Origin of the sequence: Dysgonomonas mossii DSM 22836 (genome assembly GCF_000213575.1) — a bacterium.
Taxonomy (GTDB): domain Bacteria; phylum Bacteroidota; class Bacteroidia; order Bacteroidales; family Dysgonomonadaceae; genus Dysgonomonas; species Dysgonomonas mossii.
In genome coordinates this window covers 57672-115342 of sequence record NZ_GL892004.1, presented here as the reverse complement: position 1 = coordinate 115342, position 57671 = coordinate 57672, and the positions used below count along the sequence as shown (strand labels likewise).

Annotated in this window: 42 protein-coding genes (2 of these 42 cut by a window edge); 14 read left to right on the top strand and 28 right to left on the bottom strand. The window is 39.6% G+C overall.

Translation table 11 applies throughout. The features are described from left to right. From HMPREF9456_RS00495 to HMPREF9456_RS00460, 8 genes are all read left to right on the top strand, one after another. Nucleotides 1-773, top strand: the 3' portion of a protein-coding gene (locus tag HMPREF9456_RS00495) for a calcium-translocating P-type ATPase, PMCA-type (RefSeq protein WP_006841472.1). Its footprint begins 2143 nt before the window's first position; only the last 773 of its 2916 coding nucleotides appear in the window; its start codon lies off the left edge, out of view; it ends in the stop codon at nt 771-773. A 204-nt stretch (nt 774-977) separates the two neighbouring features. Further along, nucleotides 978-2453, top strand: a complete 1476-nt coding sequence (gene guaB / locus HMPREF9456_RS00490; RefSeq protein ID WP_006841471.1) for an IMP dehydrogenase — start codon at nt 978-980, stop codon at nt 2451-2453. 220 nt (nt 2454-2673) lie between these two features. Then, on the top strand, nt 2674-4695 hold the full coding sequence (locus HMPREF9456_RS00485; protein ID WP_006841470.1) for a peptidylprolyl isomerase: 2022 nt from the start codon (nt 2674-2676) through the stop codon (nt 4693-4695). Further along, nucleotides 4692-5558 carry a peptidylprolyl isomerase gene (locus HMPREF9456_RS00480; RefSeq protein WP_006841469.1) on the top strand — a complete coding sequence of 289 codons (867 nt, stop codon included), beginning with the start codon at nt 4692-4694 and terminating at the stop codon, nt 5556-5558. The genes HMPREF9456_RS00485 and HMPREF9456_RS00480 overlap by 4 nt, the downstream gene beginning before the upstream one ends. Nucleotides 5559-5638: 80 nt before the next feature. Continuing rightward, nucleotides 5639-7024: a peptidylprolyl isomerase gene (locus tag HMPREF9456_RS00475; protein WP_018074719.1), complete on the top strand. Its 1386-nt coding sequence runs from the start codon at nt 5639-5641 to the stop codon at nt 7022-7024. Between the two features lie 105 nt (nt 7025-7129). Next, nucleotides 7130-8902, top strand: a complete 1773-nt coding sequence (locus HMPREF9456_RS00470) for an OstA-like protein (RefSeq protein WP_018074720.1) — start codon at nt 7130-7132, stop codon at nt 8900-8902. A 13-nt stretch (nt 8903-8915) separates the two neighbouring features. Continuing rightward, nucleotides 8916-10748: a DNA mismatch repair endonuclease MutL gene (gene mutL, locus HMPREF9456_RS00465; protein WP_006841466.1), complete on the top strand. Its 1833-nt coding sequence runs from the start codon at nt 8916-8918 to the stop codon at nt 10746-10748. A gap of 18 nt (nt 10749-10766) precedes the next feature. Further along, a complete protein-coding gene (locus HMPREF9456_RS00460) occupies nt 10767-11438 on the top strand; it encodes a YiiX family permuted papain-like enzyme (RefSeq protein ID WP_006841465.1) in 672 nt (223 codons plus the stop codon). Nucleotides 11439-11501: 63 nt separating this feature from the next. Here the strand turns inward: HMPREF9456_RS00460 and HMPREF9456_RS00455 are convergent, their stop codons facing one another. The 15 genes from HMPREF9456_RS00455 to hisS form a co-directional block, all read right to left on the bottom strand. After that, on the bottom strand, nt 11502-11954 hold the full coding sequence (locus HMPREF9456_RS00455) for a GatB/YqeY domain-containing protein (RefSeq protein WP_006841464.1): 453 nt from the start codon (nt 11952-11954) through the stop codon (nt 11502-11504). Nucleotides 11955-11975: 21 nt separating this feature from the next. Then, nucleotides 11976-13265 carry a cell division protein FtsZ gene (gene ftsZ, locus HMPREF9456_RS00450; RefSeq protein WP_006841463.1) on the bottom strand — a complete coding sequence of 430 codons (1290 nt, stop codon included), beginning with the start codon at nt 13263-13265 and terminating at the stop codon, nt 11976-11978. A 45-nt stretch (nt 13266-13310) separates the two neighbouring features. Further along, nucleotides 13311-14639 carry a cell division protein FtsA gene (ftsA, locus tag HMPREF9456_RS00445; RefSeq protein WP_006841462.1) on the bottom strand — a complete coding sequence of 443 codons (1329 nt, stop codon included), beginning with the start codon at nt 14637-14639 and terminating at the stop codon, nt 13311-13313. Between the two features lie 58 nt (nt 14640-14697). Further along, on the bottom strand, nt 14698-15435 hold the full coding sequence (locus HMPREF9456_RS00440) for a cell division protein FtsQ/DivIB (RefSeq protein WP_006841461.1): 738 nt from the start codon (nt 15433-15435) through the stop codon (nt 14698-14700). Then, on the bottom strand, nt 15432-16799 hold the full coding sequence (murC, locus tag HMPREF9456_RS00435; RefSeq protein WP_006841460.1) for a UDP-N-acetylmuramate--L-alanine ligase: 1368 nt from the start codon (nt 16797-16799) through the stop codon (nt 15432-15434). Before murC ends, HMPREF9456_RS00440 begins: the two co-directional genes overlap by 4 nt. Nucleotides 16800-16802: 3 nt before the next feature. Then, nucleotides 16803-17912, bottom strand: a complete 1110-nt coding sequence (murG, locus tag HMPREF9456_RS00430) for an undecaprenyldiphospho-muramoylpentapeptide beta-N-acetylglucosaminyltransferase (RefSeq protein ID WP_006841459.1) — start codon at nt 17910-17912, stop codon at nt 16803-16805. Further along, the gene (locus HMPREF9456_RS00425) at nt 17909-19150 is read right to left on the bottom strand and encodes an FtsW/RodA/SpoVE family cell cycle protein (RefSeq protein WP_006841458.1); all 1242 of its coding nucleotides are present in this window, start codon (nt 19148-19150) and stop codon (nt 17909-17911) included. The genes murG and HMPREF9456_RS00425 overlap by 4 nt, the downstream gene beginning before the upstream one ends. Before the next feature lie 6 nt (nt 19151-19156). Next, complete coding sequence (murD, locus tag HMPREF9456_RS00420) at nt 19157-20494, bottom strand: UDP-N-acetylmuramoyl-L-alanine--D-glutamate ligase (protein WP_018074721.1); 1338 nt, start codon at nt 20492-20494, stop codon at nt 19157-19159. 5 nt (nt 20495-20499) lie between these two features. After that, entirely contained in the window at nt 20500-21762 is a 1263-nt protein-coding gene (gene mraY, locus HMPREF9456_RS00415) for a phospho-N-acetylmuramoyl-pentapeptide-transferase (protein ID WP_006841456.1), read from the bottom strand. Nucleotides 21763-21784: 22 nt separating this feature from the next. Then, nucleotides 21785-23236 carry a UDP-N-acetylmuramoyl-L-alanyl-D-glutamate--2,6-diaminopimelate ligase gene (locus HMPREF9456_RS00410; protein WP_006841455.1) on the bottom strand — a complete coding sequence of 484 codons (1452 nt, stop codon included), beginning with the start codon at nt 23234-23236 and terminating at the stop codon, nt 21785-21787. A 16-nt stretch (nt 23237-23252) separates the two neighbouring features. Then, nucleotides 23253-25454 carry a penicillin-binding protein gene (locus tag HMPREF9456_RS00405; RefSeq protein ID WP_006841454.1) on the bottom strand — a complete coding sequence of 734 codons (2202 nt, stop codon included), beginning with the start codon at nt 25452-25454 and terminating at the stop codon, nt 23253-23255. Between the two features lie 20 nt (nt 25455-25474). After that, nucleotides 25475-25804: an FtsL-like putative cell division protein gene (locus HMPREF9456_RS00400; protein WP_006841453.1), complete on the bottom strand. Its 330-nt coding sequence runs from the start codon at nt 25802-25804 to the stop codon at nt 25475-25477. Nucleotide 25805: 1 nt separating this feature from the next. Beyond that, a complete protein-coding gene (gene rsmH, locus HMPREF9456_RS00395; protein WP_006841452.1) occupies nt 25806-26717 on the bottom strand; it encodes a 16S rRNA (cytosine(1402)-N(4))-methyltransferase RsmH in 912 nt (303 codons plus the stop codon). Nucleotides 26718-26719: 2 nt separating this feature from the next. Further along, on the bottom strand, nt 26720-27181 hold the full coding sequence (locus HMPREF9456_RS00390) for a division/cell wall cluster transcriptional repressor MraZ (RefSeq protein WP_006841451.1): 462 nt from the start codon (nt 27179-27181) through the stop codon (nt 26720-26722). Nucleotides 27182-27423: 242 nt separating this feature from the next. Then, entirely contained in the window at nt 27424-28782 is a 1359-nt protein-coding gene (gene hisS, locus HMPREF9456_RS00385) for a histidine--tRNA ligase (protein ID WP_006841450.1), read from the bottom strand. Between the two features lie 379 nt (nt 28783-29161). Here hisS and HMPREF9456_RS00380 point away from each other — a divergent pair, with 379 nt between their 5' ends. The 3 genes from HMPREF9456_RS00380 to HMPREF9456_RS00370 are packed head-to-tail and all read left to right on the top strand — an operon-like array spanning nt 29162 to nt 31586. Beyond that, a complete protein-coding gene (locus HMPREF9456_RS00380; protein WP_018074722.1) occupies nt 29162-30100 on the top strand; it encodes an ABC transporter substrate-binding protein in 939 nt (312 codons plus the stop codon). A 5-nt stretch (nt 30101-30105) separates the two neighbouring features. Continuing rightward, a complete protein-coding gene (locus HMPREF9456_RS00375) occupies nt 30106-30825 on the top strand; it encodes an ABC transporter ATP-binding protein (protein ID WP_006841448.1) in 720 nt (239 codons plus the stop codon). Continuing rightward, complete coding sequence (locus HMPREF9456_RS00370) at nt 30825-31586, top strand: ABC transporter permease (protein WP_006841447.1); 762 nt, start codon at nt 30825-30827, stop codon at nt 31584-31586. The genes HMPREF9456_RS00375 and HMPREF9456_RS00370 overlap by 1 nt, the downstream gene beginning before the upstream one ends. A 3-nt stretch (nt 31587-31589) precedes the next feature. On the opposite strand, the gene HMPREF9456_RS00365 is transcribed toward HMPREF9456_RS00370, so the two are convergent. The 6 genes from HMPREF9456_RS00365 to HMPREF9456_RS00340 all read right to left on the bottom strand — a co-directional run bounded on the left by HMPREF9456_RS00365 (nt 31590) and on the right by HMPREF9456_RS00340 (nt 40261). Further along, nucleotides 31590-33047: a TrkH family potassium uptake protein gene (locus HMPREF9456_RS00365; protein WP_006841446.1), complete on the bottom strand. Its 1458-nt coding sequence runs from the start codon at nt 33045-33047 to the stop codon at nt 31590-31592. Between the two features lie 15 nt (nt 33048-33062). After that, entirely contained in the window at nt 33063-34400 is a 1338-nt protein-coding gene (trkA, locus tag HMPREF9456_RS00360; protein ID WP_006841445.1) for a Trk system potassium transporter TrkA, read from the bottom strand. Nucleotides 34401-34406: 6 nt separating this feature from the next. Continuing rightward, nucleotides 34407-36353, bottom strand: coding sequence for a 1-deoxy-D-xylulose-5-phosphate synthase (gene dxs / locus HMPREF9456_RS00355; RefSeq protein WP_006841444.1), 1947 nt, complete (start codon nt 36351-36353; stop codon nt 34407-34409). Nucleotides 36354-36637: 284 nt separating this feature from the next. Then, complete coding sequence (locus HMPREF9456_RS00350; RefSeq protein WP_006841443.1) at nt 36638-37903, bottom strand: RNA polymerase sigma factor; 1266 nt, start codon at nt 37901-37903, stop codon at nt 36638-36640. After that, nucleotides 37887-38234 (bottom strand): YciI family protein, encoded by a 348-nt coding sequence (locus HMPREF9456_RS00345; RefSeq protein WP_006841442.1) that lies wholly within the window; start codon nt 38232-38234, stop codon nt 37887-37889. The genes HMPREF9456_RS00350 and HMPREF9456_RS00345 overlap by 17 nt, the downstream gene beginning before the upstream one ends. 200 nt (nt 38235-38434) lie before the next feature. Further along, entirely contained in the window at nt 38435-40261 is a 1827-nt protein-coding gene (locus tag HMPREF9456_RS00340) for a DEAD/DEAH box helicase (protein ID WP_006841441.1), read from the bottom strand. 386 nt (nt 40262-40647) lie between these two features. On the opposite strand from HMPREF9456_RS00340, the gene HMPREF9456_RS00335 reads away from it, so the two are divergent. Then, entirely contained in the window at nt 40648-41631 is a 984-nt protein-coding gene (locus HMPREF9456_RS00335; RefSeq protein ID WP_006841440.1) for a BamJ family beta-barrel-assembly machinery protein, read from the top strand. Nucleotides 41632-41802: 171 nt separating this feature from the next. Then, complete coding sequence (locus HMPREF9456_RS00330; RefSeq protein ID WP_006841439.1) at nt 41803-42483, top strand: hypothetical protein; 681 nt, start codon at nt 41803-41805, stop codon at nt 42481-42483. Nucleotides 42484-42561: 78 nt separating this feature from the next. On the opposite strand, the gene yidC is transcribed toward HMPREF9456_RS00330, so the two are convergent. Together yidC and HMPREF9456_RS00320 are read right to left on the bottom strand one after the other, a co-directional pair. Beyond that, nucleotides 42562-44514 (bottom strand): membrane protein insertase YidC, encoded by a 1953-nt coding sequence (yidC, locus tag HMPREF9456_RS00325; protein ID WP_006841438.1) that lies wholly within the window; start codon nt 44512-44514, stop codon nt 42562-42564. A 26-nt stretch (nt 44515-44540) separates the two neighbouring features. After that, entirely contained in the window at nt 44541-46154 is a 1614-nt protein-coding gene (locus HMPREF9456_RS00320; protein ID WP_006841437.1) for a CTP synthase, read from the bottom strand. A gap of 284 nt (nt 46155-46438) precedes the next feature. On the opposite strand from HMPREF9456_RS00320, the gene HMPREF9456_RS00315 reads away from it, so the two are divergent. Then, nucleotides 46439-47644 (top strand): protoporphyrinogen/coproporphyrinogen oxidase, encoded by a 1206-nt coding sequence (locus HMPREF9456_RS00315; RefSeq protein WP_006841436.1) that lies wholly within the window; start codon nt 46439-46441, stop codon nt 47642-47644. Nucleotides 47645-47709: 65 nt separating this feature from the next. Here HMPREF9456_RS00315 and HMPREF9456_RS00310 read toward each other — a convergent pair whose 3' ends face one another. The 5 genes from HMPREF9456_RS00310 to HMPREF9456_RS00290 all read right to left on the bottom strand — a co-directional run. Continuing rightward, the gene (locus HMPREF9456_RS00310) at nt 47710-49962 is read right to left on the bottom strand and encodes a GH92 family glycosyl hydrolase (protein ID WP_006841435.1); all 2253 of its coding nucleotides are present in this window, start codon (nt 49960-49962) and stop codon (nt 47710-47712) included. A 128-nt stretch (nt 49963-50090) separates the two neighbouring features. Then, on the bottom strand, nt 50091-52946 hold the full coding sequence (locus tag HMPREF9456_RS00305) for a glycoside hydrolase family 2 protein (protein ID WP_006841434.1): 2856 nt from the start codon (nt 52944-52946) through the stop codon (nt 50091-50093). A gap of 264 nt (nt 52947-53210) precedes the next feature. Next, nucleotides 53211-54341, bottom strand: coding sequence for a PepSY-associated TM helix domain-containing protein (locus HMPREF9456_RS00300; RefSeq protein WP_006841433.1), 1131 nt, complete (start codon nt 54339-54341; stop codon nt 53211-53213). A gap of 188 nt (nt 54342-54529) precedes the next feature. Then, nucleotides 54530-56944: a TonB-dependent receptor gene (locus HMPREF9456_RS00295; protein ID WP_006841432.1), complete on the bottom strand. Its 2415-nt coding sequence runs from the start codon at nt 56942-56944 to the stop codon at nt 54530-54532. A 143-nt stretch (nt 56945-57087) separates the two neighbouring features. Continuing rightward, nucleotides 57088-57671 carry the 3' portion of a ComF family protein gene (locus tag HMPREF9456_RS00290; protein WP_006841431.1) on the bottom strand. 106 nt of this gene lie beyond the right edge of the window, so only the last 584 of its 690 coding nucleotides appear in the window; its start codon lies off the right edge, out of view; its stop codon occupies nt 57088-57090.

The following is a 57671-nucleotide window of genomic DNA, read 5'->3' as shown; positions in this document are numbered from 1 at the left end:
CTGATGTAGGTTTGTCGATGGGCTCGGGAACATCAGTTGCCAAAGAGGCGAGTGATATAACCCTACTCGACGATTCCTTCAGTAGTATTGCTACTGCTGTGATGTGGGGGCGTTCGCTCTATAAGAACATACAGCGCTTTATGTTGTTTCAGTTGACTATCAACGTGGCTGCACTTTTGATCGTATTTTTGGGTTCTGTGTTTGGGCAGCAGCTGCCGTTAACCGTAACGCAGATGCTTTGGGTAAACCTGATTATGGATACTTTTGCGGCCGGAGCATTAGCTTCATTACCTCCTGACCCGAATGTGATGAAAACTAAGCCGAGGAAAAACAGTGATTTTATTGTGACGCCTTCCATTGCTAAACATATTCTTTTTACAGGCGTAATGTTTGTTATATTACTCCTCGGAATGATGTATTATTTTTCAGGTCCTGTTCACTTGAATTCATTCTTTAGCTATGTTGCCGAAGGAGATAGGGAGCGTTACTTCTTGTCGTATTTCTTTACAGTCTTCGTTCTACTGCAATTCTGGAATATGTTTAATGCCAAAGCCTATGCAACAGGTAAATCCGCTTTTGCAGGATTAAATAAAAGCGCAGGCTTTGAGTTGGTAGCCTTGATTATTCTTGTAGGACAGATATTGATTGTTACTTTTGGTGGCGATGTATTTCGTACTATGCCGCTAACCATTCAAGACTGGGGCATTATTATAGGCGGCACATCTGTTGTTCTCTGGATTGGCGAATTGGTGAGACTGATAAGAAAAAAATGATTTGATAAATAAAAATATATTTTCCTGACAATCTTTTCAGGTTATATTAAATAGGCTTATCTAATGTGGAAGTTAGATAAGCCTATTTCAATATTGAAAGAACCTCTTAAGTTAAAAAAGCATTGTTTTTTGAAAGTTTGTTGCTTATAATTCATCAAAAATATGTATATTTGCGCGCAATAAATTTCAAAAGCTCTTTAATATATGTCGTTTATTGCAGATAAAGTTGTAATGGATGGATTGACATTCGATGATGTATTGTTGATCCCCGCTTATTCAGAAGTTCTCCCCCGCGAAGTCGATTTGTCGACAAATTTCTCACGCAATATCAAATTAAACATTCCGTTCGTTTCGGCTGCAATGGATACTGTTACCGAGGCTAAGCTTGCTATCGCCATAGCTCGTGAAGGTGGTATAGGTGTTATACACAAAAACATGTCTATAGAAGCCCAGGCACAGCAAGTTCGATTTGTTAAACGTGCAGAAAACGGAATGATCTCAAATCCTGTAAGTATTCTTCGTGACAAAACAGTTGGTCATGCCTTGGCAATGATGGCTGAATACAAAATCGGGGGGATTCCTGTTGTGGACACAAACAACCGTTTGGTTGGTATTGTGACCAATCGTGACCTGCGCTTCAGACGTGATATGAATGAGTTGATCGATGATGTGATGACAAAAGAAAATATCATTACAACACGCCAGACTACAGACCTTGAAGCAGCAGCAGATATTCTTCAGCAACATAAGATAGAAAAACTACCTGTAGTTGATTCCGATAATAAACTAATCGGACTAATCACATATAAAGATATTACAAAGGCAAAAGATAAACCGTTTGCCTGCAAAGACGAACACGGACGTTTGCGTGTTGCTGCCGGTGTGGGAGTAACCTATGATACGCTGGAGCGTGTTGATGCTCTTGTTCAGGCCGGAGTAGATGCAATTGTTATTGATACTGCTCATGGACACTCAAGAGGAGTGGTTGAGATGCTGAAAAAAGTAAAAACTACTTATTCCAACATCGATATTGTTGTGGGTAATATAGCAACCGGCGATGCTGCAAAATATCTGGTTGATGCCGGAGCAGATGCAGTAAAAGTGGGAATCGGTCCGGGTTCAATCTGTACTACACGTGTAGTCGCAGGTATCGGGGTTCCTCAGTTATCGGCTATCTATGATGTTGCGAAAGCACTGAGAGGGACAGATGTTCCGTTGATTGCAGATGGCGGTTTGCGCTATTCGGGAGATATTGTGAAAGCTCTTGCAGCAGGAGGCTACTCTGTTATGATGGGATCGTTACTTGCCGGAGTAGAGGAGTCTCCGGGCGAAACAATTATTTTCAATGGGCGTAAGTTTAAGTCATATCGTGGTATGGGATCTTTGGAAGCAATGGAAAAAGGCTCAAAAGACCGTTATTTCCAAGATATGGAAGCTGATATTAAAAAGCTTGTGCCGGAAGGTATTGCTGCCCGTGTTCCTTTCAAAGGCTCATTGTTTGAAGTTGTTTATCAGATGACCGGTGGTCTTCGTGCCGGAATGGGGTATTGCGGAGCAAAGAATATTGACGAGCTGCACAATGCTAAGTTTACTCGTATCACGAATGCGGGTGTTGCAGAAAGTCATCCTCACGATGTAGCCATTACAAGCGAAGCTCCAAATTACAGCAGAGGAGAATAAAATTTGATTGGACAGAATTTATTATAATACGAATGGTTGCCAATCGGCAGCCATTCGTTTTTGTTAATATCTATCGGCTCGTTTGATGGTGTTACTTCTGCTAACTAATCGTCCCTCATATTAAAAAACTATTGGTATTCCTTTATTTTAGAATATTTTAAAACATTACGAGCCTTTATTTCTTGTATCTTTGTTTTTTATAAGTTTATCAGCTTGATATATGAATAAAAGACGACTTGTATTCTTTCTTATCACACTACATGCTACTTTCTATCTGCATGCACAGCAGGTAGACCCTGTCGCTATTCAGATTGATGGAAAACCTGTATTCAAATCAGAGTTGGAGAAAGCTTACAGAGAAAGTAATGTCTCAAGGTCTGATGGTGAAAAAGAATCTCTTCCCGACTTTGTTCAATCATACATAGATTTTAGGTTGAATATTGCAGAGGCTAAAGCTCAGCGAATCGATACAACCGGAAATTATATAAGAGATTTATCTGCGGCAAGAGTAGGCATGTCTCGTAAATATATGCAAGATACGATTTGCGAAAATGATTATTTGTTGAAGATATATAATAGGATGCAGCAAAACGTGGAAATAAATCACGTACTTGTTCCATTCGAAGAAAAAATAATATATCCTGCCGATACAGTTGTTCTATACCAAAAAGCGATAGATTTGCAAGGGAGATTATCTAAAAATGGGTTCGCAGCCGAAGGGTATAGTAAAGTATTATCGTCTTCTACTGTTTTGGATTATAATCGACAAAACGGCTATATTGGCTGGGTTGCTCCTTTTATGTTTAATGCTAAAGTAGAGCAGGCGATTTACTCTCTTCATGTTAACGAGGTTAGTATGCCGATAAGGTGTTCGGATGGGTATCATATCATACAGGTCTTAAATAAACGCCCGGCTGTAGGTTCGGTAGATATAGAGCAAGTGTTATTTAATTTTTCTCGTATCCCTGCCGATCTTAATCAAATAGACAGTGTGGGGAAGGTTGCTTGGAGAGAGTATCGGAATATCCGTACAGCTTCAGATTATCAATCATTGTGTGATGAGTTTACTCGTGTAATGCAAATGGGTGAAAAGGGATGCCATTTTGGGGTTTTGAATTTGGAATCCCGTCTATCTCCAACCTTTATAGAAGCAGCTTTTAATCTCAAAAAAGAAGGAGATGTGAGCGAACCTGTACAATCGGAATATGGATTTCATATTATCCGGCTACTGAAAAAAATTCCAGTTCCGTCTTATGCTGATATGAAGAGCGCGCTGAAAGCTCGCATACTGGAAAGTGACAAGTCGGAAGAAATGACTATTGAAAAACGGAAAAGAATGTCACAAGAATTAGGTTTTAACTTCAATCGTGTGGCTTATGACAGACTGAATGAAATAGCAAATAAGATATCTCCTAAAGATTCTTCCTTTTTGAAAAATGTTGATAATAATAACGATATTTTATTTTCGTTTGGAGATAAGAAGATATATACAGTTGCTAACTTTGTTGAATATATTCGATTGAGGCAAAACTTGATGGATAATAAGCCGACCGATGCTCCTGAAACGGTAGTATACACTGAGGCTATCAATAATTCGTTATCCACAGATGTGCTGAAAGAATATTTTAATGCATATTATTCACGTTGCCTGACTGATTATTATTACTTATCTCTACCAAATAGAGAACCTGAATATAAGAAGCAATTAGATGAAATCTCTAATGGACTTTTATCTTTTGGCGTAATGAATAAGAATATATGGGAACGTGCCACTACTGACGAAAAAGGTTTGTCGGAATATTTCAAGAAAAATAAAAATAAATATTCCTTTGGCGGAACAAAGTATAGAGGGCTGATTGTTTATGCAAAAGATGAAAAAGCACTAACTGTTGCTACATCATTGTCCAAGAGTGAGAAGAACAGAGATATTCTTATTGAAAAAATAAGACATGCTCTGAATAAAGATTCTCTCAGGGTGCTGATGGAACCCGGAATATGGGCTAAGGGTGAAAACCCGTATGTAGATAATAAGGTCTTTGCGGGAAAAGAAGTGAAAGCAAAAATGGGCTATCCGTACTTTATTGTTTTGGGTGATTTTGTTTCAAAGCCAACAGACTATAATGATGTGAGATATGCTGTTGAGTCTGATTATCAAGCTCTGCTCGAACAACAATGGAAGGCTGATTTACGCAAGAAATATAAAGTGGAGATAAATAATTCTGTATTGAATACAATAAAATGAGAATCTATAATATTATTATAATACCTGCATCGATTTTGATATCTATGCTGTCATGCAGTAAAGGAAGTACTGATGCGCCTGATCTGAGCCAAGTTCCTGTAGTCACAGTCGGGGATAAGACCTTGTATATGGATGAGCTCAACAATACGGTTCCCCGTACACTGTCTGCGCAAGATAGTACTGCTGCGGCAGATGCCTACATAAAAATGTGGATAAATGATCAGCTGTTGTATGACAAGGCGAAAAAAAATATAGTAAATAAAGAGGAGATAGAACGATTGATAGAAAATTATCGCAAGACTCTTATTTCGAATCTATATCAAGAGCAATTGTTGAAGGAGCATTTATTAAAATCTGTCTCCGATGCTGAATTGCAATCTTTTTACGAACAGAATAAAGATAAGCTGAAGCTTAAAGAAAATATAATAAAGGGATTGTATCTGAAAGTTCCGCTTGACTCAAAAGAACTCAATAATTTTCTCAAGTGGTATAAACAACCGACAGATGCAGCTGTAGAAAATATAGAGAAGAATACATTGAAGAATGCAGTCGGGTACGAATATTTCTACAATAGGTGGGTGAGCTTCAATGAGATTATAGATAATATGCCACTGTCGGTGGATAACGGGGCAGACTTTTTGAAAATCAATAAGAATATAGAAGCCCGGGATTCTTCATTCGTATATCTATTGAATGTGAAAGAATACAGGACAGTGGGAAGTGAAGCTCCTTATGAGTATATAAAAAATCAATTGATGGAAATTTATACAGAACAAAGGAAAAGTGATTACCTTAATAAGGTGCAACAGGACTTGTATAATAAGGCCATTTCGGATAATGAAATTAAGTTTTATAATAAGTAGACTATAACTTCTTTTTTTACGTTAAGAAAAAGTGATACATTATCACTATATTTACGCCACTTTTTAATAAACAGACAAAAATGATGCAAAAGGCAAGAAAATTAATTTTATTAATAATACTATTGGGGTCGGGTATTTTATCCTATGCTCAGAATAATGTTATAGATGAAATAATATGGGTAGTAGGGGATGAAGCTATCCTGAAATCGGATGTGGAAAAAGTTCGCTTGGGAATGTTGTCTCGCGGTGAACGCATCGAGGGAGACCCTTATTGTTTGATTCCGGAGCAACTTGCTGTTCAGAAGCTGTTCCTCGATCAGGCAAAGATAGATAGTATAGAAGTGCCGGCATCAGCAGTTAACAGCCAGCTATCGAGATATGAGAATAATGTTATAGCCAATCTGGGCTCAAAAGAGAAAGCCGAAGAGTATCTAGGCTCTACTATGTCACAGCTCAGGGACGAATGGCGCGAACAAATTCGTAATGAATATCTGGTTTCAGAAGTAAAGAAGAGCTTGGTTGGGAAAAAAACAAATCTGACTCCTTCCGAAGTCCGTAAATATTACGCTCAGCTGCCAAAAGACAGTTTGCCTTATATCCCTACAATGGTTGAAGTGCAGATTATAACGAATGAACCTGTGATTCCATTAAAAGATATTGATCAGGTAAAAGATCGGCTGAGAGATTATACAAACAGGATAAACTCGGGAACTGCCGACTTTGCTACTTTAGCAATCATGTATTCCGAAGATCCGGGTTCGGCTCCAAATGGTGGTGAACTGGGCTTTATGGGACGTGCCGAGTTATTGCCGGAGTTCTCCAGTGTAGGATTCTCTTTATCTGACCCTAAAAAAGTATCAAATATTGTAGAAACAGAATATGGCTTCCATATCATTCAGTTGATAGAAAGAAGAGGTGATAGGGCTAACTTCCGTCACATACTGCTTCGTCCGAAGGTGTCGACAGAAGATATGAATAAAGCAAAATTCAGACTAGACTCTATTGCAAATGATATAAGAGCAAACAAGTTTACATTCGAAGATGCTACAGTACTATCTTTCGATAAAAATACAAGGAAGAATAACGGGCTGATGGTAAACTACAAAGAGAGTACAAACTATGGTACTCCTCGCTTTACAATGGAAGAACTTCCTACCGAAATAGGTAAGATTGTAAACAATATGAAGGTAGGAGATATATCGCCTGCATTCACAATGAAGCAGAATAGCGGTAAAGAAGTTGTTGCCATTATAAAGTTGAAAAGCAAAACCGAAGGACATATCGCAAATGTATCTGACGACTATCAGACATTGAAGGCGATTGTAGAAAACAAGAAGCATGAAGAGGTTCTGAAAAAGTGGCTCCAAACAAAAATAAAGAGTACTTATGTAAGAATAGATAAGGATTGGGAAAACTGTGATTTCCAATATCCCGACTGGATTAAAAAAGATCAGGCTAGCAAGTAAATATAACAAGTGTTTAAGAAATTTATTACATACATAACGCAAAGGCATAGAATATCTGCAATCAGTGTTTTATGCCTGATTGCTATTTATGCATCGGCACAAATGATGATTTCTCCACATATGGATGTGGATAGCCTTCAAGTGCCTCAAAAGCCTCAGAGTCAGCAAAAACCTCAACAGGCAAAAGGAAAACAGAAAGTAATAGACATTGTATTTAGTAAGGAACTGTTTGCCCGAGCGGGTTCAGATGTTAAGATATTGAAAGATAGTGTTATATTCTTTCACGATGGGGCGTATCTGTATTGCGACAGTGCCTACTATGACGAAAAGATGAACTCTTTTAATGCATTTAGCAACGTACGAATGGAACAGGGCGATACCCTTTTTCTGTATGGCAATTATATGCATTATGATGGAAATACAAGGGTTGTAATGTTCAGAGAGAACGTACGCCTCGAACATGGTAGCGGAACATTGTTTACCGACAGTTTAAATTATGACCGTATGATGAATATCGGTTATTACTTTGATGGTGGTATGCTCGTCGATTCGTTGAATGAACTTACGTCCTACTGGGGGCAATATGAGCCTGCACTCAAGCTGGCAACATTCAAGGATAGTGTGATTCTTGTGAATAATAAGTTTAAGTTATATTCCGATCGTCTCAAATATAATACGGATAGTAAAATAGCAACAATCTATACACCTACCAAAATTGTTTCCGACAGTGGTATTATTTATTCCAGCAAAGGTTGGTATAATACTTCAACCGAGGAGTCTCTCTTGTTGGATCAATCTACAATTGTAAACAAGGAGGGCAATCGTATCTTGAGAGGAGATTCCATCTCGTACCATAAGGCAAAAGGATATGGCGAGGTATTTGGCAATATGTTTTTGCAAGATACGACTAAAAAAGTCATCCTAAGAGGTCATTATGGTTTCTATAATGAGTTGACAGACTATGCGCTGGCTACCGATTCGGCTTACTGTATCGAGTATTCGCAAGGCGATACACTATATATTCATGCCGATACTCTTAAGTTGATTGCAATAGTAGATAGCATCAAGCCCACCAATCTGAAGATACAAAAGCATGATAAAGTCGCTGCGGATTCCTTATATAGCGATTCTATTGGTAAAGTTCATTCAGATTCATTTCATGCTCAGCCAAACATCTCTTTTTCGCTTGACTCTCTGCCATCGGCATTACCTCCCGGGAAAAAGGAAGAATCTAAAGTGACTACTTTCAGAGAGATAAAAGCATATTACGGAGTCCGTTTCTATCGCTCCGATATGCAAGGAGTTTGTGACTCTTTACAGTTCAACTCAAGAGATTCTATACTCCATATGTATAAAGATCCTGTACTGTGGAATACAAACAGGCAACTTTATGGCGATACGATAGACATTTATATGAATGATAGTACAATCGATCATATGCATGTCAAACGATATAGTTTCTCGATAGAGCAAAAAGACTCGCTACATTACAATCAGCTGAAATCCCGTTCTATGAAGCTTTTCTTCCAGAACAAACAGCTTGAAAGAGTATTAGCAGAAGGTAATGTGGAGACAATATCGTATCCCGAAGAGAAAAATAAAGAACTATCAGGTATTCTCAATTGGCTTGAAAGCAGTTATCTACAGATATTCATGAAGGATGGTGCATTCGAGAAGCTTGTTACATGGCCCAAATCTGTAGGGAAAACAACACCTTTCGATCTGATTACTCCCGAACAATTGCGTTTAACAGACTTCTATTGGTACGATTATTTACGACCTTTAGATAAAGATGATATATTCAGGAAAGTTTCTCGTAAAGCATCAGATGTGAAACCTCAACGGAGTAAAACATCAGTCTTTAATCGGGAAGAATAACCATAGAATAATAATGAGTGATATAATACATCTTTTACCCGATTCTATAGCCAATCAAATCGCGGCAGGAGAGGTTATTCAACGGCCTTCGTCAGTGGTGAAGGAATTAGTTGAAAATGCCATCGATGCCGGCGCAGACAGTATACAGCTTATCATTAAGGATGCCGGCCGTACACTGATTCAGGTGATAGATAACGGAAAAGGAATGTCGGCAACAGATGCCCGTATGGCCTTTGAACGGCATGCTACATCTAAGATAAGAAAGGCGGATGATTTGTTTGATCTTCACACCATGGGGTTCAGGGGTGAGGCTTTGCCCTCTATTGCCGCTATCTCGCATGTGGAAGTTAAAACAAGAAGGGCTGAAGACGAGCTGGGTACTTTGCTGCAAATAGCGGGGTCGAGAGTCGAAAATCAGGAACCTGTGGCTTGTCCGGTAGGGAGTAATTTCTCTGTAAAGAACATATTCTATAATGTTCCTGCCCGTCGTAAATTTTTGAAATCGAACGATACCGAACGTAGAAATATTCTTACCGAACTGGAGCGTATTGTTCTGGTAAATCCTTCCATCGAATTTACCTTTATAGATAATGATGTAGAAGTATTAAAATTTCCGGCCGGAGGTTTACGGCAGCGTATCGTAAATGTTGTAGGCAAGAATTTCAATCAGCAGCTTATCTCTATTGATATAGATACTTCACTGGCTAAGATAACCGGCTTTATAGGTAAGCCCGAATCTGCTAGAAAGGCCAGAGCTCAGCAATTCTTTTTTGTGAACAACAGGTATATGCGTCATGCATATTTTAATAAGGCTGTACAATCTGCCTTTGAGCCTCTGATTCTGAACGGGGAGTATCCAAACTATTTTATTTATTTTCAAGTTGATCCTTCTACTATCGATGTAAATATACATCCGACAAAGACAGAGATAAAGTTTGAAAATGAGCAACCTATCTGGCAAATTCTTACCGCAGCCATCAAGGAGGCATTGGGTAAGTTTAATGAAGTGCCTACAATAGACTTTGATACCGAAGGAGCTATAGATATACCGATTCACGATCCTTCAAAAAATATATCTCAACCTCGAGTAAATATAGATCCGTCATATAATCCATTCAAGTCGCCTGCAAGAACAAACTATCAGCGTCCAAAGTTCGATTTGGATCAGTTATACAAAGGTTTTGAAAGTGATAAAAATACTGCCGATTTTTCTACAGAGGTTGCCCCCGATGTTGATATTTTTAGTCAGCAACAAACAGGCGATTCTGAAAAGATAGTTCCCGAAATGGTGGTACATTATCAATACAAGAACCGCTATATCCTTACTTCCGTTAAATCGGGACTAATGCTTATCGATCAGCATCGTGCTCATATTCGTATATTGTTCGATCAGTTTTTATCTCAGATAGAGCATAAAAGAGGCATCTCACAGCGTGCACTATTTCCCGAGATTATCGAGCTGTCTCCATCGGAGGCTGCTATGATGCCTTATCTGAAAGACGATCTTGAGGCCGTAGGCTTCGATCTCAGCCATTTAGGAAATAGTTCTTATGCTATAAATGGTACACCTGCCGAAATAACTAATATAGACTCTGTACAGCTTGTGCACAACATTATAAATAAGAGTATAGAGAGCGGTAGCGATGTAAAAGAAGAAATACGCGAGGCACTGGCACTTTCGATGGCTTATGCTGCATCAATCCCTTATGGGCATACTTTGTCTACAGAGGAGATGAATAAGATTGTCGATCAGCTTTTTGCTTCCTCAGCATATAAACATACTCCTGACGGAAAAACAATTATCTCTATGCTCGAAGATGATGCGATAGAGAAGATGTTCAAGTAAACCATAAATTATTTATCTATGAGAAAGGCGAAAATTATCTCTCTCATCTTTACTATCTTTTTTATTTTAGGGCTATGTGGCTACTACTTTTATCCATCAACGACGGTCTCTACCGATAGGGCTAAAGCTACTAGGGAAGAACAGATAGAGGATGGCGATATAATCTTTCAGACTTCGCTCTCGGCTCAGAGTGAGGCTATCCAACAAGCTACAAATTCAAAGTACTCTCACTGTGGCATTATTTATAAGAATAATGGTAGATTCTATGTCTATGAGGCTGCTGAAACTGTAAAGTTGACACCTTTGGATGAATGGGTCGCAAAGGGAAAGGATGGGCATTATGTAATCAAGCGTCTGAGAATTGCAAATCAGATATTAACCTTTAACACGCTGAAGAAAATGAAAGAGGAGGGGGCTAAGCTCTTGGGGAAAAGTTATGACTCTGCATTTGACTGGTCGGACGAGAAAATATACTGTTCTGAGCTTGTCTGGAAAATCTATAAGCGAGGCGCAGAAGTTGAAGTTGGCAAGCTGCAATACTTAAGAGACTTTAACTTGACAGGGGAAGAAGTCCAACAAAAACTAAAAGAACGATACGGAGATAAAATTCCGAAAGATGAGGTCGTAATTTCCCCTGCATCTATTTTTAATAGTAGTATGCTGGAGACGGTCATTTCTCATACTCTATAAGATACAAAAAGCAGAATATTCGAATATTCTGCTTTTTATATTTATAATAAAATTATATCAGTGTTATTTATTCAACAGCTTTTTTACTGTTTCAGAAATAGCTTTTCCGGCAGCAATGCCTGCAAGAGCTTTTGTAGCTACACCCATCACTTTACCCATATCCGCAGGAGATGAAGCTCCTACTTGAGCTATAATTTCGGTGATTCTTACATCCAGTTCTTCTTGTGATAATTGCTTTGGCAGGTATGCTTCTATAACAGCAATCTGTGCTAATTCATCTCCAGCCAGATCCTCACGCCCCTGATTTTTATATATTTCTGCGCTATCTTTACGTTGCTTCACCATCTTTTGCAAGATAAGAGTTGCTGCTTCGTCAGATAATTCATCATTAGCTCCTTTCGCTGTTTTTGCTTCAAGAAACTCCTTTTTTACTCCCCGCAATGCTTCCAGTCTTATTTTGTCTTTTGCGCGCATTGCGTCTTTGATATCTTCGCTTACTTTATCAAATAAGTTCATTGTTGTATTTTTTATTATGATTTAGTCATTAAAAAGGCCACCTTGTTTCTTCATTTCCGGCTTGTATTCGCTTGGGTTGAATTTCTCATCACGTTTGAATACCGGAGTGTTTTCCAAAGCGTCAATAATCTTATCATTATCCAATTCTTCTGTAGATAGGATAATTGGCTTTTGTCCGAAAAATGAGGAGCGAACAGCGACAGTCTGTACGCCATCTTTTCCGTAATGTTTTTCAATCATTTCGTTGATACGGCGTTTTTCTTCTTCTTCCTGTCTGATTCTTTCCTCTTCTTCTTCCTCATCAATTTCGATAAGATCACTTTCCATGCCCGGGATGCTCGACATACCGAATCCTGTAGCCAGTAAGGTTATTTTTACCTGCTTGCCTAGATTTTTGTCTATAGCAGTACCCCAAATAACTTCTATCTCAGGGCCAAAGCGTTTCATAAAGTTGGCAACAGCTTCCATCTCTTCTACTATCAGCGGTTCTTCTTCGCTCGAATAGATATTGAATAGAATTTTCTTGGCATCAAATACATCATTGTTATTCAATAATGGAGAGTGAAGTGCGTTTACAATTGCATCTTCCACACGATTTTCTCCTTCGCCTCGTCCACTACTCATGATGGCTACTCCTCCATCTTTCAGAATGGTTTTCACATCTGCAAAGTCCAGATTTATATGTCCGTGTACTGTAATTATCTCGGCAATGCCCTTCGCTGCAATCGTGAGCGTGTCGTCAGCTTTTGCAAAAGCATTGGGGATAGTCAGGTCGGCATATATATCAATCAGTCTCTCATTGTTGATCACAAGCAGTGCATCAACGTTGCGTGCTATATTTTCTACACCTTTCAGTGCTTGTATAATCTTTTTACGGCCTTCGAATACAAATGGTATGGTAACAATACCAACTGTAAGTATTCCCAGGTCTTTAGCAATACGGGCTACTACAGGGGCTGCTCCTGTTCCGGTACCACCTCCCATTCCGGCAGTGATAAATACCATTTTGGTTCCGTCTCCCAATAGTTTTTCCAGATCTTCACGGCTCTCTTCTGCTGCTGCTTTTGCAACCTCGGGACGGTTTCCTGCTCCAAGTCCTTCCGTTGTTTTCCTTCCCAGTTGGACACGTGTTTCTACCGGAGATTCGCACAATGCTTGATTATCGGTATTGCACAATGCAAATGACACATCATGTATACCTTCATTAAACATGTGGTTTACGGCATTACCGCCACCACCACCTACACCGATTACCTTTATGATTGTCTGAGTTTTTCTTGGGAATTGAAAATCCAGTATTTTTTCATCCATATCTTAGCGTATTTGTTTTGTTATAACTTAAGGGATTTACTTCGATTATTCTTCATCGTTGAATACTGTTCCTCCAAAGTTTTGTACTTTTTCGAAGAACCTAAAGAGCGATGTTTGCCCTTTGTTTTTATCTTTCTTTCCCTTCTTAGGCTTAGGAGCTTCTTCCTCATCCTCATCTTCCTCTATTTCGGTAGCAGGCGGGGTAGGAGTTGTTTGTTGAACCGCTACAGGTTCTGGTCTGAAGGCTTCTTTTCTTTCGCAATTTTCATTTGCAAAAAGCAATAAGCTAAGAGCCTGTGTATATACCGGATTTTGCAGCAATTCTGCTGCATTGTTTATGTATACACGTTTAGGTGTTGCCCGTTTTACCGGGAGTTGTGCTTTGTCTGCAAAGTATTCTTCCAGCCCTGTCATTTGCGATGCTCCACCTATTATAATAATTCCGGCATCCAGTTTATCTCCAAATCCTGATTCTTTTATCTGATGAATAACGTTCAGGATAATTTCGTCCTGACGTAGTTGTATCACTTTGTTCAACTCTCTGAGGTCTATATCGGCTGAAGTATCGCTGGTTGGTCTTGCTTTTTCTTTACCTAATTTTGCATAACGTATTTTGTATGTTTCGGCAGATTCGAAAACAAAACCTAATCCCTGAACATCTTTCGTAATCGTACGTCCTCCAAACGGAATGACTGCCATATAGCGAAGCAATCCGCCCTTGTATATAGATAGTGTAGTCGTACCTGCACCGAAATCGACGAGTGCACATCCTGCTTGTCTGTCTTGTTCTTCCAGAACGAGAGCACCTGCGGCTACAGGGCCTACAATAAATCCGGCAATATCAATCTGAGCCTTCTCTGTACTTTTCGCAAGATTACTTTTTATATTAGGGCGTCCGATAACCAGACGATAATGGCCTTCAATTACAGAAGCAACCTTATCAATCGGGTCTTCTTCATATTGTCCATCTAGGTAATATTCAGGAGCGAGAACGCTATAGTTGGCAAAGAAATCGGGCTTGTTCAGCTTCGCTTGCTGTTCCATGCCATCGAGTATGGCAAATGTGATAGGGGTAGTACCATCGAGCAATTTAGTCTCTTTGTGTTCTATTGCCCGAAGTGATTTTCCGGCAACAGAAACATAAGCTTTTCCTATTTTCTTCCCTGTCTTGTTTTCTAACAGGTGGATAAGTCCTTTGATTTTGCCCGCGGCATCATCTATATTATATATTGTCCCATATTTTACACATGAATCGGCAGGTATACATTCCGATGCCAAGATGGAAATAACGCCTTGTTCATTCTTACGTCCCAGTACACCAACAATTTTTGATGTGCCAAGGTCAATACCTACAATAAATCCTGATTGTTCCATATATCTTCTTCTCCTTTACAGTCCAATTCGAAAGAATTGTCCAGATCTTTTTCTTTATTCAACGTTTTGTACAAACAACTTGTTTGTTAAACTTCAGATTTATGACTGAATATTTATTCCACCCGGTCTCGTTAAGCCCGTTTTGATAAAAGGTGAGCAATTTGGCAAGCTTCTCTTTACATCCGTCCACACTGCCTAGTATGACCTGATGATCACCGACACGGGGTATTAATTTAATATCCTGGTTAGGTAGTACGACTATTTGTTCAATTTGTGCATTCCAAAACTCATCATTATGCAAAAATAATGCAAATTTATATAAGTCGGTCTTTGCAAACTCTTCTTTTATTGCTCCTGTTGCTATAGGAAGGTATGCCGTAGAGCGATTAGAAAGAGGCATTTTATTGCCCGTGTTATCTATATAATAGTTTCCTCCAAGGCTGCTTATAACACGTAGAATCGGCTTCCGCTCTTCAATTACGGCTTTTACGGCTCTATTGTTTGTAACAAATACGTTGGCTTCTTTTATCAGCTGATTGGCCATTATGGCCTCTTCTATCTTGTTTGTATTAATGTTTTTTAATTGTTTGCCTGTAGGATCAAGTCCTTTATCTTTGATATAACTTACAATATCTTTTGTTTCGATAAACTTATTGCCCTCGGCGCTATTTTTTATTTCTACTTCAAAACTTGTGCAAAAGTCATCCTGCGGCTTTTTTTCGAAATAAAAAGCCGAGAAAATAAGATAGCCTGCAAGAAGGCATATTCCCCCGATGACTAATATTTTTTTTATCATTTATCTTCTAAAACTTCTTTTATTGCTTCCAACAATTGATCGATATCTCCTGCTCCGACTGTTAATAGAACCTCAATATCATTTTTATTTTCCAATAAAGGTAATAATTCTTGCTTGTTACACAATGTTTTAGGACAGGTAACCTTATCGAAAATTATTTTTGAAGTCACACCCTCTATCGGTTTTTCCCTTGCAGGATATATATCCAGTAAAATGAGTTCGTCAAGCAAAGAAAGACTCTTCGCAAACTCATCGGCAAAATCTTTTGTTCGGCTATAGAGGTGAGGCTGAAAAACGCCTGTAACCTTGCGGTCAGGATATAATTCCTTAACAGATGTAATGCTTGCTGCCAGCTCTTGAGGGTGATGTGCATAGTCGTCTATCATCACGATCTTATCTGTTTTAAGGATAAAATCGAAACGACGCTTTGCCCCCTGAAATGTAAGCATTGCATGTCTCAGTTCGTCAGGTGTAGCACCATTGAGCCATGCCAGAGCCATTGCTCCGATACTATTTTCTATGTTGATTCTTACAGGAACGCCAAGTTGTATGTTGTCTATTACTTCCTTTGGAGTAACAAAGTCGAAGCGAATTTCGCCGTTGCCTATTTTTATATTCTTTGCATGGAAATCCCCTTTGTCCTCGGAGTAGGTATATACCTTAATATCTTCTCCAACTTTGGGTGAGAGTTTTATATTGTGTTTCATCACCAATGCTCCTCCCTGTTGGATGAGAGTGGTGAATTTTTCAAAGCTTTTGAGATACTCTTCTTCCGTTCTGTAGATATCCAGATGATCGGGATCTACAGAGGTAATGAGAGCCATATACGGATGCAGCCAGTGAAAAGATCGGTCGTACTCATCAGCTTCGATAACGGTAAACTCACTTTTGTCTGAAAGCATAAGATTGCTGCTATAATTTTTCAATATACCGCCTAAGAAAGCATTACAATCGAGGTGGGATTGTTTAAGTATATGTGCCAACATACTTGAGGTAGTTGTTTTTCCGTGTGTTCCTGCACAACAGAGTGCTTTACTCGATTTGGTGATAGTTCCTAAAACCTGAGCACGTTTCTGTATGGTAAAATCCTGCTGATGAAAATATATAACCTCTTCGTTCTCCGACGGAACAGCCGGAGTATACACCACTAATGTCGTATCCTTCTCTTTGCAGTATTCGGGTATCAGGCTTACACTGTCCGAATAGTGAATTTCTGCGCCTTCTTTTACCAGTTCTTTTGTCAATGGTGTTTCGGTACGATCATACCCTGCTACCTTTTTGCCTTTCGACATAAAGTAGCGAGCCAGATTGCTCATCCCGATGCCACCGATCCCGATGAAGTATACTGCTTTTATATTATTCATGTTTTATTTTCGCTTTATTAGTCTTATTGCTTCGTCTACAATTCGGTTTGCCGAATCATGTTGCGCCAATTTTAAAATATTTTCTGATAGGGTTTTTAACTTGTCCTTATCTTTTATAGTCTCCAAAGCTGTTTTAACCAGCAAATCATTTGCTTCAATATCCTTTATGAGGATAGCGGCATCTTTATTTACCAGTGCCATTGCATTTTTGGTTTGATGATCTTCCGATACATTTGGAGAAGGAACAAGAATTACAGGTTTGCCCAACAAACATAGTTCGGAGATAGAGCTTGCCCCTGCTCTGGAGATAACCAAGTCGGCAGCTTTATATGCTAGATCCATTCGGGAGATGAATTCATGGATATGAACATTCTGTGGATTCCCTTTCGATGCCAGATCCATATTCAGTTCGAAAAAGTATAATTTCCCACATTGCCAAATGATTTGTATATCTGACTCTGACAAAGCATCTATTCCACTAAATATACTTTTGTTTATTGTTCTCGAACCAAGACTGCCACCTACAACCAAAATTGTTTTCTTATTCGGGTCGAGGTTAAACTCTCTATAGGCATCCTCTTTTGTTATATTCGATGATAATAATTCTTCACGACAAGGGTTGCCGGTCATTACTATCCTATTTTTTGGAAAGAATCTTTCCATATTTTCGTAAGCAACACAAATGCTGGAAGCCTTCTTCCCTAAGAACTTATTTGTAATTCCGGCATACGAATTTTGCTCTTGAATGAGTGTCGGGATACCTAGTTTACTTGCTTTATACAAAGTTGGTCCACTGGCATATCCTCCCACGCCAATCACTATATCGGGATTGAATTCTTTTATAATTTTGCTAGCCCGATTCAGGCTCTTCTGAAATTTCCAGATTGTAGAAAATATCTTGATCGGATTTTTTCTGCTAAGCCCAACTACATTTAACCCTTCTATTTTGTATCCTGCATTTGGAACTTTTTCCATTTCCATGCGTCCTTCGGCTCCAACAAAAAGTATTTCGGAGTCAGCGTAACGTTTCATGATGGTGTTAGCTATAGCTATTGCCGGAAATATATGGCCTCCTGTTCCACCTCCGCTAATAATAACTCTCAGATTTTTCATTGTTCTTCTGTATCTTTTACATAGGGTTCAAAATCTATATTGGCAATACTTTCGTCCACATCTTCATGATCTGAATCGTTGAGTCGGGATGAGCATGCCAGAATAATGCCAAAATAGGCACATGTGATAATGGTAGACGTTCCACCCCGGCTTACCAGAGGCAGAGGTTGTCCTGTAACAGGAATCAGATTGACAGCTACGGCCATGTTAGCCAAAGCCTGTATTGTGAGTATAAGTGCAGACCCGAGTATAAGATACCTCGGGAACTTTTTTTCGCATTTTGAAGCTAGAACGCCGCACCTGAACATCAGAGCGACATATAAGAGCAAGACGAATAGCCCCCCGAGCAGCCCGGTTTCTTCAAGAATGATGGCAAATATAAAATCGGAGTAGGCCTGTGGAAGAAAATCTCGCTCCACGCCGCTTCCCGGCAAGCCGATTATACCGCCGTTGGCTATAGCTATCTTGGCATGCGATACCTGATAATTGTCGTCAGTTATTTTATAAGCAATAGTTCCGTCGGCGTTCCTCATCTCTTTATCTTCTCCCGAGTGCCTTTCTATACGGTTTTTCCATGTAGCCAAACGTCCCGGTAAATATTCTTTTGCAAAAGAGTCGGGGAGGAGCGTAAGGCTGCCTAGTAAAATAGCTACAGCAGCAAGCCCAACAAAAGCAATCAATCCTAACTTCCTGAGGCTTACCTGTCCGATAAACATAAGCATAAAGCAGACGCCAAAAAGGAGACATGCCGTAGATAAGTTTTCGGGTGCAATAAGCAAGCATAGAGCTCCAATACCAATGATAAGGGTTTTGAATATCCAACCTTCATTATCAGGCTTCATCTTACTTAAAAAGAAGGAGACAAAACCGATTGCCGAAATTTTAGCAAACTCGGAAGGTTGTATCGTAAATGCTCCGATTCCAAGCCAGCGTTGTGCTCCATTCACATCTTGCCCCATAAACATGGTGATAACAAGGAGAACAGCAGATAGCGGTATTCCCAGTAGCAATACTGAGAAATATTTGCTGGGAACTCTCTGCAAAAACATTACGAGGGCAAAACCAATAAGCAGGAATGCCGCATGTCGCAGTATCGGTGCCCAGTGGCTATGTTGGCGGTAGGCAATTGTACTTGTAGCACTAAATACTTCAAGCAAAGAGATAATACACAGTGCGATAAATATGCACCATATAACTTTATCTCCTTTGAATGCCCGCCCTAAAAAATTGAATTCCATTTTTGATTACAGTTTTCTGACGTATTCTTTAAACTGATCACCTCTATCCTCATAATTTTGGAAGAGGTCGAAACTGGCACAGCAAGGCGATAACAAAACCGTATCTCCTTCTTGAGCCAATGCGTAAGATTTTTCTACTGCATCCTTCATTGATGAGGTATCTACGATATTGTCTATTTTACCATCAAAGAATTTGTGCAGCTTACTGTTGTCAACTCCGAGGAAAACCAAAGCCCGAACTTTATCTTTAACCAATTGCTCGATCTCCGTATAGTCATTCCCCTTATCTGTTCCTCCTAAGATGAGTACAACCTTCGTTTTCATGCTTTGTAAAGCATACCAGCACGAATTAACATTAGTCGCCTTGGAGTCGTTTATAAACTGTATACCTCTCACTCTGGCTACTTTTTCGAGGCGATGTTCTACTCCCTGAAAATCACTAAGTGAGTGGCGCAGGTTTTCATCTGTTATATCCAGCAACTTTGCCGTAATGCCTGATGCAAGCGAGTTATACAGGTTATGTGTTCCTTCGAGTGCTAGTAAATCTTCTTTCATAATGAAAATCGATTTAGGAGTATCTATTTTTATTTCATTGTTTTCGGGGTATGCAATAGCATTACCCACTTTGTGGTCGGCAAATGTATATTGTTTGCCTTTCGATACCAGCTTTTGTATTTCTTTGCTTACAATCGGGTCTTCTTCCCAAAATATAAAAGCATCTTCTTCTGTTTGGTTTTGTACAATACGCATTTTGGCATCTACATACTTTTGCATATCATGATCGTATCTGTCGAGATGATCGGGTGTGATATTTAAAAGAATGGCGATATCTGCTTTAAACGAGTACATATTTTCCAATTGGAAACTGCTTAGTTCCAATACATAATAGTCGAAATTATCTTCTGCTACCTGACGTGCAAAACTTCTTCCGATGTTACCTCCAAGACCTACATTTAGTCCTGCCGATTTCAGTATATGATAGATGAGGCTGGTAGTAGTTGTCTTCCCATTACTGCCTGTAATACAGATCATTTTTGCCGATGTGTAGCGTTTGGCAAATTCCATCTCCGATAGGATAGGAATTCCCTTCTCTGCTGCTTTGTGAACAAGGGGTGCATAATTAGGAATACCCGGGCTTTTGATGATCTCGGATGCAGCCAGTATGAGGTCTTCGGTATGTCCTTTTTCTTCATAAGGGATGCCATACTGATCTAGTTCGGCTTTGTACTGGTCTTTTAATGGCCCGCTGTCAGATAAAAAAACATCAAATCCTTTTGCTTGTGCCAGTATAGCCGAGCCTACGCCACTCTCTCCTCCTCCTAATATGATAATCTTGTTCATCATTTATTTTATCGCATTTTTAATGTTGCCAATGTAAGTACTGCCAGAATAATTCCAATAATCCAAAAACGCACTACAATTTTCGATTCGGGTATAGGTCCTATTGGCTTTTGAAACAAGGCTTGTATTCCCGAATTTCCTGCTTTCTGGAAATGATGGTGCAAAGGAGTCATTTTGAAAATGCGTCTACCTTCTCCGTATTTTTTCTTTGTGAGTTTGAAGAACGCCACTTGCATCATTACCGAAATACTCTCAACAAAGAATATTCCGCATAGTATAGGGAGTAGCAGTTCTTTGTGAATGACAACCGCAAAAACTCCGATAATTCCCCCTAGTGTGAGGCTTCCCGTATCTCCCATGAAAACCTGTGCCGGGAAAGAGTTATACCAAAGAAACCCGATTGTAGCTCCGATAAATGCAGCGGCAAATATCACGAGCTCCTGACTGCCGGGTATAAACATAATGTTGAGGTAAGAGGCAAACTCCATGTGTCCGGATACATACGCGAGTATCCCGAGTGTTACCCCGATAATGGCAGAGCTTCCGGCTGCTAATCCATCGAGTCCGTCGGTAAGGTTGGCTCCATTGGATACAGCAGTTACAATAAAAATAACGATGAATACAAACAGTATCCATGCTGCCGGTTCGGCATATTCTCCCATAAAGCTAACAAGATCCTCGTAGTCGAGGTTGTTATTTTTCATAAATGGGATTGTTGTTTGAGTGGATTTTACTCCTTCGGCTACATAGCTTACACGCTCTATTACATTATCCTGATTACGATATTCTATATTTTCGCGGATAATTATATCGGGGCTCAGGTATATTGTCAGACCTACTATCAAGCCGAGTCCGACCTGTGCTACTATTTTAAATTTACCTTGTAGCCCTTCTTTATCTTTTTTGAAAACTTTTATATAGTCGTCCAGAAAACCCAGTGCACCAAGCCATATTGTTGTAATCAACATGAGAATGATATATACATTGTCTATTCGGGCAAAAAGTAGCACAGGTGTTAGTATTGCTATAATAATGATAACACCGCCCATGGTAGGGGTTCCTTTTTTACTTAGTTGTCCTTCAAGACCAAGATTACGGACTGTTTCACCGATTTGCAGCTTTTGCAATTTGTCGATGATCCGTCTTCCTATAATCGTAGAAATCAGCAAGGAGAATATTACAGCCATCGCTGCCCTGAATGAGACATAGCGAAACATCCCTGCTCCCGGGAAATCTAATTTGTCTAAGTAATCGAATAAATAATATAGCATTTTGTCTTTCTTATTTTTCTAATTATTCTCCAAAAATATTCTTAACTATTTCTTTATCATCAAAATGATGTTTTACACCTTTTACATCTTGATAATCTTCGTGTCCTTTTCCTGCAATGAGGATTACATCTCCCGCTTTAGCGAGTGCGCATGCTGTTTTTATTGCCTGTTCACGTTCTACAATCAGAAGTGCTTTTTTTAATTGTTCGCTGTTTAGCCCGTCTGCCATATCGTTGATTATAGCTTGCGGCTCTTCGTAGCGAGGATTGTCGGATGTGAGGATGACCTGATCGCTCAAACGAACAGCTTCGCGTGCCATGATTGGACGTTTTGTCTTATCTCTGTTTCCTCCGCAACCTACAACTGTTATTACACGGCCGTTTCCTTCCAATACCTCATGTATTGCTTCCAATACATTGGTAAGTGCATCAGGCGTATGGGCATAGTCTACAATAGCTGTAAAGCCTTGAGATGAACGTATTGTCTCGAACCGGCCTGATACCGGCTTCAGAGTACTAAGCACAAGCAAAGCCTCTTCCGAGCTTTGTCCTAGCAACATGGTTGCCCCGTAAACAGCAAGCAGGTTGTATACATTAAATACTCCCACAAACTGTACTTGCAACTCTTTGCCATTGATTTCTATTGCAGTACCATCGAAGTGCTTTTCGATGATTCGTGCTTTGAAGTCGGCTAAAGAATGAACAGAATAAGTACTTGTTTTAGCCTTTGTATTTTGTAACATTACCAATCCGTTTTTGTCATCGATATTGGTAAGAGCGAATGCAGTATCGGGTAGTTGGTCGAAGAAAGCTTTCTTCGCTTTTAGGTATTCGCCCATTGTTTTATGATAATCCAAATGGTCTTGTGTGAGGTTGGTAAATATTCCGCCTTCGAATTTTAGACCACTTATACGTTTCTGATGAATGGCGTGCGAGCTTACTTCCATAAAGGCATATTCGCACCCTGCATCTACCATGTTTTTCAGCATTTCGTTCAGCGAAATAGGGTCTGGGGTAGTATGTGTGGCATGATATACTTTGCCATCTATATAATTGGCTACGGTTGACAACAAGCCTACTTTATATCCCAGCTTGCGGAACATCTCATAAAGGAGTGTGGCTGTTGTTGTTTTTCCGTTTGTGCCTGTCACACCTACGAGTTTCAGATTGTTTGAAGGATCGCCATACCAATGTGTCGCTATCTTTCCGGCAGCATCAGCACTGTCTTTTACTTTTATATATGTGATGCCTTCGTTAGAAGTATCTATTTTGTTTTCGTGAAGAATAACTTTAGCTCCTAGTTCCAAAGCATTTTTTATATAGAGGTGACCATCCACCTGAACGCCTTTAAGGGCAATGAAAACCGATCCGGGAGTTGCCTTGCGGGAGTCTGTAAAAACTCCGGTTACATTTATATCCTGTTCTCCCTTTATTTCTATTACATCTATGTTTTTAAGTAAATCCTGCAACTTCATATCTGTATTTTTTTTGTTAATTTAATTCTATGGTTATGGTTGCTCCTTTCGTTGTTCTTGTTCCCGGAGCTATAGATTGCTGTCTCACCTTTCCTGCACCGATAAGGTTTACTTTCAGTCCCTCAAGCTCTAATAAATATATGGCATCACGTGCTCCCATTCCTATGACGTTAGGAACTAATCCCTGCTTGATAGAAGAATTGCTTTGAAGAAGAATACCATTGATCGAAGAGTCTGTACTTATCCAGTCTACTTTGTCACCCGAATAGTTATAATCTTGTTTTAATTTTTTCAAAACAATCTCTGTATTTTTGAACGAGCCACTTTTAACGATAGGTATAAGTGAGTTTACTGTATCTTTCTGAGCTAATATCGGAGTTGCTACAGTATTTCGTGTATATATTCCCTCGGCTATGGTTTTAAATACCGCTCCCGGCATAAGTCCCCCTGATGGAATTCCCTGCGGTCTGCGTATACCTACAAAGCAAGTATATTTGGGATTGTCGGAAGGAAAATATCCGCAAAATGATACATAATATCCTTCGTATCCCCCTCTGGCTGCAATCATCGCCGTTCCTGTTTTTCCTGAGATAGGAAACATTTCCGATTCAATGGTTTTTCCTGTTCCATCGGTTACAACACCTCTTAGGATGTCTTGCACTTCTTTGAGGGTCTTCTCGGAACATAATGAAGGATTTATAATCTCGGTTTCAAATTCTTCTTCTATTTTTCCGTCTCTCATGAAGGCTTTGGTGAGAAACGGCTTAATCATCTTTCCTTTATTTGCGATACCATTATAAAACATCAGCATGTAAATAGGCGGCACTTGTGTCTCATAACCGAATGACATCCACGGTAATGTGGTTTTAGACCATGGGTTTGATTTGTCATCAGGGAAACGAATGACAGAAGTCCCCTCTTTTCCTTGCAGTGGAACATCCCATTCTATCTTCTTCGTAAGACCCAGATCATGGATACGCTGTACATATTTTTGAGGATTATTTTCATAACCCTTTAATATCATTTTTGCGATAGCAACATTCAGCGAAGAGTACATTCCTCTCGCCACTGTTACATAGCCTTTGTCTTGTCCTTTGCGCCAGTCGTGGTCTTTTACAATGCGTCCCTTGTATTCGAACAATCCATTACCGACAAAAATTTCTTCATCGGGTGTAACTACTCCGTCTTCAAGAGCAATCATCAGTGACACTGTCTTGAAGGTAGACCCCGGCTCAGACATGTAAGAAAAAGCATTTGGATTACCTTCTGCATAAACACCCGGCGACAAGCGGTCGAGATTGGTTATGGCTTTTATCTCTCCTGTAGCTACTTCCATCACGATAGCACATCCTGATTCGGCATTGGTTTCTACCAGCTTGTTGTATAGCGCTTTCTCTGCTAAGTCCTGGATATCTACATTCAATGTGGTCTTTATATCCCATCCATCGGTTGGTTCGTTCAGTACCACGTCTATCCAACGACCTTGCACACGTTGGCGTGTTTTTAGCCCCGGAATCCCTTTTAGTATAGAGTCGTATTTTAGTTCCAGACCACTGGTTCCTCCTGCGTCAAAGTCTTTGTATATAGATCCTACGGTTCTTCCGGCAAGGCGACCAAAAGGCTTTAAGCGCATTGTTTTTTCTTCTGTAAACAAGCCGCTTCTATTGCTTCTCTGACTAAAGAATGGATAGGTGAGAACTTCTTTCAGGTCTATATAGTTTATATCGGGGCGGATAATGCGCACGTAGCGGCTGCGAACTTTTACTTTTTTGTTTGAACCGCTCTCCCTATTTCTTTCTATTTGGGCTAATTCTTTACGACTCAAGTCCCATCCGTCTAATATTACTCTTTTGTACTGGGCTGCACTTCTGTCGGGAAACTTCTTCGCCAGAGCTTGTGACAGAGGCGTAACGTATTTCATTAATGTATCTTTCTTTATGCCGTCAGCCATAAAGTCGACATATACACCGTAGAGGGGTTCGCTTGTTGCCAACAGGCGTCCGTCGTCGGAATAAATATTACCTCTATTGGGGCGTATTTCTCTATCTTTCTTTACGGTTTCCTGTATGCCAAGTTCCCTCCACATAGAGCCTTCTACATACTTTATATTAAATATACATACTAGAATTGCAATAAATATCAGGGACATAATAAGTGCAATCCACCCATATCGGCTGATCGCTATATTCTTTGATGTTCCTTCAGATTTTTTCGCCATCTTCTATTCTTTCTTACTATTTATTTCTTTCCCAGCTTATATATTGGGTCTTTTGTTTGTTTCAGATCAACTCCGTTTTTCTGAACCATATCTTCTACTTTCGATTCACGGCTTACACCCATCAGCTCGGCCGATATGGTGAGAGACTCATACTTTGCGTCTTTTAGTTCGCGTTGAAGAGATTCTATTTTCGCCATTTTCTCGATACAGCTATACCTGTTGCTGATGTACAGCACAATGATAACGAAGACCGTGATGATAAAACGTGCGTTTTTCCAAAAGAAATCCTCGGTGAGAACAGTCCCGCCAAGAATATACATGATCTTCTTTTTTATATCTTTTACTGTCATATCAAACTTTTTCTGCAACTCTTAGTTTGGCACTCCTTGATCGGGGGTTGCGTTCTTCCTCGTCCTTTGATGGAGTGATTACTTTATTGTTTATCAGTTTGAACGGAGTTTCGAAGTTTCCGAAGAAGTCTTTTTCTACTTTGCCTTCAAAATTTCCTGTCTTGAAGAAGTTTTTGACAATACGGTCTTCGAGCGAATGGTATGTAATGACTGACAACCGTCCTCCTGGTTTTAGTATGTCAAGAGCTTGCGTCAGCATCTCCTTCAGCACCTCCATCTCTTCATTTACTTCTATGCGAAGAGCCTGGAATGCCTGAGCCAGTATCTTTTTCTCTTTTTCTCCTCTCCCTACAAATGAATTGAGTGTTGCAAGCAAATCACTTGTTTTCTTGTAAGGTTTTTCTTTTCTTGTTTTCACAATCACGGAAGCAATCCGCCGCGATTGTTTCAGTTCACCATACAGGTAAAAAACATCTGCCAGTTTTTCCTCTGTGTATGTATTTAGTATCTGTGCAGCCGTTTTTCCTCCCTTGCGATTCATACGCATATCCAAGTCGCTATCTTCGAAACGAAAAGAGAACCCTCTGTCTTCGGCATCGAAGTGATGTGACGAAACGCCCAAATCAGCCAGTATAGCATCTACACCGTCTACATTATGATACTTGATGAAATTTTTAAGATATCGGAAATTGCTGCGGATGAAAGTGAACTTATTGCTAGGTTCAATGTTTTTTATCGCATCTTCATCCTGATCGAAGGCATAGAGATGCCCTTTATCTCCGAGACGTGACAGAATTTCTCTTGAGTGTCCGCCTCCGCCAAATGTAACATCGACGCAAATACTATCAGGGTGAATATTCATCCCGTCAATACTTTCGTGAAGCAAAACCGGTATGTGATATGCATCGGCCATGATTAGTCGTTTTGTGAGCTGTTATTCATTAATGCCTGAATGCGAGCACTGAATTCCTCGGCAGGTATCAGTGTTTTGTCCAGAGCATCGTTTGTCCAAATTTCGATTGTATTGTCTACTCCTAAGAATCTTACATCTGTAGTAATTCCCACCATCTGACAGTATCGTTTTGGTATAAGGATACGCCCGTTGGTGTCCATCTCGAGGCGTTCGGCGTCAACAACAAATTGACGGAACAGCGCTTGCTGCTCCATATCCCACCTGTTGAGGCGTGAACGTAATTTTGCAACTTCCTCCTCCCATACTACCAGTGGGTAGAGAACGAGACAGTTCTGAAATAGGTCTTTTCTGAGTATCAATGTGTTCTGGTCGCAAGATTGCAATATCTTACGAAAAGAAGCAGGTACAAAAAGACGTGCTTTTGCGTCTATTTTTGCTTCGATATTTCCCAAAAACTGTAGCATTAATACTTTGAATTTTAACAATATACAATATTCGACGTAAAGGTATAAAATTTATACACTTTTCCCCACCTTTCCCCACTTAAAATGTATGAAAAAGTTTTCAACATGAAATGAACAGGTTATAAACATGATATTAACACTGGATAGGTGGAGTATGTTTATTGATTACTAGGTATTTATATAAAATAAGTCCTGCCTTAGTTGTTAACAAGGCAGGACTTATTAATATGTCTGTTAATAAATTAGCTAAGGATGGATATGCATTCTTCGAGGCTCAATGATTTCTGTTCGCCCGATGTCATATCTTTCAGTGTGATTTTGTGTTCATTTATCTCATTTTCACCAACTATAGCTACATAAGGAATTTTATTAGAGTCGGCATACGACATTTGTTTTTTCATCTTCGCCGCTTCGGGGAATATCTCTGTAGAGATTCCTGTCTGACGCATTTTTAAGATCAGAGGCAATATGTGAGCTTCTTCTTTTTCGCCGAAGTTGACAAACAAAACCTGTGTGTTTTGTATCGAATCTTTTGGGTATAAATCGAGCTGGTTTAATACATCGAATATGCGGTCTGCCCCGAAGGAAATCCCTACGCCCGAAACGCCCGACAATCCGAAAATACCTGTCAGGTTATCATAGCGTCCACCTCCGGTGATACTGCCTATTTGCACATCGAGAGCCTTTACTTCGATGATGGCACCCGTGTAGTAATTCAATCCTCTGGCAAGAGTAAGATCGAGCTCAAGCTCGCAGCGCATTCCTACAATTTTTAGTTTGTTGAGTATATATTCGAGTTCGTTAACACCCTGTATTCCGGTCTCAGAATCTTTGAGAACTGTTTTCAAGGTATTTAATTTCTCTTCGTTTGTTCCTTGCAAAAGGATAATAGGTTGAAGTTGCTCGATCGCTTTTTGTGGGATACCCTTTGAGGCAAGCTCTTCGTTTACCTTTTCGAGACCTATTTTATCCAGTTTGTCGATGGCAACAGTAATGTCTGTAATTTTTTCTGCCTCTCCAATAATCTCAGCAATACCGGATAGTATCTTGCGGTTGTTAAGTTTGATACTCACCCGGATGCCGAAGCGGCTGAATACTTCATCTGCAATTTGAATCAATTCCACTTCGTTGATAAGGGAATCGGAGCCAACGATGTCAGCGTCGCATTGGAAGAATTCGCGGTAACGTCCTTTTTGTGGTCGGTCGGCACGCCAAACGGGTTGTATCTGATAGCGTTTGAAGGGGAATGTTATTTCGTTTCGGTGCATTACAACATAGCGTGCAAATGGCACAGTGAGGTCGTAACGAAGTCCTTTCTCGCTTATTTTAGTTGCAAGGCGGGTAGAGTTTTTCTCCAATAATTCTTCATTGGATAAATCTTTCAGGTAATCGCCCGAGTTGAGTATTTTGAATAGAAGCTTATCGCCCTCTTCTCCGTATTTTCCCATCAGTGTTGATAGGTTTTCCATTGCCGGAGTTTCTATCTGACGAAAGCCATAGAGTTTGAAAACTTCACGGATAGTGTCGAAAATATAGTTACGCTTCGCCATTTCTTCCGGCGAAAAATCTCTTGTTCCTTTAGGAATTGAAGGTTGTGACATTACTTATCGATTAAAAATATTCAGGATGCAAAGGTAAAAAGAAGTTGTGAGTAAAAGGTCAGGGCTATGAGATATTTAATGTCGGGGTGTAATTTTCAGCTTTATCTGATTGTCCTATTATTTATTAATGAGATAATTGTCTTATATATGAGTGGCTCTTCGTGTTGTTTAATTGCAATGAAAAGTGACAATATAAAAAGTACTGAAAACTGTCACCTTTACATACGCTTCGCTCCTGTGACCGCTGGTTGTCACCTTTTAACAATTTGGGGTTGAATATATGAGAGAGGCTGTGATGCTTCTTTGTGGTCGTTCTGCTAATTTTATTGATTTATTTCCCTTATTTTTGCAATCACATATTATTTTATTTATACAAATTATGAAACATATTATATTTTCAATTTTATCTATCAGTTTATTGTTAAACGCTTGTTCCGGCAAAAAACAAGAAAGTGCAGCCGTACAAACGCTTACAGTGGGGGTAATGTCTTCAATGGATTATCTTCCTCTTGCAGTAGCTCAGCGTGAAGGTTACTTTGCAAAACATGGTGTAGACGTAAAAATTCAGAAATTTATGTCTGCCAATGAACGAGATATGGCTTTTCAGAGCGGAACTGTAGACGGAGGTGTAACCGACTATACCAGTGCTGCATTGCTGGCATCGGGAGGGTTTGATATGAAGCTTACTTCTAAGTGTCAAGCGCCATTTTATATTGTAGCCGGGGCACAGTCGGGGATAAATAACTTGGTGGAGCTGAAAGGCAAGAAGATAGCTGTTTCTCAAAATACAGTGATCGATTTCTGTGTAGATATGGCTTTGGCTAGCGTAGGCCTAACTTCTAACGATGTAGAGAAAGTGGAGATAAATAAAATACCGACTCGCTTCGAGATGTTGCGGAATAATAAAATAGATGCTACAGGATTACCTAATCCGTTTGCCCTGATCGCTGCAAGCGAAGGTTGCAAACTGCTTGTATCTATGGATAGCCTGAAATATACTGTTACAGGTATTGTCTTTTCCCAGAAGGTAATAGACACGAAGAGTGAAGCTATTAAGAAAATGTATGCGGCTTACAATGAGGGTGTGGCTTATCTGAACTCACATACTGTAGCAGATATAAAAGATATATTGGTAAAAGAGCTTCAGTTTCCTGAGCCCGTTGCAGAGAAAGTCACTCTACCTGCTTATACCGATGCTCAGCCTGTAACTGTTGCAGACAAAGATATACAACAAGTGATAAGCTGGCTTGGAGGCAAAAATCTGCTTAAAGCTGATTTCAAAGTTGAGAATCTTATAAATGATCAACTGACTAAATAATAGACATGCTGTCGATAGAAAACCTGGAGGTAAAATACGGAAATACTGTAGCGTTGAATGATTTCTCCCTAACTATAAAAAAGGGGGAAATATATTCGCTTATAGGCCCTTCGGGATGCGGCAAGTCTACTTTGTTGAAAGTGCTTTGCGGGATCATAAGAAATTATAGCGGGCAGATTGCTTTTAATGGAGAAGCATTTACTCCCAGAGGAGTATCTATCGGATATGTACCACAACACTATGGTTTGCTGGAGTGGAAAACAGTGGAAGAGAATATCTTCCTCTCTTATAAGCTCAATAGCACTAAGGTGTTGAGAGAGGCTGAAGTTTCAGAGATTATCAACTCGTTGGAGATCAATGATATTCAAAACCGCTATCCTTCGCAATTGAGTGGGGGGCAGAAACAACGTGTGGCTCTGGCTCGTGCCTTCATCTCTCAGCCTGATATTCTGTTGATGGACGAACCGTTTTCATCATTAGATACATTTACTTCCGAAGCATCTCAACGGCTTTTCCTCCGTCTGTGGGAGAAATATAAAGTAACTACCCTGTTTATCACGCACAATATACATGAGGCTGTATCTATTGGTGAGCATATTATTGTAATGAGCAAATCGCCGGGAAGAATTATTCATCAGGTAGAAAACCCCTTGTTCAACGTATCCGAGTACCAAGAGGAAAAGTTGAGGTTTGTGGCATCTATTATCAATAAAATAGGGTACTGATGACAAAGCGTAGAAAACATATTTTCAATTATTTCGGCTATATAATAGGCGGCTTTATCTTGTTTAATGTTATATGGTATATTCTTGCTGCCTGTCTTAGTTTGAAGGCACTGCCTTTCCCTACAGAGGTTTATAGTGGATACTCCAAAGCTTTCGAAAACGGCATATTAGACCATGCATTCGCCAGCTTGCGGCGGATAGCATATAGTATAGGTATATCTTTGGGAATAGCTTTAGTGTTAGGCGTATGGATGGGATATAGTAAGAGGGTGAATAGTCTTTTAGGTCCAATGATCTATTTTTCTTACCCGATTCCCAAATTAGCTCTTTTGCCTATCATCATGGTATTATTTGATCTGGGTGAGACGTCAAAGATTGTTATTGTTATATTGATTGTCGTTTTTCAGTTGATCATAACGATACGTGATGCTGTAAAAAATATATCGAAAGAAAATTACTACGTCCTTATTTCATTTGGGGCAACGGGCCTACAAAAAATGAGACATATTACCTTGCCTGCTATTTTGCCCGAAGTTTTTTCTTCGCTTCGTGTGGCATTGGGTATCGCAACATCGGCTTTGTTCTTTATTGAGACATTCGGAACGGATAAAGGATTGGGATTTTATATTACCGATTCACAAATGCGTGTGGATTACGTCCAAATGTATTTTGGTATAATTGTTCTTTCTCTGATCGGTTTTATCTTATTCCTGATTGTAGACCTGTTAGATAGCATCTTGTGTAAGTGGAAGAATATGTGATTGTTATCTTCTCCAGAAAGCAGGCATAAATAAAGAGAGTACAGTAAATAGCTCTAAACGCCCTGTCAGCATAAGGAAGCTGAGATACCATTTCGACTCGGTTGGTACTTCTGAAAAACTGCCTGTATTGCCTATCTCAGCCAATCCACCTCCCACGTTTCCGAGACATGAAACTGCTGCTCCGAGAGCATTCTCGAATTGCATTCCCGATAAGGACAAAAGTAAACAGCTGAAAATAAGGATGGCAAGGTATAGGAAGATAAAAGCCAAGACCTTGGTTACTACGTCTATTGAAATCACATGGTTATTCAATCGGATAGGGAGTATCGCATTGGGGTGTACCTGACGTTTAAACTCATTGATCGAATTCTTAAACAAAATAATGATCCTCACTATCTTGATACCTCCCGCAGTAGATCCGGCACATGCTCCGAAGACCATAAATATGATAACTAAGAACTGATAGAAAGAGCCCCACCCTATTATGTTATCTGTAGAGTAACAGGTGGTTGTAAGCATTGCTACTACCTGAAACAGAGATGTACGAAAGGCTTTTTCTACTCCTTCTATTTTACCCGTGCTGTAAAGCCCGATGGCAATAATGACAACAAAGAGAATGATAATAGATACATACCACTTAAACTCTTCATTTTGGTACAACTTTTTAGCACTGCCTTTCATGAAGAAGTAGATCAGTGTAAAGTTTATTCCCCCGATGAACATAAAGAGTGTAATGACATATTCTATGTAAGCCGAGTTCCAATGGGCGATACTATCTTGTTTTGTGGAAAATCCGGCAGTGGATATTGTTGTAAAAGCATGACAAACAGCATCGAACAAGCTCATTGGGCCTATCCAAAGCAGTACGACAAGAATTCCTGTGAGGAATATATAAACCAGCCATAGCCGTTTGGCTATTTGTGATATGCGCGGGCGAAAACGGTCGTACCCTATCCCTGTGACTTCGGCATCGTACATTACAGATGCATTACCTCCCATGGGTAGGATCGTGGCCACGAACAATACGATTCCCAATCCTCCCATCCATTGGGTTATACTGCGCCAGAAGAGAAGTCCCTTGGGCATACTCTCTATGTCGTTTAGGATGGTTGCACCGGTTGCAGTCAGTCCCGAAATGGTTTCGAAGTAGGCATTACTGACACTGGGTATCGAGTTGCTCAGATAATAAGGAAGCATACCGAATGCCGATAATACGATCCACGAAACAGCCACCATAAAGAAGCTCTCTCGCTTGCCGATTGGTTTTGGGAAATCTTCGGTTCCTACCAATCGGATAAAAGCTCCTGCAAAGAATGTTATTGTAGAGCTTATGAGCATTGCATCGCCGGCCGCTTCGTGTAAGTAAAAAGAAACAATGGTAGCACTCATCATGAATAGCGATTCGATGACAAGCAAAAATCCAATTGTTTTTAGTACAAACCGGTAATTAAAATTGCTCATGGACTTTTTATCCTGTTAATGGAACATTTTCTCGGCATCACGCAGCGTGTCATCCAAACAGAAAACGACCACATGATCGTAAGGCTCTATCAAAGTATCACCATCGATCATCATCGGTTCTCCATTGCGTATCAATCCGCCCAAAGTGACATTCTTGGGTAGCGTTAGCTTCTTTACCTCCTTCTTGGTTACATAAGAGTTTGGTCGAGCTATAATCTCCGCTACGTCTGCATTGGCGATTGTTAATGACTTTACGTTAGATACGTCTGCACTGAGCAGAAATCTGTATATGTTGCTTACTGTTATTAGTTTCTTATTTATAATAGAGCCGATATCTAGATTCTCGGCCATCGACATATAGTCCATATTTTCTACTTCGGCTACAGTTTTGCGTACACCAAAGCGTTTGGCAGCCATACATGCGAGAATGTTAGCTTCCGAGTTCCCGGTTACAGCCACAAATGCGTCTATATCCTTGATTCCCTCTTGCAAAAGAAACTCGGCATTGCGTCCGTCATTGTGAAACACGGTTACGTTCTTTGGCAGCTTTTCTAAGAGTTGGTAGCTTTTCTCTTTATCGGATTCTAATAGTTTGATATTTGTGCTGTCGGGTAAGTACTGGCAGGTGCGGATAGCGATACGGCTTCCGCCCATTATCATAATGTTTTTAACCTCAAAACTAGCTTTACCTGCTATTACGGGCAATTCATTTACGTTTTCTTTTGTTGCGGTAAAGAATACGATGTCGCCCGCTAAAATCATATCCTTTCCTGTAGGAATGATAGTGACGTTCTTTCGTTTGATAGCAACGATGTGGAATTTCTTGTCCTTGCTGCTTAAATCGAAGAGGTATTTATTTACCAACTCCGAGTTTTCTCTTATCTTGATTCCGGCGAGTAATATATTGCCATCGCAAAGTTCTATCCATTGGCGTACCCACGGACGTTTTAAGGCTGACACTATTTCTTTAGCCGCCAGCATTTCCGGGTAAACCATAGAGTTGATCCCTAGCTTCTCAAAAAACTCTTTATTCTTGGGTAAGAGGTATTCGTAATTATCGATGCGAGCAAAGGTCTTCTTCGCTCCCATATTCGCAGCCAATAAGCAGGCTGTTATGTTTGTAGATTCGTCAGGGGTGACACCGATAAAGAAATCCGCTTCTTTTATATCCACTTCCATCAAATCTTTCAGGGAAGTGCAAGACCCGGTCATTGTCATTATTTCAAGATTAGAGCCAAGGAAGTTGAGCTTCTCCTTATCAGCGTCCATGAGTACAACGTCTTGGTTTTCTGCTGATAATAGTTTTGCTAAATGTGTTCCTACAGCACCCGCACCTGCAATTACAATTCTCATCGACTCTTACTTATATATTTTTTCTTCTATGTTATTAGGGCTTATTTGCTTATGCAAAATCGACTGCATCCGTTTTACCAATCCTTGTATGTCAAGCTCACATAGTTTTTTCAGGTCAGCAACCGATCCGTGTGTTACAAATTTATCCTGTATGCCTACACGCACTACATTTATGTTCAAATAGTTATTGTCTGCAAAGTATTCCAAAACCGCACTTCCGAATCCTCCGTTGATAACACCGTTTTCGATAGTCAATACATGGGTAAAGTTCTCTGCCACCTCTTTCAAGATTGCAGTATCCAGAGGTTTAAGGAATATCATGTCGTAATGTGCGATAGAGTAGCCTTCGTCTTCAACGATGTGGATAGCTTCGCGTGCGGTATTTCCTATTGCACCTATTGATAAAACGGCAAGATCTTTACCATCTTTCAGCTTGCGCCCTTTTCCTATTTCCAGTTTTTGCATTTCGCACTCCCAATCTTTCAGTATACCCTGTCCTCTTGGATATCGGATCACAAATGGGCCTTCGTTTCCGTAAGCGGCTGTATACATCAGGTGGCGCAGATAATGCTCGTCGAAAGGAGCGGCGATAGTCAGGTTCGGAACACAGCGCATATAAGCAAGATCGAATGCTCCATGGTGTGTTGGCCCGTCTTCTCCTACCAATCCTGCTCGGTCGAGACACATAATTACATGTAGTTTTTGAAGTGCTACATCATGTATGACCTGATCGTAAGCTCGTTGCATAAATGATGAGTAGATGTTGCAGAACGGTAATAATCCTTCTTTTGCCAATCCGGCCGAATAGGTGACAGCATGTGCTTCGGCAATACCTACATCGAATGCCCTGTCCGGGAATTCTTTCATCATATAGGTCATAGACGATCCGGTTGGCATAGCAGGAGTAATCCCTACAACACGCTTATCTTTCTTAGCCAGTTCTACAAGTGTATGTCCAAACACATCTTGAAAGAGTTGTGGCTGATCTTTTGACTTTGTCACAATACGTTCTCCGGTTTCTTTGTCAAACTTACCCGGAGCATGCCATACTGTAGCAGAAACTTCTGCCGGTTTAAATCCTTTTCCTTTAATCGTATGGATATGTAGAATCTTAGGTCCTTTCATATCCTTTATATTTTGTAATATCCGAATCAGGTTTGGTAAGTCGTGCCCATCAATAGGACCAAAATATCGTATATTAAACCCTTCAAACATGTTCTGTTGTTTGGTCAACAGTGATTTCAAACTATTGTTGAAACGAAGGATAAGATTTTTACCCTGTTCGGTAATAAGGTTTCCTTTTTTAAACTTTTGATAAACATCATTCCTTACCCTGTTATAGGTGGGTGAGGTAGTCATTTTTACCAAATAATCGCGCATACCCCCAACATTATCATCTATAGCCATATCATTATCATTGAGTATGATAAGTATATCATTTGGCTGAGAACTTGCATTGTTGAGAGCTTCATAAGCTAACCCTCCGGTCATTGAGCCATCACCTATTACGGCTACCACATGCCTGTTTTCATGCTTTAGGGAAGAAGCAACAGCCATCCCCAACGCTGCCGAGATTGAATTTGACGCATGTCCTGCAATAAAGGCATCGTATTCGCTTTCTTTTGGATTTGGAAATCCTGAAAGACCCCCGAATTTACGATTGGTATGAAACAGGTCTCTTCTGCCTGTCAGTATCTTGTGGCTATATGCTTGGTGACCCACATCCCATACAATGCGGTCGTAGGGTGTATTGTATATGTAATGCAGGGCTACAGTAAGTTCTACTGTACCTAGACTGGAGCCAAAATGCCCGGGATTTTTGCTTAGTTGATCAATAAGAAAACTTCTAAGTTCAGTACATAGAGACTTAAGCTCCTCAATGCTGAGATTTTTAAGGTCAGAGGGAGAGTTTATTGTCTGTAATACTGATATATTGTTGTTTTGTTCGTCCATAAAAATTCTATTGGAATGAAGAAAAATCTTTATTACTATTGTAATAAACAAGCAAATATATAAAACAAAAGCTATTTAGTATAAGATATTCTCTTAAAAATAAGACAGGATTAGACCTAGTTATAATAATATAAACAAAAGAGACTGATTAATGTTCTTTGTAAATAGAATGTAAACAAGCTTGTAGTCTGTATTTGTTGCTATTTATCGGGAGGATATGTAAAGTAAAATGTTTTGGTTTTTGATCAAAATATACTCTTGGGCCTTTCTTAGAAAATGAATTGTTATTGATTCTCCAACTCTTTCTTTGTAAGATTTATTTTTGTGTTGATGAAGTTTATATCGGTTTTATTTTTCGTGTAATTCAGCGACAATTTATAATTATGAATGGCCAAATTCCATTCCTCCATTTTTGCATAAAAGTGAGCTTTGGTACTGAGATAGGTAAATTTTGCTTCTTCGTTTATCATGTTTTCCATAGTAACTAGCTCTCGTAGCAAATCATGCAAATCCTTAAAATTACTTTCTGCAATAATCCTGTTTAGCTTTACTGCAATCGAGTATGGTTCTATTTTCTCGAGTTGTCTATATAGATAAGCAATCGTTTTCCAGTCTGTTTTTTCATACGATTCAGAAGTGCAATGCAAGGACGAAATCAAAGCTTCTAAATAATATTTATCTAAAGTTTGCTGGTGCTGCTTTGCTATTTCCAAATAATAGAAACCTTCTTTTATTAAATCATTATTCCAAAGGGTTCTGTTTTGATTTTCCAACGAGATCCACGTATCGTTCTCTGTTCGTGCAGGAAATCTTGAGGAGTTGAAAAACATACCAGCCAGCAGAGAATTGATTTCAGGGTTTTTGGGATGATATTGGTGTAATAATTTTCCTAACCTGATGGCTTCAAAGCACAAGTCTAAATTTATGGTTCCGGCTTTCTGCGAACTTTTATATCCTTCATTGTAGAGCAGGTATATAATCTTAAGCAGATGGCTTAATTCCTCAATGGTCTGAATCTGAAAATCATCGTAAATTTCTGAAAATTTCTTGATCGTTTCTTTGCTCCTTAAAACAACTTTCTTGACGGTTTCTGTTTTAATGATCAGCGCATTGGCAATTTCCGAATAGTTGAATCCACACAGGAAATAAAGTGAAATAATTAGCTTATTCCTTTTAGAGGAAGACGCTTTTGAAAAGAAAATCAATAATTTAAGTAAGCTGTCCTCTACTTCCTTTTCGGAGTATTCGTCATTGTCTTTTTCTGTGGATGCAAGGTAATTGAGGTGTGTTTGTGCGATGTTTGATTGCCGGATTTTATTCAGTAACTTGTTGTTTGCAACTCTATAAAGCCACGCAAAGGGATTCTCGGGAACTTCTCCAAACCTCCATGTATTTAGAGCTGTTTCGAAAGATTCTTGAACTGCGTCTAGTATATCCTCAATCTTATAATAGCCATACTTTTGAGATAAATAGGAAACCATCTTTCCATAATGTTCTCTGAAAAGATGGCTCGTAAGTGTTTTTATATTTTCCTCAGTGTTGTTCTTCATCAGTGTTGATGATTCTACGGATTTCTAGGGTTGCTCCACGTTTCAGATCGGGACAGCCTTTTGCCAGTTCTTTTGCTTCGTCTAAAGAGTTGGCAAGGAGGAAATAATAGCCGCTCACACATTCTTTGGTCTCAACGTAAGGACCGTCTGTAGCAATACCATCTTTGAAGGTAACACCAGCAGAATCGAGGGGATTTCCATCTTTAAAGTTCCCGTTTTCAACCAGTGTTTCTACCCATTTGATGTGTTCCTGAATGTCTGCTTGCATATCTTCTACGGACAGATCTCCATAATCTGCATTTTCCCGAATGAGTAATAAAAATTCTTTCATTATTTTTTATTCTAAGTTAATAATTCTGTTATGTACTTATAAGACAATCGGGTGTTTAATTTCGGGACAAAGTATTTAGATTTTTTTCTGAGATTCCCTTTTTTATTATCTATTGTTACTGGTAGGTGTAAATATAGAATGTTTTTTAATAAAAAAAGCACCGAATTTTAAAATTCGGTGCTTTTCCTATAAATGGATATTTAAGAATATTTTGGTTTTCGCCCACTCCGTCCTTTATTCTTATCAGAGTGTTTTGGTGAATTATAATCAGAGCTTTTTCGTGTTCCGATATCTGAGCGAGTACTGAAGTTTTTACGGCCTCTATCTCCGCCACGGTCTTTAGCGTTTCCGCCTCCTCCGCCCTGAGCTACCTCTACAGAAATACGTCGTCCGTTCTGTTCTTGTTTGCTCATGGATTTTATAACTTTTTGCGCATCTTTTTCAGGCACTTCGAAGAAAGAGAAGTTTTGCATTATGTCAATCCGTCCGATATTTACCTTTTCCGGAACATAGTCGTTAACAAGTCCCATCAGCGTTGCCGGATTTACATTGTCGGTACGTCCTACATTAATAAATAAACGAGAGTACCCTCTTTCGGCAGAGCGTCCGCCGGATGAACGATCCGAGCGGTCCGAGCGATCGGAACGGTCTCTGTCTTTACGTTTAGGGAATGACTTATCATCGCGAGACGAACGTTCGGATGGTGATTCTATTTCTTGTGCATCGCGGTAGTAATCGATAAGACGATTGAACTCAAGCGCTACTACACGTTTGATGATATCTTCTTTTTCGAGCCAATCGAGTTTTCTGTAAACAGAAGGAAGTATGTTTGAGATTTCATCTTCATTTACTTTTACTTTCTCTATTCTGTCTACCAGACTGAACAACTGTTTTTCGCAAATAGCTTCACCCGAAGGTATAGCTCCCTGCTCAAACTTTTTGTTGATTATTTTCTCAATCTCTCTTACTTTTCCTTTTTCTTTTACGTGGATAATTGCGATAGAAGTACCTGTTTTTCCGGCACGACCGGTACGTCCACTTCTATGAGTATATGACTCTATATCATCCGGCAAACCATAATTGATAACGTGTGTCAAGCTATCTACATCCAGCCCTCTTGCTGCTACGTCTGTAGCTACAAGCAACTGTATGTTTTTTATGCGGAATTTTTGCATCACATAGTCACGCTGAGCTTGAGACAGATCACCGTGCAGGGAGTCTGCATTGTAACCATCTTGTATCAGCTTGTCGGCAATTTCTTGTGTCTCGCGACGGGTACGACAAAATATAATTCCGTATATATTCGGGTAATAGTCTGCTATGCGTTTTAATGCCAGATATTTATCTTTAGCATGAACAAGATAGTATACATGCTTCACGCTGTTCGAACCTTCGTTCTTTCTTCCGATAGTAATTTCTTTCGGGTTCTGCATGTATTTTTTTGTAATCTTAGCTATTTCTTTAGGCATAGTAGCCGAGAATAATAGCATCAATCTTTCATCCGGCACTTTAGACAATATCTCGTCGATACTTTCCATGAATCCCATGTTAAGCATTTCGTCCGACTCGTCGAGTACTACATATTTTACATTCGACAGCTCTACTGTTCTACGATTGATAAGGTCAATCAGTCGTCCCGGAGTGGCAACAATAATCTGTACGCCTCTCTTTAGTGATTTTATCTGACTCTCAATGCTTGATCCTCCATATACAGGAAGAACTCTTAGATTATCTATATATTTTGAGTAGTCGGATAAGTCTCCTGCTATTTGCAGACATAGTTCACGTGTAGGACAAAGGATAAGTGCCTGAGGAACGTTCTGTTTTATATCAATTTTTTGTAGTATAGGAAGACCAAAAGCTGCAGTCTTTCCTGTTCCGGTTTGCGCAAGCGCAATTACATCATTCGTTTCGCCAAGCAAATATGGAATCACTTCTTCTTGCACAGGCATTGGGTTCTCATAACCCATTTCTTCGATTGCTTTGCGAATATTCGCAGCAACCCCTAACTCTTCAAATGTTTTCATTAAAAATTTTCAAATATCTTTTGTGGTAAAAAGCCCTTCATTTTTTTGACTTACTCCCACCCCAAAATTATTCGACATAAGAGAGCCTGTCAAAAGGACGCGCAAAGGTAGTAATTAGTTTTCAAGTTTATACAATGATTGGGTAATAACTTTGCTTTAACTGTCTTGTAAAGGCTAGATAGTGATATAAATAGAAGGTTTAAAATGGATATAATTTCGTATTATAGCCTTCTTTTTGTTGTTGCGGAAACGCCTGTGCATAAATATTTAACAAAACTAAAGCCGTTGTCAAATTAAAGAATAAAAATGCTATTTTTGTAACTTGATGTAAAAAAACACATTTTAAGAAACTATAAAATCGCATATCTATTAAATTTTGAAATAATATGAAGAAATTTTTACTTTTCTCTTTTGCTTCTTGTGTCATGCTAAGTCCATTGGGTTTGTCGGCACAGAAAAAAACTTCGGCACAAAAGCAGCCTCTAAAAGCAGGTGTTGCAGCGGCGAAACCTATTCTTAAGACAGAGATGGACTCATTGTCTTATATGTTTGGCGCCAGTCTTTACGAGCAAGGATTGTCTATGTATCTACGTCAACTTGGAGTGGTTGCCGATACTACAGGAGTAGAGTCTGCAATAAAGCGTGATTCTATTGTGAACGCTAATAAGAGTAACAGGTCTGAGTTTATTGCAGGGCTTAAAGCCGGATTGGATGCTCCTGAGGCAAAAAATGCATACAACACAGGACTTTCCGTAGGGGGACAGATCCTGAAACAAATGATGCCGGGACTTTTGCAGCAGATGTATGGTGAAGGATATACAGAAAAGTTTAACAATGATGCTTTTATATCGGCGATGTATACTGCTATGAGCGGCGGTACTTTTGATATAGAAAATCCGGCAGAAGCATTCAATGAAAAAATGCAAGATGCTCAAGCTAAGATGCAGGCAAAACAAGAAGAGGCACAGAAAGCTCAGTATGCAGATCAGATAGCAGAAGGTGATAAGTTTATGGAAGAAAATAAGGCGAAGGATGGAGTTGTCACTTTACCTAGCGGCTTGCAATATAAGGTTATCACAAATGGTACAGGAGAAAAACCAACAGCTACGGATCGAGTGAAAGTTCATTATCACGGCACATTGATGGATGGCACAGTGTTCGACAGTAGTGTGGAGCGTGGAGAACCGGCTGTTTTTGGAGTTGGTCAGGTGATAAAAGGATGGACAGAGGCACTGGAGTTGATGCCGGTTGGTTCAAAATGGATTCTGTATATACCTTACGATCTTGCTTACGGAGGAAGAGATGCAGGCAAAATCAAGCCATTCTCTAATCTTATATTTGAAGTGGAGCTCCTTGATATAGAAAAATAAAAATAATTTCTGAGAAATGAAGTGCTAAATTAGAATATAGAAGGTCGCTTTGTTTAAAAGGCGACCTTTTTACATTGTATTCTTTTTGATGTATTTAAAGAACTCTCAGACTCAAATATTGTTTAATCTATTATAAGTATTAATGATAATAACGAAACAAAACTATTAAAGATGAAAAAACTGATTTCGTTTTTGATTATATCTGTTTTATTCATATCCTGCGGGCTGTTTAAGACTCTTGATTTGAGTAAATTGAGAACGGGTATGACAAAAGAGCAGGTGGTGGAAGCTGTTGGTGACCCTAGCCGCATATTAGCCGTGAATAATACACAGAATGGATATCAGGAGGTTTTAGAATACAGAACCCCGAGAAATGAGGTTTATGCTTTAGAATTTATTGATGACTATCTTGTAGGATATGAATTTTTGTACGAAGATGTTGAATATATAGCACCGGCTCCTCCGATGATATTGCCGGACTATGGCAGACCTATCTATATCGATCGTCCTAGTCGTCCTAGTCGTCCAAGCAGACCGAGTCGCCCTAGCCGTCCAGAAACAGATCGTCCGGGAAATTCAAGCTCCGGCCGTCCTAGTCGTCCCGGAGAAACAACTCGTCCCGGAAATTCAAGTTCGGGTAGACCCGGTACGCCTAATGAGCCTACAAGGCCTGAGCGCCCATCGAACGAACGTCCATCCAATGAGCGTCCGGCAGCCAAGCCAAACGAAAGCTCTCGTCCATCTACATCTACTAGCGGAAGACCGACCAACACAAACGATAAAAGTAGTGGAAGAAGTGCAGAGAAAAAAACAGAAGAGAGCAGCTCTTCAAGCGCAACAAGAGAAAGATAATCCAAAGATTTTGGATACAAATAAAAAGAGACTGATTCTGTATAGGAATCAGTCTCTTTTTATTTAGTGGTGATAATATTATCGTTTCTTTTTTGTACTGTTCGATTTGTTTCTTTCGTTCAGCTGTTGCTGTTGTATACGTTGAGCTTCTGCCAGACGTGCCATAAAGCCAGATTTCTTTTTCGGCTTAGCTTTGTTTGCTTCCAATTTAGCTAATACTTTTTCTTCGTTGATAATATAACGGAAAGCAATAGTAAGCAATATTGTAATCAATAGTGAAAGGAAGTAATAGTATGTAAGTCCTGACGGATAATCATTCAACATAAACAAGAATATAAGCGGCATCAGATACATCATCCATTTCATACCCGGCATCTGCTGTTGTCCGGTGTTGGTCATTTCCATATTGAATTTTGTATAGACAATATTTGTAATGGTCATCAGAATACAGAACAAACTAATATGAGTTCCAATCAATGGGATATGATTTTTCCATTCAAAGATGGCATCATAAGTGGATAAGTCGGTAGCCCACAAGAAGCTTTGCTGACGCAGCTCTATCGCATTTGGGAAGAACGAGAACAAGGCGATCAGTATCGGCATCTGAAGCAGCATCGGTACGCAACCACTCATTGGGTTGACCCCCGCCTTGCTATAGAGTGCCATTGTAGCCTGTTGCTTTTCCATTGCTTGTTCCTGCTTCGGATACTTTTCGTTTATTTCTTCTACCTGAGGGCGTAAAACACGCATTTTGGCAGAAGACATAAATGACTTGTATGTCAGAGGGGAAATCACTAATTTAACAATGATTGTTAGTAGTAAGATTACAATACCCATAGATAGTCCGGTATTGCTCAATAAATTAAATATAGGAACTATAAAGTATTGATTAACCCAACGGAATAAAGTCCAACCCAGTGGAACCAGTTTGTCTAGATCCAATTCTTTGTTTGCGTCTTTAACATTACTGTCATAGTTCTTCAACAAAGAGTAAGACATTGGTCCTAGGTAATAAGAGAATCCTGCTGTGATGCTCTCTGGTGCTGATCCCGGTTTTGCAGGTACATATAGTGTTGCTTCAAAGCTTTTCAGATACTCGCTGTTCTCGTCTGTTTGCAAGACTTTCGAGTTAAGGAGAGCTGTTTCTATTTTGTCGTCAGCAATTAGGATTGGAGCAAAGAATTGATTTTTGAAGGCTATCCATTTTGCAGGCTCTTTAACCTCTACTTCTTCATTCTTATCACTGCTCATTTCCTTCACATCGCCACCTACATATTTGTAAGTGAGGTGAGAATAACGCTGTTCGTTCTTCACGCTTTTCTCTTGTCTGCGCATTCTCTGTGACCACTTCATCTCGAATACATCGCTATAGGTGCGAGCTAGCATCGGCTGCATGCCTACCATATTGATGTCGTATTTCATCATGTAGTCGTCATCAGCCAGTTTGTACACAAAATCGATATACTGGCTGTCTGAGTATGCATAGCGCATGATCAGCGAATTGTCTCCTTCTTTTTGTATAGGAGTAAATATCAATTTGCCTGTGCTCAAAACCTTCTGTTGCTTGTTTGTCAGCAATAAGGTAAAGTCGGCATCATTGTTGAACAGATAGAGAGAGTCGGTATTTTTCTTGTCGTCTCTGTTGTAGCTCATGTAATCCTTGAGCTGAACACGAACCATTCTTCCCCCTTTAGTAGAAAATGTAGCTTTTAGTTTGCTGTTTTCAAGGGTTATGAATTGTTCCGGTTTTTGTTCTGCTGATGGAAGTGAGTCTGTAACTGCTACAGTAGAGTCGCTTTGCTGAGCGGAAGCACTGAAGAAATCATCAATCTTCTCAGTCTTTTTATCAACTACAGAGGTGTCTATTTTATTTTCTTGCTCACGTTGCAGAGTTTGAGCATATTCGATCGAATCTTTTATGCGCTGTTGTTTCTGGCGTTCGATGTCTTCCGACGAAGGCCTACTCAATAATGTGAATCCAATAATTACGGCTGCGATCAGGATAAACCCGGTAATCGTATTCTTGTCCATTTATAATTATATGTTTTATTCCTTTCTTATTTTTTTTCTTTATTCTCTACAACGGCTTTTATAAAGCTTAAAAACAATGGATTGGGTGAAACGACCGTGCTGTTGTATTCCGGATGGAATTGTACGCCTAAGTACCATTTTTTTCCGGGAATTTCTACCACTTCCACAAGATCCATTTCCGGATTGATTCCTGTGCACTTCATTCCATTCTTTTCAAAGTCTTCTCTGAAATCGTTATTGAATTCAAAGCGATGGCGATGACGTTCTTCTATCATCTTTTTGCCATAGGCTTTGTATACAAGAGAACCTTTCTCCAATTCGCATTTATATGCTCCGAGACGCATTGTTCCACCCATATTGGTGATATTCTTTTGCTCTTCCATTAGGTCTATCACCTTAAATGGAGTATGAGTATTCATCTCGGTAGAATTGGCTTCTTCAAGCCCTAACACGTTGCGAGCGAATTCAACAACCATACATTGCATACCCAAACAAACTCCAAATGTAGGGATGTCATGTTCGCGGGCATATTTTAATGCATGGATTTTACCTTCCATTCCTCTTTGTCCAAATCCCGGAGCAATAAGTATGCCATCCATTGATGACAGTGTTTTCTCTATATTCTCTTCGGTCAGTTTGTCAGATAGTATAAAGTGCAGGTCGAGCTTATGCTCGTTGTATGTTGCCGCTTGTAGCAACGATTCGTTGATAGATTTGTATGCATCGGGTAGCTCAACATACTTACCTACCAGTCCTATTTTAATTGTATTTTTGGCATGTTTTTTCTTGCTTAAGAAGTCACGCCAAGATTGCATTTCAGGTTTTTCTCCTATTGGCATTCCCAATTTGCGAAGAACGATTTCGTCCATATTCTGTTCCTGCATCTTGAGCGGAACTTCGTAGATGGTAGATACATCGACAGACTGCATCACAGCGTCTACTTCTACATTACAAAATAGGGCAACCTTACGCAATATATCTTTATTCAACGGATGCTCGGTACGCAGAACAAGCATGTCGGGCTGTACTCCTTCCGACTGTAATTGTTTTACAGAGTGCTGTGTCGGTTTTGTTTTCACCTCTTTTGCTGCTGCAATATAAGGAACATAAGTAAGGTGTACACACAGGCAGTTTTTGCCTAGTTCCCAACGCAACTGGCGTACGCTTTCGATAAAAGGAAGTGACTCTATGTCACCTACTGTACCGCCAATTTCGGTAATAACAAAATCATAGTTGTATTTTGTGCCCAACATTTTGATGTTGCGCTTAATCTCATCTGTGATATGAGGTACGATCTGAACCGTTTTACCCAGATAATCACCTTTTCTTTCTTTGTTGATCACATTCTGATAGATGCGTCCTGTGGTGATGTTGTTATCTTTATGTGTAGGCTGATTCAGAAATCTTTCATAGTGTCCCAAATCGAGATCGGCTTCATGCCCATCAACGGTTACATAGCATTCGCCATGCTCGTAAGGGTTTAATGTACCGGGGTCGATGTTGATGTAGGGGTCTAATTTCTGGATAGTTACTTTATAACCTCTGGCTTGTAGTAGTTTACCTAGTGAGGATGCTATAATACCTTTACCTAAGGAAGATATGACTCCTCCTGTAACAAATATATACTTCGTATTAGCCACGACTTTACGTTTTATTTTTTTAGACTCTAAAAAGAAAGGACAAAAGTAAGAAAAATATTTGGATACTCATTGCAAAATAAGAGTAGTCCAATCCTTAAAATGAAAATAATTATTAAAGAATTTATCTCTTTGGTTTTGACTTGCAGTCTATTAGGATAGATGAAAAACACCTCAACTATAAACAGGTAATTTTAAACAGCTTTTTTAAGGGTGTGGTTGAAGAGTAAAATATCTTTATTCCATACATTCCTTGTATATTTGTATAGAGTAAAAAATTGAAGAGCATGAGCCAAAAAGTATATGATTGTATCGTTGTAGGTGGGGGCATAAGTGGGGTTACTTTTGCGCACTATCTGAAAAAAGAAGGTAAAGCCGTATTGGTCTTGGAGAAAAATAAGAATACCGGAGGGCAATTGCAAACAGGGCATCTTTCAGCCCAACCCGACTTCTGGTACGAGCTTGGTTCTCATACATGCTACAATTCATATACCAGCTTGTTGTCTATCGTGAAAGAAATACGGAGAACAGACATAATAGTACCTCTCCGAAAATTCAGTTATGTGCTCTATGCTTCGGGTAAGATAAAAAGTATTATGTCGGAAGTATCCAAGCTATCATGTTTGCTTCACTTTCCGAAGTATTTCTTTTCAGACAAAGCCGGGAAAACTACCCGCGAATATTTTCGTCCTATCGTAGGGGCTTCTAATTATGACCGGCTCTTTACGAATGCCTTCAAAGCTGTGATTTGTCAACCGGCGGATGATTACCCTGCGGAAATATTCCTTAAAAAGAGAGATAAAAGAGAAAAGGAAATTTCACGACGCTTTACCTTCAAAGGTGGCTTATCATCCTTTATCAATGCAGTAATAGAGAGCGGAGATATTGAAGTCAATACTTCAAGCGAAGTGATTGATATAAAGAAAGAAGGCGATGTCTTTTTACTTTCAACAGCAAGCGGGCAGATCTTTTATGCACGAAATATTGCTATGGGGGCAAATCCGAAAGTGAGCTCTAGTCTGCTGAAGAATATAGAACCCGAATTAGCTGGGTTGTTGTCTTCAATCCCGATATTCGACTCCGAATCTTTGAACATCACCATAAAGAAAGATAAAATAGACCTGAAAGAAATAGCAGGTATTATTCCTTTGTCAGACGATTTCCTTTCGGCAGTATCCAGAGATCTGATAGGGAATGGCGAGTATAGAAGCTTTACTTTTCACTTTGAGAAAGGCAAAAAATCAGAGGGAGAAAAACTGGAGCTAATATGCAATGTGTTGAATATTAAACAATCTGATATAATAGAGACTTCATTCATAGAACATAGTTTGCCTGCAATGCGATTGGAGCATTTGCATATGGATGAAAAAGTACAGGCAAAGCGAAAGAACGCTAGTGTTTATCTGCTGGGCAATTATTACTACGGTTTGTCTTTGGAAGATTGTGTGAACAGGTCTAAAAATGAGTTCGAGAGGTTTAAGAGCAACTTGTAATTCTTTATAAATCTAAACGGAGTGAAGGATTAAATCCTTCACTCCGTTTACAATGACATTGTATCTTATTTACTTGGTTTCAGTATATAGGTGATTTCTTTAGCACCTGTCAATGCTTCATGAGATAGAGCATATCCATTTAGTGTTTTGCCATCAACCCTCACTTCTTTTATATAATTAGCTGCTACATCCTGAGGTTTAATCACATTGATAACAACTTTATCCGACTTATAGTACTTAGGATCAAGTTTGATTGTTATTTTGCTGAATGTAGGAGTTATCAGTGTATAGTCTGGTTTTCCCGGACATTCGGGATACATGCCCATCATACTGAATACAGCCCAACCCGATATAGTACCTGTGTCATCATTGCCCGGAAGTCCTCCCGGTGTATTCGTGAAATGCTTTGCTAGTATCTCTGTCACAAGTTTTTGTGTGCGCCATTCCTCTCCTTTTATCTGGCTAAACAGGTACGGATAGTGTATGTCAGGTTCATTTGTGACGTCGAAATAACCGTTATCGAATACAGATTGTAGCTTATCTACAAAGCTTTTCTTGCCTCCCATCAATTTGATAAGTCCCGGTATGTCATGCGGAACAGCAAATGTATAATTCCACGCATTCCCTTCGTGAAAACCCGGATTAGGCTCAAAGTTCGCACCTTGTAAAGGGTTGAAAGGAGTTAAGAATTCTCCGTTAGGCAAGATTGGTCTGAATGTACCATATTCTTTGCTGTAATAGTTCTTATAGCCTAGCGAACGCTTATAGAACTTCTCTGCATCTTCTTTTTTTCCCAAAGAGTTTGCCAATTCGGCCAATGTCCAGTCTGCCATATAATACTCTAAGGCATGAGAAACAGAGTTGTCATATTTTTCTCTTAATGGTACATAGCCGAGTTTCATATAATCGTCATTATCGGGACGTAGTAAGTTTTGAGGTCCCGGAGTAGTTGCAGACTTTATGAAAGCCTCGTATGCTGTATTGATATCAAAATCTCTTAATCCTTTCATCCATGTGTCTGTAATTACAGGGATGGCAGGATCACCCTCCATTGTTAGCGATTCGCGAGAGTACAATTCCCATTTTGGCATCCAGCCCGACTCTTTATACATATCTATCATGGTGCGTACCATCTGCAACTGACGATCGGGATACAAGAGGGTCATCATCTGGTGAAGGTTTCGGTATGTATCCCACAATGAATATACGGTATAGCGGTTTTCTTTCGTTGTTTTTATCTCCGAGCTTTCCATTGCCGGGTATTGTCCGTTTACATCCTGTAAGATATTCGGGTGGATAAGCATGTGGTAAAGCCCTGTGTAGAATACTACCTTTTGGTCTTCCGAGCCTCCTTCTACAAGAATGCGTGACAGGTCGTCATTCCACATTTTGCGTGCTGCAAGACGGATTGCATTGAAGTCGGGTTTTGGTTGTTCCTTTTCGAGGTTCTCGCGTGCATTCTCCATGCTTACAAAAGAAACTCCCATTTGTACTTCTACTGTTTCTCCTTCTGCGCAGTCGAAAGTGAAATAAGCACCTACATCATCGCCGGCTATTTCCTTTTCGTATTTTGTGTAAATCTTATATGTTCCTGCATCTTTGTTCCAGTCCTTTTCCCATTCTCCTCCGGGGCGTTGGAATTTCCAGTAGCCCGATTTTTGTGGAGCTTTGCTTACTCGCATCACAAAGTAAATAGGGAATACAGCTTGATTTTGAGTATAGCAGAATGTTCCAAGTAGTTTTGTTCCCTCTATCTCGGTATCGTTCACCTTACGAACCATTGCGCCTGTTTCGTTTGTAAGACCTTCACCTAGATTTAGCAAAATATGATTCTGACCTTTAGGGAATGTGAAACGAGCTATACCTACCCGTGGCGTTGCACTAACTTCGGTTTTGATATTATACTTGGTCAGGAAATTAGTATAATATCCCGGTGTGGCTTTTTCATCTTTGTACTTACTCCCGTATTTTTTATAATCTACTTCCAGTTCGCCGCTTATCGGCATTAAGAGTAGACTACTCATATCGGGGCATCCCACACCACTGAGGTTGACATGCGCATAACCCGTAAATACGCTATTGTCGTACGAATAGGGAGTAGACCACCATCCGGTGTCTTTGTCCCTTTTGTTTTCGGGCGAGCCCATTACGTTGAATGGTGTTACCGACATAAATCCTTGAGGACACATCGCTCCGGGGTTCGTTGTTCCGTAGTTTGTTGTTCCTATAAATGGATTTACATAGTCAACAGGGTCTGTTTGAGCAAATAGGTTGGCTGTTACTAGTGCTATGCTTATTGTTAATAGTATTCTTTTCATTTGTATGTTTTTTTGTTACACTGGGTGACAGGGTATTATCTAAAAAAGGTGACAAAAGTAACAGGTTTTCACTCATTCTTATTTGTCACCTTTTGTATTACATTTATTATCTGATAATAGATAAATTACTATTTACTTTTTGTATTGTAACCTTCGGCTACGATGCTGTAGTTGGTGATACTTTTAGGTATATCCAATTCTATTAATCTTTTTTCGCCACCTAGCAGGTTGATATATCCATCAGAGAAGTAAGCAGGGAGTAATATCTCTTTAGAGTTTTTGTCCACTACATTTAGTTTTACTGCAACAGCTAATGTTTTCGATGGATTTGATACCTCTACCCATGTTTTACCTTTGTTGCTGATTGTTTTAATAGTTACAGTTGTTGACGGTAACGTATTTATGGCCTCGTATGATTTTTTATCTCCATTTGTCATCCAGTAATCATTGATTGACAGTACTTTCCCTTTTGCATCTTTTAGTTCAAGGCGAGCCAGATATAACTGCGGTAAGTTATTTCCTTTTTCGGGAACAAAACATTTCGTTGCTGAGTTTGCTTTTGCGTCCAGCTTTATGTTTTTCTTGTATAATTCTTTTCCTTGAAGGTCAATGAAGCGCAGGCCTGCTGTTACAGTTTTATAATCATTCAATGTTGTATTAATAATCATAACATCATTTTCTGGCAAATTCATCTGTATGTGAATAGGCTCACATGCTTTCTTTGCTCCGAAATAAGATCCCGGTGTTTCGTAATCGTAAGTATATGTTTGCCATATCATACTTGGCCATGCCGGATGGCTCATCCAAAGAACAAGACCTGTGGTGTTGTTCCACATTTTGCTGTTCCATGCTTCGAGCATATTGCGCCACGCATCGTAAGTTACAAATTGCGATTTGCGTGAAAAATCTTCCATGCTTTCGGCTTTTCCATAGCGGTCTACTGCATTGATAAAGTCTCCGAAATTCTGGGTTGTATGGTGCAGATCGTGATAAGCCCATACGTCATTGATAGGCCACTGGTCTTCCGGTGCAATAAATTTACGGATTGTATTTGCCGTAGGGATTGCATAGCTTCCCATCTCGGTATTGAATCCTTTCGCATTCTCGGTGTAATATTTAGATGGATCTTTGAAGTATCCCCAAGGGCCGCTTGTTCCCATATTCAAGAAGCGGGATTGTCCGTGATAGTGGCGGGTTGGATCTTCTTTTGCCATCATTACAGAGATGCTCTCTTCTAATTGTTTAGGAGCGAATCCTTCGTTTCGTGGGCACCACACTGCTATGGATGGGTGGTTGCGGAAGCGGCGAACTGCATCTGTCGCATTTCTTACAAATAGAGGAAAGTCGCTAGGTTCTACCGTATCGTCTGTTGTAATCCAGAAGTCGTTCCATACAAGCATACCGTATTCGTCGCACAATGCGTAGAAATCCTCTTCGGTTGTTTCTCCTGTCCAGTTGCGGATAATATTGAAGTTTGCATCTTTGTGCAGTCTGATATATGGCTCAAGACGTTCTCTTGATACACGTTTCATGCCATCGTCCATTCCCCAGTTGCCACCACGGCAGAAAATTCTTACTCCGTTTACTCTTATCGCAAAAAATGGACCTACAGGATCATCGCTCGATAGCGGTTGTAACCCCGAGGTGTCTGCATCTTTAGCAATAGTAGGAAGGTTGTTGTCTTTGGTGAATGGAACACGGTTGATATAGTCGAATATCGGTTTTCCTTTATTTACTGTTTCATTTGGAGTATAAAGAACGCGCTTGTTTTGGCTATTGTCATTTACCATCAGTTCGTACGACATTTCCCTTATCCCAAATTTCAGAGATTTTGTATCCGATACTTTATTGTTTGCCTGTACGGTTAATTCCAGATTATATAACTCAGGCCTTCCGTAACCGTTTGGCCACCACAAACGTGGATTTTTTATATTGAGTTCTTTAAACTGCTCGGGTGTAAATGTTATTTCTTTTTCTTCATTCGCAGCCAGCGTAAAAGGTAGCGATATGTTTATATTTTCAATTTTTGCAGTTAGTGTACCATTTACAGTTTTAGAGGTAATATTTTTTACAATATTCTTTATTGATATTTTAGCCTGTGTAGTATCGGGAAGTAAGATATCTGTGGTTACAAGAGGATCACCGATAACGATGTCGCCCCCGGCTTTTAGTCTTACATCTTGCCAGATTCCTGTGTTGCGGTCACGTATCCCGGGAATCCAGTCCCATCCTATCGAAGAGATAAATGTCGGTCCGTCTGTGCTGAGTACTCCTCCGTTTAGTCCCTGTCCGGCAATCATAGATTGTTCGTGAGGGATACCCGGATTGTATGGAGGGAAAACATGAACAGCAAGTATGTTTTCTCCATTTTTATTTACAAGGTCAGTTATATTAAATTCGCCTCGGATAAAAGCACCTTTCATATCTCCCAGGCTTTTTCCGTTGAGGTATATATCTGCTTTATAGTTGATACCATTGAAAAGTAAGCGTAGCTTGTTGCCGTCAATATCTTTTGGTACTGTAAACTTACATCTGTACCACCAGTCGGTGCGACTTAGTGATTCCGGTATATTCATGTTGTTCAACCCGAAGTAAGGGTCTGGATACACTCCTTGATTAACTAGAGTGGTAAGCACTGTCCCCGGAACAGTTGCATTATACCATGCAGAAGTACTATATTGAGGGTCGAAAATAGATTTGTTTGACGCCATTGCTGTTTTTCCGTCTATCATTTCCCATCCGTCCGAGATAATCCATTCTCCGGTTTGTACAGGAACAAGGGTTGTTGGTATATTTCTTTTTGCAACTCTTTCTGATGTCTGAAAGGGAGCTTTTCCTTTAGGTAATTCAGATTGAGGTTGTGGTTGCTTCAATCCTGTCCAGAGTTGGCCCGGAATAAAATCTTGAGCGTTGATTTGTACCAATGACATTAGCATTAATATCATCAAACTTACATAGAATTTCGAATGTCTTTTATTGAACATAAGTAAGGTATTAATAGGTTATAAATTATATTTCTTCGTTATTTTAGAGGATAAGATACCTCAATAAAGCAATGCAATATCTCTAGTGTGTCGGAATAATGCTATTCTAAATAATAACAATTAGAAGTGCTCTTGCCCTAGTGTACAAAGGTAATATTTTTTGGTGATGTGTAGATCAGTCATTTATATAATAATAGTAAAAGGGATGATGAGAGGAACGAAAAAGGGAGTAATATGAATTACTCCCTTGTCGAAATTATGCAATTAAGCGATCTCTATTTCTTTTCGTTTCCGTACGGTTTTTTTGTTTTTTCTTTTCACAAAAAAGATGTAGTAACCTGTAAGTGGAAGGCTTGCCCCGATGAGGGCGAATATACAGGTGAATATTTTTGACCATATCCCCCAATAGTTTCCTACATGGAGTGAATACACCCAAGCCCATATTTTCGTAGTACCTTCCTGATCCTTAAATAAGGTTGTAGAGGTGATCTCTCCTGTTTTTTTATCAAATTTATATTGGTCTGTAGCTCGTGATGTAACAGATGATTTCAGGTGAACGGCGGCAGAGCCGTCTTGCACCCGTATATATTCATAATCAGGGTTTGATGCTTGTAATGAGTTGAATACTGTTTGCCAATTAGCTACATTCAATTCTTTCTTTTCTTCCTGTTGTCCGCCACGACCACCGCCACGTGCTCCTCTTCCTCCTCCATGTCCTCCGGATTCGGCAACTTCCACGCCAAAGAGCCTGAACAATCCATTCCGATACCATTCGAACGACCAAACCATACCTGTGAGTGCACAGATGAGCAACACCAAACAAGCATATACTCCGAGTACATTGTGCATATCGTAGAAGAGGCGTTTACGCCCTTTTCTGAATTGAATTTTGAAGCGGCTTCTATTCCATCTTTTGGGCATCCAGATAATAACCCCCGAAATAAGAATGAATACGAAAATGAGTGTAGAGATTCCTACCGTATATTTACCCCATGTGCGGCTGCCATCCATCAGCCAGCGGTGTAGTACCATGATGGTATAGAATGGGCTTTCCTGAAATTTATACATTCCTGTCACTTCTCCTGTATATTGGTTGACAAATGCGGTGATCCTGAATCCTTCGGATAAGGTCATACGGTAGGTGCGCTTGGGGTCGTCAGATATCTGTACACTTGCTACAGAATTACTATCTAATTGAGCGTTTACTTTTGGGATGAGCTCTTCCAACGGCATAGGCTTTTCCTTTACCTCATCTACAAAGTAGTGAGAGGGATTGGATAGCTCTAATATCTCGTCCTGAAAAACAAGAATAGCTCCTGTTAGGCAAACGATTGTTATTATGATTCCTACAGGAAGGGAAAGCCATTTATGGAGTTTTTTTAAGAATGGTCTCATATACTATTATTAAGCGTTTATAAAGAAAAATTCCGGTGAGTTAGCACTGCTAAGACACCGGAATCAAACTATCATCAAAGTTAAGTAATTCTTTAAACTATCATCATTACAAAGGTCGGTGTTTTGATATTATCTTACAATCACAATAAATGATGATATTTGTGTCGTTCAATCACAATAAATAGTGATTAAAAGCGATAAGATACTACTCCGGCAAAGTTGCGAGGGTCGATCTGGTTGATGTAGCCTCCACGGAAATATGAGTTGTATCCAAGTTCGTCAAAAATATTATTGAAGAACACGCGTGCCGTCACTTTCTTGTATGTATATGCTACCTGTGCATTTACTGTTGTATAGGCAGGCATATCAAATGGTTTTACACCCGGATTGTATGTGTGGCCATCGTATTGTGTACTGAATTCGTTCACCGGACGTTTACCTACATAATATGCTCCTAATCCTAGAGATAATCCTTTAACCGGGCCTCTGTCTACAGTATAATATACCCATCCGTTAGCAGTATGTTTTGGTGCATTCATCGGGGCTGAACCGTTTACATAAGAAGGGCTGTCGTCATATCTTGCATTCAGATAAGCATATCCTAACATTACTTGCAGATTTGATAAAATACGACCATTCAGTTCAACCTCGATACCATCACGTTTTAAGTCTCCCGCCTTATAATAAAGTCCTGTTGGTTGAGTTCCCACATACTCTGCATTTGTCAGGTTATCTGTAAAGATATGGAAGTAGGTGAAATTGAAGCGAAGCCTATTGTCGAGCCAATCTGATTTAAATCCAACCTCCCATTGCTTTGTTCTTGAAGGGCCGGCTAGTGTGCTATCAGTCAATATCAGAGCGGCAGATCTCAAACTGGTGCTTGTTGTATATGATCCGAATATGTTTACATTTTCGATAGGAGATACCATGATACCAAAACTTGGATCCCAAGCATCATTTTCTGTTCTTCCGGCATCGGATGTTTTGCCTGTTGCAGACAATGTAGAGATAGAACTGTAACGTAATCCCAAGATAGCTTTCAGATATTTGTTGAATGTAATCACCTCCTGTGCCATAATTCCGTATGTAGTATATTCGGAAATTATAGGCATTATGGATTCAGGATTTGCAAAAGTTACGTTCTGTCTCGCGTTATTGATTTTGCCGTTCAGAACATCTACAACATCTATAAACTTAGATCCTAAAGCCTTTGTCTGTGCGTTTGCTGTTCTATAATCAAATCCTAATTGGAAAGTATGCTTAACTGTTCCTGTATAAACATCCTGACCGATCAAGTCTAATTGGAATGTCGTATTTTTGTCATCTCTTAACGATCTGCCTAGTGTTCTTTTTCTTCGAGGGTCTTCGTAGTTACGAATATCTTTAGCCCCGTAAATATTGATAGTGTCGAGTGCAGTTGATGTGTTGTCAACATTGTATGCTGAATTGAAATAGGCTGCGCGAACACTTAGGTTATCTGTAAGTTTTCTGTTGATGCGAGCTGAATAAGTTAATAGCTTCGTATTGACATTATCATTTTCAAAACCTAAAAATTTGCTATGTGGCATGTCATACAATGCATTTGTACTAATGTCTGCAAAATTTACAGTACTGGTTACTGGAGTTGTGTTGTCATTCAGATAATCCATTTCGAGGGTTACAGATGTTTTGTCATCCGGACGCCATTCCAAAGAAGGATTGATATACACCCTGTCCATAGATACTACAGGCCTGTAGTTATCTTTACGTTCATAAGCTCCATTCAAGCGAAATGCAACCGTTTTGTTTTTATCTAGAACAGATTGTACGTCGAATGTTGGACGAAACTGCCCCCAGCTTCCTACGCGTACTCCTACTTCTCCTCCATTTACGAATTTAGGTGTTTTGGTTACTACGTTTATTACACCTCCGGCATTTCCTAAGTCTGTGATAACTCCTTGTGTGATAGCAGCGGAGCCTTTTATCATCTGGATGCTTTCAACCCCCTGCATATCGGCTATACCAGATGCAGTTTGGAACTGAGAGTCCATTCTCACTCCGTTCTTCAAAACAGGGATACCTCTGAAGCCTCTGGATGACATACTTTCTTTTACACCACCATAAGAGCCAAACAGTGTTACACCCGGTACATTTCTTACCGCATCTGTAATAGTAAGGGCTCCTTGTTCAGCTATTACCTTATCGGAAATTACAGATATACTTTGTATCTGTTCGCTAGGACGCAATGGCATACGTGTGATAGCGTCGAGCTTTTCGGGTTGCTTGTATCGTTCGCCGAATACTTCAATCTCGCTTAGGTTTGCATTCGAAATCATATCAAACTGGATATGAACTTCTTCATTATTTTTTAGGTCTACTTTCTTTTCATTGTTATTGTATCCTACAAAGCTTACTATTAGAGTGAGCTCCCTTTTAGGTAGGTTTGTGAATCTAAATTTCCCTGATTCGTCAGTAGATACGCCTTTTTGTAACTCTTTGATCGCTACAGTAGCAGATGCTATAGGATCTCCATTTTCGTCGAGTACCCTTCCTTTTATAACTTGAGCATTAACAACTGTAATGCTTATGATTAGAAAAAGAAATAGAGTAATGATCTTCTTCATAGTTGATATATATATAGTTTATACGTTAATAGATAAAATTATTCGACGGCAAAGGTCTTTATAATTGTACTGTCGCACAATCACAATATATAATGAAATTTTAACCTGTATATAACAATAAATAGGGATTGGAGGCTTCGGGGCTAGTTAGCGGTGCCTACGCTGTAGATACTTATTTTACTGTTTATGCATTCCAAGATCTCTTTAGCACATGACTCTAGGGTAGAGCCTGTTGTAATAATATCATCCACTAATAAGATGTGTTTGTTGGCGAAGGTTTCCGGAGTTACTACATGGAAAATGTCTTCTACGTTTTTCCAGCGGTCGAAGCGGGCATTCTTTGTTTGTGAAGGATTATTTACTTTTCGTAGAAGGGTATCACTATTAATAGGTATTCCGGTGATGTGTGAAATCCCTTTGCATATTTCAAGTGACTGATTGTATCCTCTTTCTTTTTGACGTTTTGGATGAAGTGGAACGGGGACGAGCATATCTATAGAAGAAATAAAATCGCTGTTTTTTATATTTTCTCCACATAGCTCACCGATAAATCTGCCGATGTGAGGGTTTCGATTGTATTTCAATTCGTGAATAATATGCTGTATGCTGCCACCTTTTACAAAATAGGCAAAAGCAGCAATATGTTGGAAAGGGAATCGTCCGGCGAAAAACTGTTCCAGACGGTTGTCGGGTTGCAGGTGGAAATTTGTTTTAGGTAAGAGCAGCA

Excerpts from the sequence above, each read along its gene's own strand:
- guaB (WP_006841471.1), top strand. The coding sequence starts at position 978 with ATGTCGTTTATTGCAGATAAAGTTGTAATGGATGGATTGACATTCGAT.
- HMPREF9456_RS00485 (WP_006841470.1), top strand. The coding sequence starts at position 2,674 with ATGAATAAAAGACGACTTGTATTCTTTCTTATCACACTACATGCTACT.
- HMPREF9456_RS00480 (WP_006841469.1), top strand. The coding sequence starts at position 4,692 with ATGAGAATCTATAATATTATTATAATACCTGCATCGATTTTGATATCT.
- HMPREF9456_RS00475 (WP_018074719.1), top strand. The coding sequence starts at position 5,639 with ATGATGCAAAAGGCAAGAAAATTAATTTTATTAATAATACTATTGGGG.
- HMPREF9456_RS00470 (WP_018074720.1), top strand. The coding sequence starts at position 7,130 with ATGATTTCTCCACATATGGATGTGGATAGCCTTCAAGTGCCTCAAAAG.
- mutL (WP_006841466.1), top strand. The coding sequence starts at position 8,916 with ATGAGTGATATAATACATCTTTTACCCGATTCTATAGCCAATCAAATC.
- HMPREF9456_RS00460 (WP_006841465.1), top strand. The coding sequence starts at position 10,767 with ATGAGAAAGGCGAAAATTATCTCTCTCATCTTTACTATCTTTTTTATT.
- HMPREF9456_RS00455 (WP_006841464.1), bottom strand. The coding sequence starts at position 11,954 with ATGAACTTATTTGATAAAGTAAGCGAAGATATCAAAGACGCAATGCGC.
- ftsZ (WP_006841463.1), bottom strand. The coding sequence starts at position 13,265 with ATGGATGAAAAAATACTGGATTTTCAATTCCCAAGAAAAACTCAGACA.
- ftsA (WP_006841462.1), bottom strand. The coding sequence starts at position 14,639 with ATGGAACAATCAGGATTTATTGTAGGTATTGACCTTGGCACATCAAAA.
- HMPREF9456_RS00440 (WP_006841461.1), bottom strand. The coding sequence starts at position 15,435 with ATGATAAAAAAAATATTAGTCATCGGGGGAATATGCCTTCTTGCAGGC.
- murC (WP_006841460.1), bottom strand. The coding sequence starts at position 16,799 with ATGAATAATATAAAAGCAGTATACTTCATCGGGATCGGTGGCATCGGG.
- murG (WP_006841459.1), bottom strand. The coding sequence starts at position 17,912 with ATGAAAAATCTGAGAGTTATTATTAGCGGAGGTGGAACAGGAGGCCAT.
- HMPREF9456_RS00425 (WP_006841458.1), bottom strand. The coding sequence starts at position 19,150 with ATGGAATTCAATTTTTTAGGGCGGGCATTCAAAGGAGATAAAGTTATA.
- murD (WP_018074721.1), bottom strand. The coding sequence starts at position 20,494 with ATGATGAACAAGATTATCATATTAGGAGGAGGAGAGAGTGGCGTAGGC.
- mraY (WP_006841456.1), bottom strand. The coding sequence starts at position 21,762 with ATGCTATATTATTTATTCGATTACTTAGACAAATTAGATTTCCCGGGA.
- HMPREF9456_RS00410 (WP_006841455.1), bottom strand. The coding sequence starts at position 23,236 with ATGAAGTTGCAGGATTTACTTAAAAACATAGATGTAATAGAAATAAAG.
- HMPREF9456_RS00405 (WP_006841454.1), bottom strand. The coding sequence starts at position 25,454 with ATGGCGAAAAAATCTGAAGGAACATCAAAGAATATAGCGATCAGCCGA.
- HMPREF9456_RS00400 (WP_006841453.1), bottom strand. The coding sequence starts at position 25,804 with ATGACAGTAAAAGATATAAAAAAGAAGATCATGTATATTCTTGGCGGG.
- rsmH (WP_006841452.1), bottom strand. The coding sequence starts at position 26,717 with ATGGCCGATGCATATCACATACCGGTTTTGCTTCACGAAAGTATTGAC.
- HMPREF9456_RS00390 (WP_006841451.1), bottom strand. The coding sequence starts at position 27,181 with ATGCTACAGTTTTTGGGAAATATCGAAGCAAAAATAGACGCAAAAGCA.
- hisS (WP_006841450.1), bottom strand. The coding sequence starts at position 28,782 with ATGTCACAACCTTCAATTCCTAAAGGAACAAGAGATTTTTCGCCGGAA.
- HMPREF9456_RS00380 (WP_018074722.1), top strand. The coding sequence starts at position 29,162 with ATGAAACATATTATATTTTCAATTTTATCTATCAGTTTATTGTTAAAC.
- HMPREF9456_RS00375 (WP_006841448.1), top strand. The coding sequence starts at position 30,106 with ATGCTGTCGATAGAAAACCTGGAGGTAAAATACGGAAATACTGTAGCG.
- HMPREF9456_RS00370 (WP_006841447.1), top strand. The coding sequence starts at position 30,825 with ATGACAAAGCGTAGAAAACATATTTTCAATTATTTCGGCTATATAATA.
- HMPREF9456_RS00365 (WP_006841446.1), bottom strand. The coding sequence starts at position 33,047 with ATGAGCAATTTTAATTACCGGTTTGTACTAAAAACAATTGGATTTTTG.
- trkA (WP_006841445.1), bottom strand. The coding sequence starts at position 34,400 with ATGAGAATTGTAATTGCAGGTGCGGGTGCTGTAGGAACACATTTAGCA.
- dxs (WP_006841444.1), bottom strand. The coding sequence starts at position 36,353 with ATGGACGAACAAAACAACAATATATCAGTATTACAGACAATAAACTCT.
- HMPREF9456_RS00350 (WP_006841443.1), bottom strand. The coding sequence starts at position 37,903 with ATGAAGAACAACACTGAGGAAAATATAAAAACACTTACGAGCCATCTT.
- HMPREF9456_RS00345 (WP_006841442.1), bottom strand. The coding sequence starts at position 38,234 with ATGAAAGAATTTTTATTACTCATTCGGGAAAATGCAGATTATGGAGAT.
- HMPREF9456_RS00340 (WP_006841441.1), bottom strand. The coding sequence starts at position 40,261 with ATGAAAACATTTGAAGAGTTAGGGGTTGCTGCGAATATTCGCAAAGCA.
- HMPREF9456_RS00335 (WP_006841440.1), top strand. The coding sequence starts at position 40,648 with ATGAAGAAATTTTTACTTTTCTCTTTTGCTTCTTGTGTCATGCTAAGT.
- HMPREF9456_RS00330 (WP_006841439.1), top strand. The coding sequence starts at position 41,803 with ATGAAAAAACTGATTTCGTTTTTGATTATATCTGTTTTATTCATATCC.
- yidC (WP_006841438.1), bottom strand. The coding sequence starts at position 44,514 with ATGGACAAGAATACGATTACCGGGTTTATCCTGATCGCAGCCGTAATT.
- HMPREF9456_RS00315 (WP_006841436.1), top strand. The coding sequence starts at position 46,439 with ATGAGCCAAAAAGTATATGATTGTATCGTTGTAGGTGGGGGCATAAGT.
- HMPREF9456_RS00310 (WP_006841435.1), bottom strand. The coding sequence starts at position 49,962 with ATGAAAAGAATACTATTAACAATAAGCATAGCACTAGTAACAGCCAAC.
- HMPREF9456_RS00305 (WP_006841434.1), bottom strand. The coding sequence starts at position 52,946 with ATGTTCAATAAAAGACATTCGAAATTCTATGTAAGTTTGATGATATTA.
- HMPREF9456_RS00300 (WP_006841433.1), bottom strand. The coding sequence starts at position 54,341 with ATGAGACCATTCTTAAAAAAACTCCATAAATGGCTTTCCCTTCCTGTA.
- HMPREF9456_RS00295 (WP_006841432.1), bottom strand. The coding sequence starts at position 56,944 with ATGAAGAAGATCATTACTCTATTTCTTTTTCTAATCATAAGCATTACA.